This is a genomic window from Pseudomonas sp. NPDC099000, from assembly GCF_044759925.1.
Classification (GTDB): domain Bacteria; phylum Pseudomonadota; class Gammaproteobacteria; order Pseudomonadales; family Pseudomonadaceae; genus Aquipseudomonas.
In genome coordinates, this window is the sequence record NZ_JBIWAF010000018.1 from 40,164 (window position 1) to 97,834 (window position 57,671).

45 protein-coding genes, 4 tRNA genes and 3 pseudogenes (1 of these 52 only partly in view) are annotated in these 57,671 nt (G+C 58.7%); 17 read left to right on the top strand and 35 right to left on the bottom strand.

The genetic code is table 11. The features are described from left to right. Positions 1–224: 224 nt before the first annotated feature. The 8 genes and pseudogenes from lon to ACIQV9_RS19895 all read right to left on the bottom strand — a co-directional run bounded on the left by lon (position 225) and on the right by ACIQV9_RS19895 (position 7,103). Positions 225–2,621 (bottom strand): endopeptidase La, encoded by a 2,397-nt coding sequence (gene lon / locus ACIQV9_RS19860; protein ID WP_007946894.1) that lies wholly within the window; start codon positions 2,619–2,621, stop codon positions 225–227. A 162-nt stretch (positions 2,622–2,783) separates the two neighbouring features. Further along, positions 2,784–4,067 (bottom strand): annotated as a pseudogene (gene clpX / locus ACIQV9_RS19865) (ATP-dependent Clp protease ATP-binding subunit ClpX). Positions 4,068–4,179: 112 nt separating this feature from the next. Next, the gene (gene clpP / locus ACIQV9_RS19870) at positions 4,180–4,815 is read right to left on the bottom strand and encodes an ATP-dependent Clp endopeptidase proteolytic subunit ClpP (protein ID WP_219097672.1); all 636 of its coding nucleotides are present in this window, start codon (positions 4,813–4,815) and stop codon (positions 4,180–4,182) included. Positions 4,816–4,908: 93 nt separating this feature from the next. Beyond that, positions 4,909–6,219 (bottom strand): trigger factor, encoded by a 1,311-nt coding sequence (gene tig / locus ACIQV9_RS19875; protein ID WP_403104726.1) that lies wholly within the window; start codon positions 6,217–6,219, stop codon positions 4,909–4,911. A gap of 403 nt (positions 6,220–6,622) precedes the next feature. After that, positions 6,623–6,698: transfer RNA gene (locus tag ACIQV9_RS19880), tRNA-His, on the bottom strand. 78 nt (positions 6,699–6,776) lie between these two features. Continuing rightward, a tRNA-Leu gene (locus tag ACIQV9_RS19885) sits at positions 6,777–6,861 on the bottom strand. 57 nt (positions 6,862–6,918) lie between these two features. Beyond that, a tRNA-His gene (locus ACIQV9_RS19890) sits at positions 6,919–6,994 on the bottom strand. A gap of 32 nt (positions 6,995–7,026) precedes the next feature. Then, a tRNA-Arg gene (locus tag ACIQV9_RS19895) sits at positions 7,027–7,103 on the bottom strand. Between the two features lie 275 nt (positions 7,104–7,378). Between ACIQV9_RS19895 and folD the strand changes: the two genes are divergently transcribed. Further along, the gene (folD, locus tag ACIQV9_RS19900) at positions 7,379–8,233 is read left to right on the top strand and encodes a bifunctional methylenetetrahydrofolate dehydrogenase/methenyltetrahydrofolate cyclohydrolase FolD (protein WP_403104728.1); all 855 of its coding nucleotides are present in this window, start codon (positions 7,379–7,381) and stop codon (positions 8,231–8,233) included. 236 nt (positions 8,234–8,469) lie between these two features. Further along, the gene (pbpG, locus tag ACIQV9_RS19905; protein ID WP_403104731.1) at positions 8,470–9,408 is read left to right on the top strand and encodes a D-alanyl-D-alanine endopeptidase; all 939 of its coding nucleotides are present in this window, start codon (positions 8,470–8,472) and stop codon (positions 9,406–9,408) included. 54 nt (positions 9,409–9,462) lie between these two features. On the opposite strand, the gene ACIQV9_RS19910 is transcribed toward pbpG, so the two are convergent. The 3 genes and pseudogenes from ACIQV9_RS19910 to ACIQV9_RS19920 form a co-directional block, all read right to left on the bottom strand. Next, positions 9,463–9,678 (bottom strand): hypothetical protein, encoded by a 216-nt coding sequence (locus ACIQV9_RS19910; protein WP_403104733.1) that lies wholly within the window; start codon positions 9,676–9,678, stop codon positions 9,463–9,465. A gap of 17 nt (positions 9,679–9,695) precedes the next feature. Continuing rightward, on the bottom strand, positions 9,696–9,902 hold the full coding sequence (locus ACIQV9_RS19915) for a DUF6021 family protein (RefSeq protein WP_010458694.1): 207 nt from the start codon (positions 9,900–9,902) through the stop codon (positions 9,696–9,698). A 94-nt stretch (positions 9,903–9,996) separates the two neighbouring features. Continuing rightward, a pseudogene (locus tag ACIQV9_RS19920) lies at positions 9,997–10,725 on the bottom strand (peptidase C39 family protein). Between the two features lie 167 nt (positions 10,726–10,892). On the opposite strand from ACIQV9_RS19920, the gene ACIQV9_RS19925 reads away from it, so the two are divergent. After that, positions 10,893–11,063, top strand: a complete 171-nt coding sequence (locus ACIQV9_RS19925; RefSeq protein WP_403104737.1) for a hypothetical protein — start codon at positions 10,893–10,895, stop codon at positions 11,061–11,063. Positions 11,064–11,140: 77 nt separating this feature from the next. On the opposite strand, the gene ACIQV9_RS19930 is transcribed toward ACIQV9_RS19925, so the two are convergent. Continuing rightward, entirely contained in the window at positions 11,141–11,890 is a 750-nt protein-coding gene (locus ACIQV9_RS19930; RefSeq protein WP_131061957.1) for a TerC family protein, read from the bottom strand. 28 nt (positions 11,891–11,918) lie between these two features. Further along, entirely contained in the window at positions 11,919–12,161 is a 243-nt protein-coding gene (locus ACIQV9_RS19935; protein WP_403104740.1) for a hypothetical protein, read from the bottom strand. A 135-nt stretch (positions 12,162–12,296) separates the two neighbouring features. Between ACIQV9_RS19935 and nhaR the strand changes: the two genes are divergently transcribed. Further along, entirely contained in the window at positions 12,297–13,196 is a 900-nt protein-coding gene (nhaR, locus tag ACIQV9_RS19940; RefSeq protein ID WP_403104743.1) for a transcriptional activator NhaR, read from the top strand. Between the two features lie 3 nt (positions 13,197–13,199). Here nhaR and ACIQV9_RS19945 read toward each other — a convergent pair whose 3' ends face one another. Beyond that, positions 13,200–14,354, bottom strand: a complete 1,155-nt coding sequence (locus ACIQV9_RS19945; protein WP_403104746.1) for an MFS transporter — start codon at positions 14,352–14,354, stop codon at positions 13,200–13,202. Between the two features lie 279 nt (positions 14,355–14,633). Here ACIQV9_RS19945 and sstT point away from each other — a divergent pair, with 279 nt between their 5' ends. Next, complete coding sequence (gene sstT, locus ACIQV9_RS19950; RefSeq protein WP_403104749.1) at positions 14,634–15,866, top strand: serine/threonine transporter SstT; 1,233 nt, start codon at positions 14,634–14,636, stop codon at positions 15,864–15,866. A 181-nt stretch (positions 15,867–16,047) separates the two neighbouring features. On the opposite strand, the gene ACIQV9_RS19955 is transcribed toward sstT, so the two are convergent. From ACIQV9_RS19955 to ACIQV9_RS19980, 6 genes are read right to left on the bottom strand one after another with little or no spacing between them, the layout of a single operon-like run. Beyond that, positions 16,048–16,557: a DUF1993 family protein gene (locus ACIQV9_RS19955; RefSeq protein ID WP_403104752.1), complete on the bottom strand. Its 510-nt coding sequence runs from the start codon at positions 16,555–16,557 to the stop codon at positions 16,048–16,050. A gap of 39 nt (positions 16,558–16,596) precedes the next feature. After that, the gene (locus ACIQV9_RS19960) at positions 16,597–18,117 is read right to left on the bottom strand and encodes an ArnT family glycosyltransferase (protein WP_403104754.1); all 1,521 of its coding nucleotides are present in this window, start codon (positions 18,115–18,117) and stop codon (positions 16,597–16,599) included. A gap of 3 nt (positions 18,118–18,120) precedes the next feature. Beyond that, a complete protein-coding gene (locus ACIQV9_RS19965) occupies positions 18,121–18,399 on the bottom strand; it encodes a lipid-A-disaccharide synthase N-terminal domain-containing protein (RefSeq protein WP_403104757.1) in 279 nt (92 codons plus the stop codon). Beyond that, positions 18,396–19,136, bottom strand: a complete 741-nt coding sequence (locus tag ACIQV9_RS19970; protein ID WP_403104760.1) for a glycosyltransferase family 2 protein — start codon at positions 19,134–19,136, stop codon at positions 18,396–18,398. Before ACIQV9_RS19970 ends, ACIQV9_RS19965 begins: the two co-directional genes overlap by 4 nt. A gap of 45 nt (positions 19,137–19,181) precedes the next feature. Further along, positions 19,182–20,159 (bottom strand): NAD-dependent epimerase, encoded by a 978-nt coding sequence (locus ACIQV9_RS19975; protein ID WP_403104763.1) that lies wholly within the window; start codon positions 20,157–20,159, stop codon positions 19,182–19,184. Further along, the gene (locus tag ACIQV9_RS19980; RefSeq protein ID WP_403104766.1) at positions 20,156–20,311 is read right to left on the bottom strand and encodes a hypothetical protein; all 156 of its coding nucleotides are present in this window, start codon (positions 20,309–20,311) and stop codon (positions 20,156–20,158) included. The genes ACIQV9_RS19975 and ACIQV9_RS19980 overlap by 4 nt, the downstream gene beginning before the upstream one ends. A 158-nt stretch (positions 20,312–20,469) precedes the next feature. Here ACIQV9_RS19980 and ACIQV9_RS19985 point away from each other — a divergent pair, with 158 nt between their 5' ends. After that, on the top strand, positions 20,470–21,117 hold the full coding sequence (locus tag ACIQV9_RS19985; RefSeq protein ID WP_403104769.1) for a YceH family protein: 648 nt from the start codon (positions 20,470–20,472) through the stop codon (positions 21,115–21,117). Between the two features lie 115 nt (positions 21,118–21,232). Here ACIQV9_RS19985 and ACIQV9_RS19990 read toward each other — a convergent pair whose 3' ends face one another. Next, positions 21,233–21,751, bottom strand: coding sequence for a cupin domain-containing protein (locus tag ACIQV9_RS19990; protein ID WP_403104772.1), 519 nt, complete (start codon positions 21,749–21,751; stop codon positions 21,233–21,235). Positions 21,752–21,993: 242 nt separating this feature from the next. Further along, positions 21,994–22,812 carry a shikimate 5-dehydrogenase gene (locus tag ACIQV9_RS19995; protein ID WP_403104775.1) on the bottom strand — a complete coding sequence of 273 codons (819 nt, stop codon included), beginning with the start codon at positions 22,810–22,812 and terminating at the stop codon, positions 21,994–21,996. A gap of 245 nt (positions 22,813–23,057) precedes the next feature. Here ACIQV9_RS19995 and ACIQV9_RS20000 point away from each other — a divergent pair, with 245 nt between their 5' ends. The 3 genes from ACIQV9_RS20000 to ACIQV9_RS20010 all read left to right on the top strand — a co-directional run bounded on the left by ACIQV9_RS20000 (position 23,058) and on the right by ACIQV9_RS20010 (position 24,136). After that, positions 23,058–23,423 (top strand): hypothetical protein, encoded by a 366-nt coding sequence (locus ACIQV9_RS20000; RefSeq protein ID WP_403104777.1) that lies wholly within the window; start codon positions 23,058–23,060, stop codon positions 23,421–23,423. Between the two features lie 235 nt (positions 23,424–23,658). After that, entirely contained in the window at positions 23,659–23,853 is a 195-nt protein-coding gene (locus ACIQV9_RS20005; RefSeq protein WP_003179723.1) for a hypothetical protein, read from the top strand. 100 nt (positions 23,854–23,953) lie between these two features. After that, complete coding sequence (locus ACIQV9_RS20010; protein ID WP_403104781.1) at positions 23,954–24,136, top strand: hypothetical protein; 183 nt, start codon at positions 23,954–23,956, stop codon at positions 24,134–24,136. Here ACIQV9_RS20010 and ACIQV9_RS20015 read toward each other — a convergent pair. Continuing rightward, positions 24,133–25,194 (bottom strand): AI-2E family transporter, encoded by a 1,062-nt coding sequence (locus ACIQV9_RS20015; protein ID WP_403104783.1) that lies wholly within the window; start codon positions 25,192–25,194, stop codon positions 24,133–24,135. The genes ACIQV9_RS20010 and ACIQV9_RS20015 overlap by 4 nt on opposite strands. A 164-nt stretch (positions 25,195–25,358) precedes the next feature. On the opposite strand from ACIQV9_RS20015, the gene yegQ reads away from it, so the two are divergent. Then, positions 25,359–26,681, top strand: coding sequence for a tRNA 5-hydroxyuridine modification protein YegQ (gene yegQ / locus ACIQV9_RS20020; protein WP_403104786.1), 1,323 nt, complete (start codon positions 25,359–25,361; stop codon positions 26,679–26,681). Positions 26,682–26,714: 33 nt separating this feature from the next. On the opposite strand, the gene ACIQV9_RS20025 is transcribed toward yegQ, so the two are convergent. Then, the gene (locus ACIQV9_RS20025) at positions 26,715–27,578 is read right to left on the bottom strand and encodes a LysR substrate-binding domain-containing protein (protein ID WP_403104789.1); all 864 of its coding nucleotides are present in this window, start codon (positions 27,576–27,578) and stop codon (positions 26,715–26,717) included. Between the two features lie 95 nt (positions 27,579–27,673). Here ACIQV9_RS20025 and ACIQV9_RS20030 point away from each other — a divergent pair, with 95 nt between their 5' ends. Both ACIQV9_RS20030 and ACIQV9_RS20035 read left to right on the top strand, forming a co-directional pair. Further along, on the top strand, positions 27,674–28,579 hold the full coding sequence (locus tag ACIQV9_RS20030) for a DMT family transporter (protein ID WP_403104791.1): 906 nt from the start codon (positions 27,674–27,676) through the stop codon (positions 28,577–28,579). Positions 28,580–28,770: 191 nt separating this feature from the next. After that, positions 28,771–30,102, top strand: coding sequence for a hypothetical protein (locus tag ACIQV9_RS20035; protein ID WP_403104794.1), 1,332 nt, complete (start codon positions 28,771–28,773; stop codon positions 30,100–30,102). 31 nt (positions 30,103–30,133) lie between these two features. On the opposite strand, the gene ACIQV9_RS20040 is transcribed toward ACIQV9_RS20035, so the two are convergent. Together ACIQV9_RS20040 and ACIQV9_RS20045 are read right to left on the bottom strand one after the other, a co-directional pair. After that, positions 30,134–30,364: a hypothetical protein gene (locus tag ACIQV9_RS20040; RefSeq protein ID WP_403104797.1), complete on the bottom strand. Its 231-nt coding sequence runs from the start codon at positions 30,362–30,364 to the stop codon at positions 30,134–30,136. Between the two features lie 91 nt (positions 30,365–30,455). Beyond that, positions 30,456–31,169: a FadR/GntR family transcriptional regulator gene (locus ACIQV9_RS20045; RefSeq protein ID WP_403104799.1), complete on the bottom strand. Its 714-nt coding sequence runs from the start codon at positions 31,167–31,169 to the stop codon at positions 30,456–30,458. Positions 31,170–31,448: 279 nt separating this feature from the next. Here ACIQV9_RS20045 and ACIQV9_RS20050 point away from each other — a divergent pair, with 279 nt between their 5' ends. Next, the gene (locus ACIQV9_RS20050) at positions 31,449–32,795 is read left to right on the top strand and encodes an MFS transporter (RefSeq protein WP_403104802.1); all 1,347 of its coding nucleotides are present in this window, start codon (positions 31,449–31,451) and stop codon (positions 32,793–32,795) included. 24 nt (positions 32,796–32,819) lie between these two features. Then, positions 32,820–34,163, top strand: a complete 1,344-nt coding sequence (gene gudD, locus ACIQV9_RS20055; RefSeq protein ID WP_403104804.1) for a glucarate dehydratase — start codon at positions 32,820–32,822, stop codon at positions 34,161–34,163. Positions 34,164–34,333: 170 nt separating this feature from the next. Here the strand turns inward: gudD and ACIQV9_RS20060 are convergent, their stop codons facing one another. Further along, positions 34,334–35,206, bottom strand: a complete 873-nt coding sequence (locus tag ACIQV9_RS20060) for a LysR family transcriptional regulator (RefSeq protein ID WP_403104807.1) — start codon at positions 35,204–35,206, stop codon at positions 34,334–34,336. A 160-nt stretch (positions 35,207–35,366) separates the two neighbouring features. On the opposite strand from ACIQV9_RS20060, the gene ampC reads away from it, so the two are divergent. Further along, positions 35,367–36,533 carry a class C beta-lactamase gene (gene ampC, locus ACIQV9_RS20065; RefSeq protein WP_403104810.1) on the top strand — a complete coding sequence of 389 codons (1,167 nt, stop codon included), beginning with the start codon at positions 35,367–35,369 and terminating at the stop codon, positions 36,531–36,533. Positions 36,534–36,764: 231 nt separating this feature from the next. Here the strand turns inward: ampC and ACIQV9_RS20070 are convergent, their stop codons facing one another. Next, positions 36,765–37,142, bottom strand: a complete 378-nt coding sequence (locus ACIQV9_RS20070) for a DUF6124 family protein (RefSeq protein WP_403104813.1) — start codon at positions 37,140–37,142, stop codon at positions 36,765–36,767. A 524-nt stretch (positions 37,143–37,666) separates the two neighbouring features. Next, a complete protein-coding gene (locus tag ACIQV9_RS20075) occupies positions 37,667–38,230 on the bottom strand; it encodes a DUF4174 domain-containing protein (protein ID WP_403104816.1) in 564 nt (187 codons plus the stop codon). 180 nt (positions 38,231–38,410) lie between these two features. Here ACIQV9_RS20075 and ACIQV9_RS20080 point away from each other — a divergent pair, with 180 nt between their 5' ends. Beyond that, positions 38,411–38,779, top strand: a complete 369-nt coding sequence (locus ACIQV9_RS20080) for a VOC family protein (protein ID WP_403104819.1) — start codon at positions 38,411–38,413, stop codon at positions 38,777–38,779. A gap of 207 nt (positions 38,780–38,986) precedes the next feature. On the opposite strand, the gene ACIQV9_RS20085 is transcribed toward ACIQV9_RS20080, so the two are convergent. The 6 genes and pseudogenes from ACIQV9_RS20085 to ACIQV9_RS20110 all read right to left on the bottom strand — a co-directional run bounded on the left by ACIQV9_RS20085 (position 38,987) and on the right by ACIQV9_RS20110 (position 56,451). Then, positions 38,987–40,483, bottom strand: a complete 1,497-nt coding sequence (locus tag ACIQV9_RS20085) for a sensor histidine kinase (RefSeq protein WP_403104821.1) — start codon at positions 40,481–40,483, stop codon at positions 38,987–38,989. A gap of 93 nt (positions 40,484–40,576) precedes the next feature. Further along, entirely contained in the window at positions 40,577–41,587 is a 1,011-nt protein-coding gene (locus tag ACIQV9_RS20090) for an SCO family protein (protein ID WP_403104823.1), read from the bottom strand. 17 nt (positions 41,588–41,604) lie between these two features. Next, the gene (locus tag ACIQV9_RS20095) at positions 41,605–44,412 is read right to left on the bottom strand and encodes a multicopper oxidase domain-containing protein (protein WP_403104826.1); all 2,808 of its coding nucleotides are present in this window, start codon (positions 44,410–44,412) and stop codon (positions 41,605–41,607) included. A 182-nt stretch (positions 44,413–44,594) separates the two neighbouring features. Then, positions 44,595–44,753 (bottom strand): annotated as a pseudogene (locus ACIQV9_RS20100) (two-component sensor histidine kinase); the annotation flags it as partial. An 86-nt stretch (positions 44,754–44,839) separates the two neighbouring features. Next, entirely contained in the window at positions 44,840–45,244 is a 405-nt protein-coding gene (locus ACIQV9_RS20105) for a hypothetical protein (protein WP_403104829.1), read from the bottom strand. A gap of 224 nt (positions 45,245–45,468) precedes the next feature. Continuing rightward, complete coding sequence (locus tag ACIQV9_RS20110) at positions 45,469–56,451, bottom strand: peroxidase family protein (RefSeq protein WP_403104832.1); 10,983 nt, start codon at positions 56,449–56,451, stop codon at positions 45,469–45,471. 610 nt (positions 56,452–57,061) lie between these two features. On the opposite strand from ACIQV9_RS20110, the gene ACIQV9_RS20115 reads away from it, so the two are divergent. Then, a protein-coding gene (locus tag ACIQV9_RS20115; protein WP_403104835.1) for a type I secretion system permease/ATPase crosses the window boundary here: on the top strand, positions 57,062–57,671 show its beginning. It continues 1,127 nt past the right edge of the window; 610 of the gene's 1,737 nt are visible here — the first part of the coding sequence; its start codon is at positions 57,062–57,064; its stop codon lies beyond the right edge, outside the window.

Consider the following 57,671-nt stretch of genomic DNA (forward strand, 5'->3'; position numbering starts at 1 on the left):
AATAAAACTACAAACGATATTAAAAACCTTTAAAGGAAAAAATAAAAATTAAAATAAAAAAAAATAAAAAAAAAATTTTTTATTAATTTTAAATAAAATATAAAATAAAAAAAATAAATAAACTAAAATCAAAAACTATTTCTGAATGGCCTACAGACACTTAAGAGCCGCTTTATAACAAGGGCTCTAAAAAGCTGTCAACAAGCCACCCAGGCAAATGCGTACTAATGCGTGCTAATTCTTTCCTTAGAGTCAGACTCGCGTTTTTCATCCTTTGCAACTATCTCTGGAACCACATCAGGCAGCGGTTCCGGCGCGTATTGCAGCGCAATTTGCAGGACCTCGTCAATCCATTTAACCGGTTTAATCTGCAGATCTTGCTTGATATTGTCAGGAATTTCCTTCAGATCGCGTACGTTCTCTTCAGGAATGATCACGGTCTTGATCCCGCCACGGTGTGCAGCCAGCAGTTTTTCCTTCAGACCGCCGATCGCCAGCACTTGACCACGCAGGGTGATTTCGCCTGTCATGGCGACGTCCGCACGTACCGGGATCCCGGTCAATGCCGACACCAGGGCCGTGCACATGCCTACACCGGCGCTAGGGCCGTCTTTCGGGGTTGCCCCTTCCGGCATGTGGATGTGCGTGTCACGCTTCTCGTGGAAGTCCAGGGGGATCCCCAGGCTCTTCGCGCGGCTGCGGACAACGGTCAGCGCGGCGGTGATCGATTCGACCATCACATCGCCCAAAGAACCGGTCTTGATCAACTGACCTTTACCCGGCACGACAGCGGCTTCAATGGTCAGTAATTCGCCACCCACCTGAGTCCATGCCAATCCGGTCACCTGACCGATCTGATCCTGCGACTCTGCCAGACCGTAGCGGAATTTGCGCACACCGAGGAAGTGTTCCAGCATCTCGGCAGTGACCTTCACCGAGAAGCGTTTTTCCATTGCATGCTCTTTGACCGCCTTGCGGCAAACCTTGGCAATCTGGCGCTCCAGCCCACGTACACCGGCTTCGCGAGTGTAGTAGCGGATAATGTCGCGGATCGCTTCGGCGTCGAATTCCAGCTCGCCTTTCTTCAAGCCGTTGGCCGTAATCTGCTTGGGCGAAAGGTATTTGACGGCGATGTTGATCTTCTCGTCTTCGGTGTAGCCCGGCAGACGAATCACTTCCATCCGGTCGAGCAGCGCCGGCGGAATGTTCATGGAGTTCGAGGTGCAAAGGAACATCACATCGGACAGGTCGTAGTCGACTTCCAGATAGTGATCGTTGAAGTTGTGGTTCTGCTCGGGATCGAGCACTTCCAGCAACGCCGACGCCGGATCGCCACGCATGTCGCTGCCCATTTTGTCGATTTCGTCGAGCAGGAACAGCGGGTTGCGGACGCCCACTTTTGTCATTTTTTGAATCAATCTTCCTGGCATCGAACCGATATATGTCCGGCGATGACCACGAATTTCCGCTTCATCACGCACGCCACCGAGGGCCATACGGACGAATTTGCGGTTGGTGGCGTGAGCTATCGACTCTGCCAGAGAGGTTTTACCCACCCCTGGAGGACCAACCAGGCACAACACCGGACCGCGAATTTTCTTCACGCGCTTTTGCACGGCGAGGTATTCGAGGATCCGCTCTTTGACTTCTTCCAGACCGTAGTGGTCTGCATCGAGAATATCTTCTGCGCGGGCTAGGTCCAGACGCACTTTGCTCTGGGCCTTCCACGGCACCTGAACCAGCCAGTCGATGTACGAACGCACCACAGTCGCTTCCGCGGACATTGGCGACATTTGTTTCAGCTTGTTCAGCTCACCCTGGGCCTTGGCCAAGGCATCTTTCGGCAGGCCGGCGGCATCGATGCGCTTTTTCAGCTCTTCGATTTCGTTGTGGCCTTCGTCGCTGTCACCGAGCTCTTTCTGAATGGCCTTCATCTGCTCATTCAGGTAGTACTCGCGCTGGCTGCGCTCCATTTGTTTCTTGACGCGGCCGCGAATGCGTTTTTCGACTTGCAGCAGATCGATCTCGGCATCCAGCAACGCCAGAACGTGCTCGACCCGGGCCGACAAATCGATGATTTCGAGGATTTCCTGCTTCTGCTCGATCTTCAGGGCCATGTGAGCGGCCATGGTGTCGACCAGGCGACCTGGTTCGTCGATGCTGTTGAGCGACGAGAGGACTTCAGCCGGGACTTTCTTGCCCAGCTGCACATATTGTTCGAACTGAGCCAGCAGGCTGCGGACAAACACTTCCGACTCGCGCTCAGGCGCGTCGACTTCGTCGATCAGTGAGACTTCGGCACGGCAGTGGCCGTCCACTTCGCTGAAGCGCTCCACGGCGCCCCGCTGCTCGCCTTCGACCAAAACCTTGACCGTGCCATCAGGCAGCTTGAGCAGCTGCAGAACGGTCGCAATTGTACCTACGCGATAAAGTGCATCTTCACCGGGATCGTCGTCAGCAGGGTTTCTCTGAGCCAGCAGAAGGATCTGCTTGTCGCCCGTCATCGCAGCCTCGAGGGCTTCGATGGATTTCTCGCGCCCCACGAACAGCGGGATAACCATGTGCGGATAAACCACAACATCACGCAATGGCAGGAGAGGCAATTCGATGGTTGTCTTCATGATTTCGCCTCTACGGCGGCCATATGGCCGTAAACAGATGGAAGTAAGCTTGAAACCAAGATGGGGGCTGCTTTGAAAAAAAACAAGCGCAAAGAGGGTGTTAAAAACGCATTAAAAGAAAAGGGGCCCGAAGGCCCCTTCTTTATTCCAGCTGCCCGACGCTTAAGCGTCTGGCGCAGCCTTGGCAGCCGGCTCACTGTTTTCGTAGATATACAGTGGCTTGGACTTGCCTTCTATAACGCTTTCGTCGATCACTACTTTACTCACCTCGGACTGCGAGGGGATTTCATACATAGTGTCCAGTAATACGCCTTCGAGAATCGAACGCAGTCCACGGGCACCGGTCTTGCGTTCCAGGGCACGTTTGGCGACCGATTTCAGCGCGTCGGCCCGGAATTCCAGGTCCACACCTTCCATCTCGAACAGCTTGGCATACTGCTTGGTCAGAGCATTTTTCGGCTCGGTGAGAATCTGCATCAATGCAGCTTCATCAAGCTCGTCCAGCGTGGCAAGGACCGGCAGACGACCGACGAACTCCGGGATCAGACCGAACTTGACCAGATCGTCAGGCTCGACTTCACGCAGGGATTCACCGACTTTCTTGCCTTCTTCCTTGCTGCGCACCTCCGCGTTGAAACCAATGCCGCCCTTGGTGGAACGGTTTTGAATAACCTTTTCCAGACCGGAGAACGCACCACCGCAGATGAACAGGATGTTACGGGTGTCAACTTGAAGGAATTCCTGCTGCGGATGCTTGCGACCACCTTGCGGCGGAACGGAAGCGACCGTGCCTTCGATCAACTTGAGCAGGGCCTGCTGCACGCCTTCACCGGAAACGTCCCGGGTGATCGACGGGTTGTCAGACTTGCGCGAGATCTTGTCGATCTCATCGATATAGACAATGCCCATCTGGGCTTTTTCTACATCGTAATCGCACTTCTGCAGCAGCTTCTGAATGATGTTCTCGACATCTTCACCTACGTAACCCGCCTCGGTGAGGGTGGTTGCGTCGGCGATGGTGAACGGAACGTTCAGCAAGCGGGCCAGTGTTTCGGCAAGCAGGGTTTTACCCGAGCCTGTCGGGCCGATCAGCAAGATGTTGCTCTTGCCGAGTTCGACATCGTCATTCTTTTTGTCACGCTGGTTCAGGCGCTTGTAGTGGTTGTACACCGCTACGGCCAGAACCTTTTTCGCACGCTCCTGACCAATCACATACTGATCAAGGATGCCGCTGATTTCTTTAGGCGAAGGCAATTTATGCGCGCTGCTTTCGGCCTGGGCTTCCTGCACCTCCTCACGGATGATGTCATTGCACAGGTCGACGCACTCGTCGCAGATAAAGACCGAGGGGCCTTCAATCTTTTTGCGCACTTCATGCTGGCTTTTGCCACAGAAGGATCAATAGAGCAGCTTGCCGTTGTCCTCGCCGTTGCGGGTGTCAGTCATTCGTTCGATCCAAATCCGATAGGCTTGCAACACAAGATGAAGGCTATTGCGGGCTTTTTCAAGCCCGCTAGTGATCGGACGCGCCGACCAACCCTATTTTGAGCTGCTTATTTTAAGCGGGGCGCTGGTTGATCACTTCATCGATCAACCCGTATTCACGCGCTGCTTCTGCACTCATGAAATTATCGCGGTTGGTATCGCGTTCAATTTCTTCAAGAGTGTGCCCGCTATGCTTGGCCATCAGCGTGTTGAGACGCTCACGAATGAAGAGGATTTCCTTGGCATGGATTTCGATATCCGAAGCCTGGCCCTGGAAACCGCCCAGTGGCTGGTGAATCATCACACGCGAGTTCGGCAGGCAGTAACGCTTGCCGGGGGCACCGGCCGTCAGTAGAAACGCACCCATGCTGCACGCTTGACCGATACAGGTGGTCGACACGTTTGGCTTGATGAACTGCATGGTGTCATAGATCGACATGCCCGCTGTCACCGAACCGCCCGGGGAGTTGATATAGAGATGGATGTCCTTGTCCGGGTTTTCCGCTTCAAGGAACAGCAGTTGCGCACAAATCAGGTTGGCCATGTAGTCCTCTACCGGGCCAACCAGAAAAATCACTCGCTCCTTGAGAAGGCGCGAGTAGATGTCATAGGCGCGCTCGCCACGAGCAGACTGCTCGACAACCATCGGGACCAGGCCGCCAGCGGCCTGGATATCAGAGTTCTGCTGAATATACGAATTACGGAACATGCTCTGCAGTCACTCCCAAATAGTTATGTCTTGAATACGCATAAGCCAGCACGAAGGCTGGCTTATGGTGTGTGCTTCTTACCGCAAAAACGATCAGTCGGCTTGTGGAGCTTCTACCGGCTTGACTGCTTCTTCGTAAGAGACCGATTTGTCGGTCACGCTAGCTTTCTGCAGAACAGTATCCACAACTTGTTCTTCCAGCACAACCGAACGGACTTCGTTCAGTTGCTGGTCGTTCTTGTAGTACCAGGACACAACCTGCTCAGGCTCTTGGTAGGCCGAAGCCATTTCCTGAATCATTTCACGAACGCGGGCTTCGTCAGGCTTGAGGTCGAATTGCTTGACCACTTCAGCCACGATCAGACCCAGCACAACGCGGCGCTTGGCTTGTTCTTCGAACAGTTCGGCCGGCAGTTGGTCAGGCTTGATGTTGCCGCCGAACTGCTGAACAGCCTGCACGCGCAGACGGTCAACTTCGTTGGACAGCAGCGCCTTAGGCACTTCGATCGGGTTGGTGGCCAGCAGACCGTCCATTACCTGGTTCTTGACCTTGGATTTGATTGCCTGACGCAGCTCACGCTCCATGTTCTTGCGAACTTCGGTGCGGAAGCCTTCCAGGCCAGTTTCCTTGATGCCGAATTGAGCGAAGAATTCTTCGTTCAGCTCTGGCAGTTTTGGCTCGGAAACAGTGTTCACGGTCACGGTGAACTCAGCGGTTTTGCCCGCCAGGTCGAGGTTCTGATAGTCCTCTGGGAAGGTCAGGTTCAGAACGCGCTCTTCGCCGGCTTTAGCGCCAACCAGACCGTCTTCGAAACCAGGGATCATGCGGCCGGAACCCAGAACCAGCTGAGTACCTTTGGCAGAGCCGCCAGCGAACACTTCACCGTCGACCTTGCCAACGAAATCGATGTTCAGTTGGTCTTCGTTTTGAGCAGCGCGATCGGCCACTTCGAAACGGGTGTTCTGCTTGCGCAGCACGTCCAGCATCTTGTCCAGATCGGCGTCAGCCACGTCAGCGCTCAGGCGCTCTACGGTGATACCTTCGAAGCCAGCAACGGTGAACTCAGGGAACACTTCGAAGATGGCGACGTATTCGAGATCCTTGCCAGCTTCCATCGATTTAGGCTCGATCGAAGGAGCACCAGCCGGGTTCAGCTTCTGCTCGACAACAGCTTCGTAGAAGGAAGACTGGATCACATCGCCTACGGCTTCCTGACGCGCATCAGCGCCGAAACGGCGCTTGATTTCGCTCATTGGCACTTTGCCTGGACGGAAGCCAGCAATCTTGGCCTTTTGGGCAGTCTGCTGCAGACGCTTGTTGACCTGAGTCTCGATGCGCTCAGCCGGCACGGTGATGCTCATGCGGCGCTCAAGAGCAGAAGTATTTTCAACAGAAACTTGCATGGATATTCCTCGTTGCACAGACGTTAGCCGGCCGTTTCCGACCCCAGAATCAAGGGCATGCATTCTAGTGGGTCAAACTCAAGAAGTCACCCTACTGAAAACGGGTAAAAAAGCAGCAGGCAATTTATAGGAGAGGGACAAACGGTTGTGCCTCGCCCAGTTAGCAAATACAGCCAGTCACGCCAGGGCTCTGCACCAATCCTTCTATATATAGAAGAAGTTGCCAATCATCTCCCTGACAGCCGATCTTGCGAGCAAGGCCGGCGGGCGGCACGGCATCATCGAGAAACATAAATACGACGAAACACCCCACCCCTGCGACCCAGGACATGCAGCCGCTTGACACTCGAACCGCTAAAACAAAAAAGGCGCCAGACTGTTAAATCTGGCGCCTCTCGAAATATGGGGTGGACGAAGGGGATCGAACCCTCGACAACGGGAGTCACAATCCCGTGCTCTACCAACTGAGCTACGCCCACCATATTGCCTTGCAAAGAAGCCAAACAACTCCTTTGCTGCGCCCCAACCAAGCCAACTGGCTTGTGTGAAGCTTTATTTGGTGCGGATGAAGAGACTCGAACTCTTACACCTTGCGGCGCTGGAACCTAAATCCAGTGTGTCTACCAATTCCACCACATCCGCGGTTTGAAGCTGTTAAAGCAAAGGCGCCAGACTGTTAATCTGGCGCCTTTCGAAATATGGGGTGGACGAAGGGGATCGAACCCTCGACAACGGGAGTCACAATCCCGTGCTCTACCAACTGAGCTACGCCCACCATATTGCGCTACTTGTGCCAAAGCTGCCTAATGGCGCACCCGGCAGGACTCGAACCTGCGACCATCCGCTTAGAAGGCGGATGCTCTATCCAGCTGAGCTACGGGCGCCTTATTAATCTGTACTCTTGGAGGACTACAAACTAAGAGCTTTCCAGTCTCGCAGAACCTGAATTCCGCTTGACCTTCTCATCCAGTGCTAGGCTGTGCCCGACAAGTGCGACGAATAGTATAGAGCGCCCCGAAGGCCGTCAAATCCTTTTTATAAAAAATTCATTTAATTAAAGGGCTTAGACGAATTTGCAGACCAAGCGCCTTTGCCCTCACCTCATGACATGCGAGAATGCGTTCTCTTTTTTTCCCCTCTCGATGGTTAATCACGCGCAATGACTGCACAACTAATCGACGGCAAATCGATCGCCGCCAGCCTGCGCCAGCAGATCGCCAAACGAGTCACCGAGCGTCGCGAGCAAGGCCTGCGCACACCGGGCCTCGCGGTGATCCTGGTCGGCAGCGATCCTGCCTCTCAGGTTTATGTCTCGCACAAGCGTAAAGACTGTGAAGAGGTCGGCTTCATTTCCCAAGCCTACGACCTGCCTTCCGAAACCACTCAAGAAGCACTGACCGATCTGATCGATCGCCTGAACGACGACCCGGCAATTGACGGCGTCCTGCTTCAGCTTCCTTTACCTGAACACCTGGATGCCTCCAAGTTGCTGGAGCGCATTCGTCCAGATAAAGACGTCGACGGTTTCCACCCTTACAACGTCGGCCGCCTGGCCCAGCGCATCCCGTTGCTGCGCCCATGCACCCCCAAAGGCATCATGACCCTGCTGGAAAGCACCGGTGCTGACCTTTACGGGATGGACGCCGTGGTTGTCGGAGCCTCCAACATTGTTGGCCGTCCGATGGCGATGGAATTGCTGCTCGCCGGCTGCACCGTGACCGTCACCCACCGCTTCACCAAGGATCTGGCCGGCCACGTCGGCCGTGCCGATCTGGTCGTCGTCGCCGCCGGCAAGCCGGGCCTGGTCAAAGGTGAGTGGATCAAGGAAGGCGCGATCGTGATCGACGTTGGTATCAATCGCCAGGAAGACGGCAAACTGGTCGGCGACGTGATCTACGAAACCGCCCTGCCCCGCGCTGGCTGGATCACGCCGGTACCGGGTGGTGTCGGCCCGATGACGCGTGCCTGCCTGCTGGAAAACACGCTGTACGCGGCAGAAACACTGCACAGCTGATCGCTCGCTGCGAAGTAAGCGATGAACAAAAGAACCCCGCCAATGGCGGGGTTCTTTTTGCCTGAAGTGAAAGATCGACCATCCGCCGGAAAATGACTTTTTTTTCACGTTCCCAAGGACTTTCACGTCCTCCTTGAACAACCATCGACAGTTATTCAGCCATACTCCAGAATGTCGCGCTTTTACGAAATGGCCCGTTACATAACGGCCTATCAACACCTTATGAGTCTGCCAGCGTGAAAATCCGTCTTTCCATCCTGAGCCTATTTTTCGCAATTACAGGGACGTTCATCACGCCAATCACCAGCGCCGCGGAGACCACCGCGGCACCCCGAGACACGAAACAACTCAAGCTCGCTTCCGGCAGCTCTTTGTTGCTGGATATGCAGACCAACAAAGTCATCTATGCCAGCAATCCCGATGTGGTTGTCCCTATCGCCTCCGTCAGCAAATTGATGACTGGCCTGATCGTGGTTGAAGCCAGGCAGAACATGGACGAGTACATCAATATCAACATCAGCGACACGCCAGAAATGAAAGGCGTGTTTTCCCGAGTCAAACTCAAAAGCGAATTGCCGCGCAGGGAAATGCTGCTGATCGCCCTGATGTCCTCGGAAAACCGTGCAGCGGCGAGCCTGGCCCATCACTATCCGGGTGGCTACGTCGCATTCATTGCCGCGATGAACGCCAAGGCCAAGGCGCTGGGAATGACCAGCACGCACTTCGTCGAGCCGACGGGCCTCTCCCCTCGTAACGTCTCTACTGCCCGCGACCTGAGCAAATTGCTGATCGCCGCGCACAAGTACCCGTTATTGACCGAGTTGAGTACCACCAAGGAAAAAACCGTCACGTTCCGCAAGCCCAACTACAGCCTGGGTTTCCGTAACACCGACCATTTGGTCCGCAAGCCAAACTGGGACATCAAGCTGACCAAGACCGGGTTCACCAATGAAGCCGGTCACTGCCTGGTGTTGGTGACCAGCATGGGCAATCGCCAGGTGGCGCTGGTGATCCTCGATGCCTTCGGCAAGTACACGCATTTTGCCGATGCCGCCCGCATCCGCAGCTGGGTGGAAACCGGCAAAGGCGCAGACGTGCCTTCAGTGGCCTTGCAGTACAAGTCGGACAAGAACCTCAAGCACCGTCAGAGCGGTGTGGTTGAAGCTTCAAAGTAAGTCAGAAACAAAAAAACGAAGCCCCGATCATTCGGGGCTTTTTTCCGTCTGGCGTTAATCGTTGGGCAACGGCATCTGATCGTCATCCGGAATGCCATCCCCGGCGCTTGGATCTTTCATGCCATGGGGATGCTCCGTCGGCACCACCATCGGACGCGCCAAAGGATCCCTTAACGGGTCGTTCGGATCCATCACCGGATCAATGCCCTCTTCGGGCGTTGTGGGAACACTGTCCGGACGTTTGTCGTTGAAACTCGAATCAGTAGACATACGCACCTCACCAGGGGTTAGGGTTTCAGATCAGCAAGTGGGTCGTAAGGCTTCGCCGGAGCCTTGGGATTGTCGCCGGGCTTTACATCCCTGGGCGCCTTGGCAGGCCCGATGGGATCGACCTGAGGGTCGGCGAGGTCCGGTGAATCGGGGTCGAACCCCAACTCGTCGCCCGAAGAATGCTCGGATGAATGCGGGCCGTCGGGGGTATTGGAATGTGCCATGGGACGCCTCCTGGGATCTGGGCCGGAGAAACCGGGCCTTGTCCTTTAGAGACCAGGCGTGCCCGGCGGTGCCGCGCACATGACGAACGGAAATTTATTGTGCGGTCAGCGCCTTCTTCGCACGTGCAGCGGCCTGTTCCTGACCGGCCTGGCCAAGATCGCTCGCCGCCTTCAGCCAGCGTTGCTGATCGACGTTGGCAGGTATCTGATCGGGCTTCTGGACGAGTACCGCCCAGCCGCCAGCGTCCTTGAAAGAGGACTCAAAAGAACTGAAGCTCATCAAATACCGGCGGTTCATGCCGGCACGCAGCAACACCGTCTGCTTCTGGCGATTGTAACCGGCGAGAATGGCGTAACGCGGCTCCGCCCAGAGCGCCGAGCCTTCGGTGAAGCGCATCATCACCGGATAGCCGGCCGCAACCTGGGTCAACAGCGCCGGCAAATTGCTGTCGAGGGGATAAACCACCATCCCGTACTCACGAGCAAGGTTTTGCATGTTCTGCTGCAACCGGGCCTCGGCGCCCGGCAAGTGCAAGGGTTTTTCGAGCAGCCCGGGCGTAATCACGACGCCCTGCTGTGCCAGCATGCTGGCCAGTACCTGTGGTCCGCTCTGATAGTCCTGGCCACGGTAGAACGTGCCGCTGAGTTCGACACGTTCCGGCAGCCGCTTGATCTCCGGCGCCACACTCCCCGCGCATCCTGCCAAACCTGCAACGCAGCCGACAATCAGCGCCGCCGTTCGAATTCGAGAAAATACCCGCACGATCATCACTCTCTTGATTCAGACGCCAGGCAACACACTCCCGGCTTGGCCGTCGATCATAGGACGCCACGCGGCGCCGGTATAGCCTTACCCAGCAGTTGCGTGCATTCGATAGAGCGAACTGGTTGATGACAGCCGACCTTTGATCAATAGCCTGAAACACAGCAGCGACTAGACTGTCATTTGCAGAGAGTGTGTGCCCGAGGCAGGGCAAAGAGGAGGCACTGATGAGCCTGACAATGACAATCGTGATGCTGATTTCCGGCTGGCTGGCCGTGGCCGCCGCCATGTTGTGGGGCGTTTTGCGGATTACCCGTCGGCACCATCACCACCCCGTTCAATCGGCGCCTTTGGCCAAGACCGATAAACCACCGGTACGTCACGCGCCCGCGCACTGATCGTTTCGGATTCGCAAACAAAAAAAACGGCCGCCTGGGCTCTTTCGAGCGCAGGCGGCCGTTTCGTTTTTCGCGGGTTAAGCTTCAGCCGCGATTTTCTTCTGCTTGGCCCGACGCGACATCATGTTCAAGCCTTCGATGGTCGCCGAGAAGGCCATGGCCGCATAGACGTAGCCCTTAGGCACGTGAGCACCGAAACCTTCCGCGATCAGCGTCATGCCGATCATGATCAGGAAGCCCAGCGCCAGCATCACCACCGTCGGGTTGTCGTTGATGAATTTGGCCAGAGGATCAGCCGCCAACAACATCACCAGCACCGACACCACCACAGCGATGATCATGATCGGCAAATGCTCGGTCATGCCCACGGCGGTAATGATGCTGTCGATGGAAAACACCATGTCCAGCATCAGGATCTGACCGATCGCGGCAGCAAAGCCCAGGGTTACGGTCGAGGTCGCCGACTTCGGATCATCCGGTGCCGGGTCCATGCTGTGATGGATCTCGGTGGTCGCCTTCCACAACAGGAACAGGCCACCGGCGATCAGGATCATGTCTTTCCAGGAGAACGCGTGGCCGAGAATATCGATCACCGGCTCGGTCAGCTGGACGATGAACGCGATGGTGCTCAGCAGGCCCAGTCGCAGAATCAGCGCCATGCCGATACCGATACGGCGTGCTTTCTGCCGATGCTGCTCGGGCAGCTTATTGGTCAGGATCGAGATGAAGATCAGATTATCGATGCCGAGCACGATTTCCATCACGATCAAAGTGGCCAGGGCGACCCAGGCGGTGGGGCTTGCAGCAAGTTCTAAAAGGTATTCCATGGGTCAGTCCTGACTCGTTGTAGACGGTTTAGATTTCCTGGGACGAAGATTCGGTTTTCTGCTTGTCTTCGCCCGATGATTCTTTCTTGCTGATCAGGCCGCCGGTGGCATCACTGATCGCTTGTTCGGCGGCTTTATGGGTGTCGTCGATCGCCTGTTTGGCGCTTTCGGCAGCCTTGCCCATCAATTGCTGAGCGCTTTTCTCGGCCTGGTCGCAACCGGCCAATACCAGTAAAGACGCAATCAACAGTGCCGTGGTCTTAAGCTTCATGATGCTTTCCTCGATAGAACAAAACGGGCCGAAACGATGGCCCGTTGATAGCGAGGCATTCTAGGGAGGCAAACACTTCAGGAAAATTCGTATTTTTAGCGGTTATACTTCGGTTTTTACGAACTGTAGGCCGTCATGCTCAACTATCGGCAATTGCATTACTTCTGGGTGGTGGCCAAGACCGGCAGCATCGTGCGTGCTTGCGAGCAACTGAACCTGACGCCCCAGACCATCAGCGGGCAGATTTCCCTGCTCGAACAAACCTATGGCATCGAACTGTTTCGACGGGTCGGGCGGCAACTTGAGCTGACGGAGGCCGGCCGTCAGACCCTGCCCTTCGCCGAGCAGATGTTTCAGCTGGGCGGCGAACTGGAATTGATGCTGCGGGCGCAACCCAACGAACAGCAGATCCTGTTCCGGGTGGGCGTGGCGGATGTGGTGCCCAAATCCATCGTCTATCGCCTGATCGCGCCGACCATGGAACTGAGCGAACCGCTGCGCATCACCTGTCGCGAAGACAAACTCGAACGGTTGCTCGCCGACCTGGCGATCCAGCGGCTGGACCTGGTGATTTCCGACAGCCCGATGCCCTCGCACCTGGACATCAAGGGCTACAGCCAGAAACTCGGGGAATGCGGGATCAGCTTTTTCGCCACCGCTGAACTGGCAGCGCAGTACGGTCAGGATTTCCCCCGCAGCCTGCACGGCGCACCGCTGCTGATTCCCGGGCCGGAAACCGTGGTGCGCAGTCGCTTGCAGCGCTGGTTTGCCGAGCAGCAGATCCAGCCGCGCATCGTCGGCGAGTTCGACGACAGCGCCTTGATGCAGGCATTCGGTCAATCGGGCAGTGGGATTTTCATCGGCCCGAGCGTGATTGCCGACGAGGTGAAACGCCAATACGGCGTGGAGTTGATTGGCCAGACCGACGCCGTGACGGAGTCGTTCTACGCCATTTCAGTGGAACGCAAGGTCCAGCACCCCGGCATTGTGGCGATTACCGAAGGTGCCCGACGCGAGCTGTTCACCGAGCTGTGAAGGTCAGGCGCAGATTTCGCGCGGCTTCATGGTCATCAGCGCCATGGCCAGGAGAATCGAAACCAGGATAAACGCGGCCGCCGCAAAACCCAGCCCACCCAGGCCAACGCTGTCGATCACGCGTCCGCCGACCATCGCGCCCAGGCCAATCCCGAGATTGGCCCCGGCGATGTTCAGCGACGCAGCAAAGGCCGGCGCTTCGGGCGCGGCTTTCATCAATCGCACATGACTGACCAGGAACAACGCCGCCTGAGTCACGCCCCAAATCCCCATCGCCGCCGCCAGACCCAGTGGCGAATGAATGTTCGGCACCAACGCCACCATGCCGGCGATCATGAACGCGCAGAACATCATCGAAGCCATCAGCGGATGACGATCCACCGCACGGCCGCCCAACGAGTTGCCGATCAGACCGACCGCGCCGAAGCCCATCAGGCACCAGCCGACCACCGTGCCGTTGAAACCGGCGAGACGCTCAAGGATGTCCGCCAGGTAGGTGTAAGCGGTGAACATGCCGCTGAACACCAGGATCGACAGCAGCACATGGCCCAGCATCAACGGGCTGCGCAAGATCTTGAACTGCGAACGGAAGCTCACCTGATGCTGATGCAGGTTGGTTTTCGGCAGGTAGATAAACAGCAGCAACGCCTTGGCAAACGCGATCACCGCCAGAATGCCAAAGGCACTGCGCCAGCCGAACGCGTCGGAAATCAGCGTGCCGACCGGAATGCCGAACACCGTGGCGCAGACAATGCCGAACCCGATCTTGGCGATGGCGCGCCCGGCAAAATCCGGCCCGACGATGTCCACGGCGGTTTCACTGGCCAGCGCCCAGAACACCGGCAGCCCCAACGCAGGGATCAAGCGGGCGATGGCCATCACCCAGATGTTCGGCGCAAACGCCGCGAGTGTGTTGGCCAGGCCGAACATGATCAGCACCGAGATGAACAGCTTGCGCCGCTCGAACCTTGCGAAGTACGCGGTCAGGAACGGCCCGAACGCGGCGACGGTGAAGGCGAACAGGGTCACCAGCAATCCCGCTTGGGGGATGCTGACTTCAAGGTCTCGGGCAATCGCCGGCAACAGGCCGACGATGATGAACTCCGTGGTCAGCACGGTAAAACCGGCGGCCGACAACAGAAGGATGGGCAACAGCATGCAGAACTCCAGAAAACAACGACACCAGCGATAGCCCGAAGGCCCACTGGCATGACTTGAAAATGAGGATGCGCAATCTTAACAGAGTGTTTCCGATCAGGGTTGCACGAACCTGCCGATCTCGTTGATCACGCGGGCGGCAGATCGTCACAGGTCTGAAGGATGAAGACCACGCTGTGATAAAGTCCGCGCCCTGCGATACGTACACCCTGTTCATCGGCCAGTCATTGGCATTGATGTCGCGATACCCCCGCACCTAATAATCAGAGATGCCGTTTTATGACTGCTCCATCCCCCTCGCTATTGCAACGCTTGAAAAGCCTGAGCCTGGTCTCGCAAATCATCATCGGCCTGATCGCCGGGATTGCCCTGGCGCTGATCGCGCCTGAGGTGGCGAAATCCACGGCGTTCATCGGCAAGGTCTTCGTGGCGGCGCTGAAAGCCGTCGCACCGATTCTGGTGTTCGTGCTGGTCATGGCCTCGATCGCCAACCATAAGCACGGCCAGGAAACCCACATCCGGCCGATTCTGTTTTTGTACCTGCTGGGTACGTTTGCTGCCGCAGTGGTCGCCGTCGTTGCCAGCATGATGTTTCCGTCCAGTCTGGTGCTGTCCACCCATGACGTCACGGTAACCGCGCCGGGCGGCATCAGCGAAGTGCTGCAAAGTCTGCTGCTCAGCGTGGTCGACAACCCGGTCAGTGCGCTGATGAACGCCAACTTCATCGGCATCCTGGCCTGGGCGATTGGCATGGGCGTTGCGATTCGCCATGCCGGCGACACGACTCGTGAGGTGCTCGGCGACCTGTCCAATGGCGTGACCCTGATCGTGCGCCTGGTGATTCGTTTCGCGCCTCTGGGGATCTTCGGCCTCGTCGCGTCGACCCTCGCCACCTCCGGCTTCGGCGCGTTGATCGGTTACCTGCATCTGCTCGCCGTGCTGCTGGGCTGCATGCTGTTTGTGGCGCTGGTGATGAACCCGGTGATTGTGTTCTGGAAACTGCGTCGCAATCCGTATCCGCTGGTGCTGACCTGCCTGCGGGAAAGTGGCATCACCGCGTTCTTTACCCGCAGCTCGGCGGCGAATATTCCGGTCAATCTGGAATTGAGCAAGCGCCTGGGCCTGCACGAAGACACCTATTCGGTGTCGATCCCGCTCGGCGCCACCATCAACATGGCCGGCGCGGCGATCACCATCACCGTGCTGACCCTGGCGGCCGTGCATACCTTGGGCATCGCCGTGGATATCCCGACGGCCATTCTGCTCAGTGTGGTGGCGGCGATCTGCGCGTGTGGCGCTTCAGGCGTGGCCGGCGGTTCGTTGTTGCTGATTCCGCTGGCGTGCAGCCTGTTTGGTATTCCGAGTGAAATCGCCATGCAGGTGGTGGCGGTGGGTTTCATTATTGGTGTGTTGCAGGATTCTGCGGAGACTGCGCTGAACTCCTCCACTGACGTGCTATTCACTGCCGCGGCTTGCCTCGGTGAAGAAGCGAAAGCAGAACGTCTGGCGTAACACCGCCCCTTGTAGGAGCCAGGCTTGCCGGCGAAGGCGATCTCAATGACGCCTTCGCAGGCAAGCCTGGCTCCTACAGGTTTGGCGTGAGCCGCCGAGCACGATATCCCCTGATCCGTAGAGTCAAACAAAAAGCCCGCCAAGGCTTGCACCTTGGCGGGCTTTTTTGTGCGCGGGCGGTTTAGAACGCGCCCATGTAATCGCGCTTGCCCACTTCCACACCGTTGTGACGCAGCAGTGCGTAAGTGGTGGTGACGTGGAAGAAGAACTGCGGCAGGCCGTAGGTCAGCAAGTAAGCCTGGCCACTGAAGCGCTTCTCTTTAGGGGTGCCTGGACGCGTCACGATCTCGATGCCTTCCTTGCCGTCAATCTGCTCGGGCTTGATCTCGCCGATGTAAGCCAGAACCTTGGCGATCAGGGCTTGCAGTTCAGCGAAGGTGGTTTCGGTGTCGTCGTACTTCGGCACTTCGATCTCGGCTAGGCGCGAGGAAACGCCTTTGGCGAAATCAACGGCGATCTGCACCTGACGCACCAGCGGGAACATGTCCGGGTACAGACGGGCTTGCAGGAACGCGTTCGGATCGATGTTCTTGGCGGTGGCGTGGGCCTCGGCCTTGTTCAGAACGTCGCTCAAAGCGTTGAGCATTTGTTTGAAAACAGGAACGGAAGCGGCGTACAGGGAAATGGTCATGACAGTCTCGTGTGGTGACAGGAGGGAAACGTGGGGCGATTATAGCGATGCGCGGTCCCAGGTGAAGCGATAGATAGTGGCGGGCGGGCCAGGATGACAACGACCGTTATCGGCATCGGCACCGACGATCGACCATTGCGCACGCGAGGTCTCCCCCAGCTCATGGGCTGCCTGGGGATTGAAGCACTGGCTGAGCAGTTCATCCGGCACCAACGCGTATGACTGACGGTGTTCGCGCAACCATTGCGCCGCTTGTTCGACCGTGGAACGGGTCATTCCGAAATGAACGATCGGCTGTCGGGCAAACAACCAATGGCCCTCGCGCCAGTTGACCAACACCAGGTCCGCGCCTTGGGTCATCTGCGCTGCTTGCAGCATCAGTGCCTTGTGAGGATTGGGTCCGTCCTTGACCGGCTCGATAAAACCGCGGCCAAACCACAGCGTGAACCAGGCCACGGTCACCACCTGAAATACCCGCCAACCCCGTGGGCGCTGGCTGAACCAGCGCTTGAACAACCATGGAATCAGCGGCGCAGCGATCAGCACCAGCCCCGGCAGCGCCGGATAGATGTACAACTTGCGCTTGCCGCTGCTCAGACAGAAAAACAGCACAACCAGCACGACCCACCCCAGCAACACCAGCACTCGTCCGTCGCGCTTGCGCAGTTGCCGGCTCCAGGCGGGCACCAGCCATGGCAGCGCGAGCACCAGCGGCAGCCAATATTGCGGGATGACGTTGACGAAGAAATACCAGAACGGTTCTCGATGATCCCAGGCTGCCGCATAGCGCCCCGCCGTCTGGCGCAGAAGAATTTCCCGCGCATAGGCGATTTCGTCAGCGGCGCCATTGAATACGATGGACACCGCCAAGGGCAGCAACCAGATCGCGATCGCGCCAAGCACTACCAAAAAACCCAGGCACCACTTGCGCGCCGCGCCCGGCATGGCCACCACTCCGGGCCAGCCTTTGCGCACTGCGTAGGCATACGGAATCAACATCAATGCCGGGACGAAGCCGACCCCTTTGGTGATCACACCAATCCCCATGGCCGCGCACCCAACGTAAAACCAACGCCAGGCCGGCCCAAGCAGCAGATGACGCACCAGGCCGTACAGCCCCAGCGAGGTAAACAGAATCAGAAAACTGTCGATCTGACCGGTCCGCAAAATGCTGTACGTCTGATACGTCGCCAGGTACAGGAGCGCAGCCGTCCGCCCGGCACGCTGATTCCATAGCCTTCGGCCCAAGTCGTAGAGCATGGCCGTGACCGATGTGGCCGACAAAAGCCCCGGAATATAAAGGGCAAGGGCGGGCATCCCGGTGATCCAGGTGAAAAACGCCACCGTCCACATGAAAATCGGTGGTTTATCGCCGTAGATTTCGGCGGCTCGGTGCGGAATCAACCAAGAACCGTTGTGCAGCATCTCCAGCGCAACACCGAGGAATCGCTCCTCGTCGACATTCTGCGGCTGACGCAGGCCGAGTCCTGCGCCTACCAGTAAAAGAGCAAGCAACATCAGTCCCAGACATTCAACGCTGGGTGACAGGGTTCGGCGCACGGTTCAGTCCTTCAAGGTTTTGCTGCGGGCAATCAATTGCAGGTTGCGCAAATACACGATAAAGCCGAACGCCTGACCGGCGATGAACACCGGGTCCTGTCGATAAATGGCGTAAGCGAACAACAGCGCACTGCCGACGATGCTGAGGTACCAGAAGCTCACCGGAATCACGCTGCGTTTTTTGTATTCGCTGTACAGCCACTGCAGGACAAAGCGTCCGGTAAAGGCGATCTGGCCACTGAAACCGACCACCAGCCACAGGGTCTCGCGGGACAGGTTCATCCTTCCATCTCCTGCGCATGGCTGTTCAGTCGCGTGCGCTTGATCAGCCACCAGACGCCGACCAGATCGAGAATGCCCACCAGGGCGCGGTCGATGTTGCCGTATTTGGAGACCCCGGCCGTGCGCGGTCGATGATTGACCGGGTGGGTGATCATGCGGCCGTTGTGGCGCTGGATCAGCGCAGGAATGAAGCGGTGCATATGGTCGAAGTACGGCAAGCGCAGAAACGCGGCCCGCTGGATCAGTTTCAACCCGCAACCCGTGTCGGGCGTCTGGTCCTTGAGCATGCGGCTGCGCAGCCCGTTGGCAAACCGCGAGGCCCAGCGCTTGCTCGCGCTATCGCGGCGGTTGACCCGGTGCCCGGCGACCAATTGAAGGTCGACAATGGCCAGCTCACTGCGCACCAACGCCAGCATGCCGGGAATATCCGCCGGGTCGTTCTGACCGTCGCCATCGAGCGTGGCCAGCCATTGGCCCCGGGCGGCGAGCGCCGCATGGTAGAGCGAAGTGCTCTGCCCCAGCGAACGCTCGTGGCGCAGGATGCGCAACGTGCTCAAGCCACTGTATTTGCTCTGTCGCAGTTCCTGCAAAGTGGCGTCAGTACTGCCGTCGTCCACGACAATGATTTCATACGCCTCATCGACCAGTGCGATACGGATTTCTTCAAGCAGCGATTTGAGATTGTTCGCTTCGTTCTTTGCCGGAATCAGCACGGATACAAATATGTCTTGGCTCATAGAGGCCCCTATTACCCTGGATTTTTATGATCGAGGGCCAACATTTCATCTCTGATAAAAGTGGCGATACCACTTCACGAATTCCGCGACGCCGGTTTCAACCGTCACTTGCGGACGGAAATCGACCCACTGTGCCAATGCCGACACGTCCGCCCAGGTCTTGACCACGTCGCCCGCCTGGAGCGGCAGAAAGTTGCGTCGGGCCTGAATCCCTAACGTCGACTCAAGGCAGCCGACGAAATCCAGCAGCGCCACCGGCATGCCGCGGCCGATGTTGTAAATCCGGTTGGCACCCTCGCCGGGGCTGTCCGGCAACGGCGGTCGTGGGCGCAGGCGCGCAATGCTTTCGACGATGTCGTCGATGTAGGTGAAGTCGCGCGACATCTGGCCCTGGTTGTAAAGGTCGACTGGTTTGTCGTTGAGGATCGCGTGGGTGAATTTGAACAGCGCCATGTCAGGGCGCCCCCAAGGTCCGTAAACGGTAAAAAACCGCAGGCCGCTGGCCTTGAGTCCATAAAGGTGACAATAGCTGTGAGCCATCAGCTCATTCGCGCGTTTGCTGGCGGCATACAGCGAAATCGGGTGATCGACGGCATCTTCAACGCTAAAAGGCATTTTGCTGTTGGTGCCGTACACCGAGCTGCTCGACGCATAAATCAGATGCTTGGGGCGATAGTGTCGGCAGGCTTCCAGCACATTCAGAAAACCCACCAGGTTCGATTGCGCATAAACGTCCGGGCTGTCCAGCGAGTAGCGAACACCGGCTTGGGCAGCCAGATGGATGACCTCGGTGAAACCGTGATCCTTGAACAAGGTTATCAAGGCTGGCTTGTCGACAATGTCCAGCACCTTGAAATGAAAACCGGACAAGGCGCTCAGCTCCTTGAGCCGTGCGTGTTTGAGTTCCACGCTGTAGTAGTCGTTTAGATTATCGATGCCGACCACATCAATACCTTGCTCACACAGGCGCTTGACCGTGTGAAAGCCGATGAATCCTGCGGCGCCGGTGACTAGAACGGTCATAGCGGGGCCACGCCGATGAGCGCATTATTACGGGTCGATACCAACGTCAGCTCCATGCCTTGCTCCAGGGTGAAATGGTTAAGGCCAGTGACGTCGTCGATACGCCGTGGCGTCGCGCCGGTCATGTGCGGCAGTGGTCCGCAACCATGCACACGGTGCCCGCCAGATTGTAAAAATAGCGTTATGGCTTGATGTAGGTTTTATGACCGTTTCAAAGCTGGAGCGACGAATTCAGTTGCCATTGGCGCACGCCGATTTAAAGTGCATGCCGGCAGGAGAAGAATATGAAACCGGGAAAGGACGCAGAATAATGAGCACTGAGCAAGAGACGACCTTCGACGAGCCGCGCCTCAACAGCACGGAAATCCGCATTCTGGGCTCGTTGATCGAGAAGCAGGCCACCAGCCCGGAAACCTATCCGCTGACCCTCAATGCGCTAGTGATTGCCTGCAACCAGAAAACCAGTCGCGAACCAGTGATGAACCTGACCCAGGGCCAGGTCGGCCAGAGCCTGCGCGCCCTCGAAGGTCGCGGCTTTACCAAACTGGTGATGGGCAGCCGTGCCGATCGCTGGGAGCACAAGGTCGACAAGGCGCTGGAACTGGTGCCGGCCCAGGTGATTCTGGCGGGATTGCTGTTTCTGCGGGGGCCGCAGACGGTCAATGAACTGCTGACCCGCAGCGGCCGCATGCATGATTTTGAAGACGCCGAACAGGTAGTGCATCAACTGGAACGGTTGATTGCTCGGGGGCTGGCGTTGTTGATTCCGCGTCAGGCCGGGCAGCGCGAAGACCGCTATATACACGCGTTGGGTGATCCGGCGGATATCGAAGTCATCCTCGCGGCCCGGCATAACCCGGCCGAACGCGGTGCCGGTAGCGGTGTATCGGTTGAGCGAATCGAAGAGCTGGAAGCGCGGATTGCAGCGCTGGAGGAACGCCTGGCTCGCCTCGAATAACCACCACTGTGGCCTGTAGGAGCGAGGCTTGCCCGCGAAAGCGATTCAACATCCAACATTATCGTCGAATTGAAAATCGCCTTCGCGGGCAAGCCTCGCCCCTACAAAAGGAGTGCTACTCGCCGTCCCAGTAATCCACGCCGTCGCCTGGTCGGGCGATGGCGACGAAGCCTGAGGCATTGCCTTCGGCGTCGACCTTGAAGTCGTCCATCACCACGTATTTGCCGGAGTCGGGGTATTCGCAAATCTCCGGCGATTGCTGGGTGCTGACCGCCAGGTAGCGCAGTTCGCCCTTGCTGTTGTTGATGATCTGGTGCGCGGCTTCAGGACCGCCCGGCGGGCAGGCGATCACGTCCCCGGCGCGAATCGGAAAACGCTCGGCACCGAGGCGCACCTCCCCTTCCCCGGCCACGACGTAAAACATCTCCTCGTTGACCCGATGACTGTGGAACGGGCTGCCTCGCATGCCTGGCTCCAGCACGTACAGCCGATAACCAAGTTTTTGCGCACCCAGTTGCTGGCCGACCCGGGCCAATTTCTGCTGATAGCGGCCGGCGGTTTCACCGGTGGGCGCCAGGGCTTCGGGCAATGGTTCAAGTTCGACCTGATTCAGGTTGAGAATGGGGGGATGCATGGAAACCTCAGGCACGGTTTGTTTTTGGGGGCGGCAAGTCTTTGCTTGCTGGCGGGGAGTATAGGCGGGGAATGTTGTGGCAACTGAATGGGCTAGCCCGGAGACCGAGTTGCGCCCATCGCGAGCAGGCTCACTCCCACAGGTGTCACTGTCGGACACAAAATACGTGTACGACGCCAATCCACTGTAGGAGCGAGCCTGCTCGCGATGGCGCCAGTACAATCAACAGAGAACTGGAGGGTTCAGCCCCGAGCAAACTCCACCGCTTTCTTGAACTGCTCATCCGTCGGCCGCACGCCGGTGTACAGGACAAACTGCTCCAGCGCCTGGATCGCGATCACTTCCAGCCCGGTAATGACGCGCTTGCCCTCGGCACGACCGCGCACGATCAGCGGTGTTTCCGAGGGAATCGCCACCACATCGAAGACAGTCTCGGCAGCAGCGATGGTTTCAGCGTCGAACGCCAGTTGATCGGCCTCAGGTCCACCGCTCATGCCGATCGGCGTGACGTTGATCACCATCTGCGGGCGCTGAGTGCCCAGTTCAGCCTGCCACTGATAGCCCAGGGATTCAGCCAACGTCCGCCCGGCGCGCTCGTTACGAGCCACGATCAGGCCGTTTTTATAGCCACCATCGCGCAAGGCGCTGGCCACGGCTTTGGCCATGCCGCCGCTGCCGCGTAGGGCAAAGGTCGATTCCTTCGGCACCTGATGGGTTTCAAGCAACTGGGCGATGGCGATGTAATCGGTGTTGTAGGCCTTGAGGTGGCCGTTGGTGTTGACGATGGTGTTGATCGATTGAATGGCTGCCGCCGACGCGTCCAGTTCATCGACCAGCGCAATGCAGGCTTCCTTGAACGGCATCGACACGCCGCAGCCACGAATACCCAGTGCACGAATGCCGCCAACCGCACCCGGAAGATCCTGACTGCTGAACGCCTTGTAGTAAAAATTCAGGCCCAACTGTTCATACAGATGATTGTGAAACCGCAGGCCGAAATTGCCGGGGCGCCCGGAAAGCGACATGCACAGCTGGGTGTCTCGATTGGGGTTCATCTGCATGAAATATCTCCTTCAAAAGCACTTTCAGATGGACGGGATTAGCCATTCCATCGTGTTCTGATCGATCATTACGGCGTGCCTGAGCAGGTTCTCCAGGCCCGTAAAGAAGCCGGTACAGACCTTACACAAAATTTACCCAGCGGCTGTGCTGAATTTCAAAAAAAAGCTGTCTTAGCTGTATCCCCGCGACAATCCTTGGGTCTATTGCAGACACAAGCGCCGGGTCGAAGAACCGAGGAATTATCATGATCCGTAAAATCCCCACAGTTGCCTTGCTGCTCGGTGCTCTTGCTATCACAGGGCAGGCAGAGGCTGGCGGCGGTCACGGTTGGCAGGGTCCAGCGGTATTTGGCGCGATCGTTGGTTCGGCAATCGTCGGCTCGGCCATCATCAACAGCAACCGGCCGGTCTATGTACAGCAACCGGTGTACGTTCAGCCACAGCCGGTTTACGTGCAACAACCGCCTCCGGTTTATTACCAGCCTGCGCCGGTCTACGTGCAGCAACCGGTCTACTACGCGCCACCGCCGGTTTACTACGGCCCGCCCCGTGGTTATTACGGTCCACCGCGCGGTTACTACGGCCCTCCCCACGGTTATGGCCGCTGGTAAAAGCCTCATCAGGCCCCGCCTTATCAGCGGGGCTTTTTTGTGACCGTTCGTCGGCGAAGGTCTCGAAAAATCGCGTCAAGGTCGCTGTCGGGACAGTGTTGACGGTTCATGTTGGCAAGATTGACTCGACCGCCCTTCCCCCGTATCGGGAAAAACGGTCATATTTATGTCATGCAAGGTCCGCAAGCTTGGATCTGTGCGTAAACAACAGGTTGATAAAAACAAGGACGACCTCATGCCCACGCAAAACCCGCACCGCATTGTCGGCTTGTGCACTTCCAGCAAGGTGTACAACGCTTTGACCGAACTCAAGCACCTGGAAGGCCATCGCAGCGCCAAGTTTCTTTCGCTGCTGGCAGAAAACCTGGTGCGCAAAGGCCTGCTCAACGAACAGGAAGTGGTCCATATGCTTGATCTGGTGGTCGACTGAACCCAAGACTCACTGGCATCAATGACGACTATCGAAAGTGTTGATTGTCCGTTCGAGTGGCAGATCCGTAAGGTAGCTCCATCGATTGATGGAGGTATTTATGTCCCAGGTTCAAATCATGTCCGTAATCGGCAGCGCCGTTCCCGCACCGCTCAGAGAGCTAGGATTGCTCGCCTGTTGGTATCTGGTGCAGGACGGCGAACCGATCAGCGGGCCGCTCACTTCGCTGCCTGCCGCCAAGGCACTGTCGCAAAAAATCGGCCAGGGGCGGTTCAGCGCTTAAGGCAGCTGAACCCTTGGCTTGGTTTCGATGAAGATCGCCCAGCTCGACATGAACAGCGCCGCGATCAGCGGCCCGATGACAAAGCCGTTCAGGCCGAAAATCGCCAGGCCACCCAGGGTCGAGATGAGGATCAGATAGTCCGGCATCTTCGTGTCCTTGCCCACCAGGATCGGTCGCAGCACGTTATCCACCAGGCCGATCACAAAAATCCCGAACAACACCAGCACCACGCCCTGCCAGATCGCCCCGGCGAACAGGAAAAATGCCGCCACCGGCGCCCAGACAATTCCCGCCCCCACTGCTGGTAACAGCGACAGAAACGCCATCAACACCGCCCAGAGCAATGCGCTCGGAATATCCAGAAACCAGAAAATCAAACCACCCAACGCGCCTTGTGTGATCGCCACCAGCAGGTTGCCCTTTACGGTCGCCCGAACCACGCGATTGAACTTGAGCTGCAAGCGGCGTTTCTGGCTCTCCTGCAGCGGGATGGCGGAGCGAACTTTACGCGCCAGTTCCGCGCCGTCTCGCAGGAAGAAGAACAGCAGGTAGAGCATGATGAAAAAACCCACCACAAAATCGAACGTGCCCTGACCGAAACTGAACACTTGCGTGGCGACAAACTCATTGCCCGTCACCGCACTCTTGATAATTTTCTCCCGCAGCCCGTCCAGCTCGCCGATCCCGGCCCGATCCAGCAAATGCTGGAAGTACGGCGGCAAGCTGTGCTTGAAATGCGTCACATAGCCCGCGATGTCCAGTTCGCCGCTTTCGATGCTCTTGTAAAGCGACGCCCCTTCCTGGACCAGCAAGATGCTGAGGATGATCACCGGCAGAATCGCGATCAACAGGCAGATGCTCAGGGTGAGCAACGACGTCAGGTTGCGCTGCCTGCCGAACTTCAGTTGTATCCGGCGTTGCAGCGGCGCGAACAGAATCCCGAGGATCACCGCCCAGAACACCGCACCGTAGAACGGCAGCAAAATCCAGATAAAAGCAGCGGTGACCACCCCGAGCAAGATCACCAGTGATTTGTTGTGTACCGTCTCTTCGTTCATGTCCGATCCATGTCAGTGCGCTCTTGTATTGAAGAGCCGTGCTGATGCTTAGTCCGCCACGGTTCGCGCGAGTGCCATCCGTTTGTTCATCAAGCATAGATCCAGATCAATGAACCCCGCGGGCAAGCCGATTACCCTCGCGGGCTTTTGCGATCGACACTGCCATGACGCTCCTTGCTCCAGAACTGCTCGCCCCTGCCGGCACCTTGAAAAACATGCGCTACGCCTTCGCCTACGGTGCCGATGCGGTCTACGCCGGCCAGCCGCGTTACAGCCTGCGGGTGCGCAACAACGAATTTGATCACGCCAACCTTGCGCTCGGTATTCGCGAGGCGCAGGCACAAGGCAAACGCTTCTATGTGGTGGTGAACATTGCGCCGCACAACGCCAAGCTCAAGACCTTCCTCAACGACCTGGCACCCGTGATTGCCATGGCGCCGGACGCGCTGATCATGTCCGACCCCGGTTTGATCATGCTGGTACGCCGGCACTTCCCGCACATGCCGATCCACCTGTCGGTACAGGCCAATACGGTGAACTGGGCCAGTGTCGAGTTCTGGCAGCAACAGGGTTTGAGCCGGATCATCCTTTCTCGGGAGCTGTCGCTGGAAGAAATCGCCGAGATCCGCCAGCAAGTCCCGGCGATGGAACTGGAGGTCTTTGTCCATGGCGCGTTGTGCATGGCCTATTCCGGCCGCTGCCTGTTGTCGGGCTACCTGAACAAGCGCGATGCCAATCAGGGCAGTTGCACCAACGCCTGTCGCTGGAAGTATTCGGCTACACAAGCCACGGAAAATCAGCTCGGTGAAATCGTTCAGCACTTCCAGCCTGAACCGACCCTGGGCATCGGCGCGCCGACCGATCAGGTGTTCCTGTTGCAGGAAGCCAATCGCCCGGACGAATTGATGCCGGCCTTCGAGGACGAGCACGGCACTTACATCATGAACGCCAAGGACCTGCGCGCCGTGCAGCATGTCGGGCGGCTGACGCAGATGGGCGTGCACTCGCTGAAGATCGAAGGCCGGACCAAATCGCACTTCTATTGCGCACGCACCACGCAGGTCTATCGCCGCGCGATTGATGATGCCGTGGCCGGTCGCGAGTTTGATCGCAGCCTGATGACAGACCTGGAGTCCCTGGCCCAGCGCGGCTACACCGAAGGTTTCCTGCGTCGGCATGTGCATGACGAATACCAGAACTACCAGCACGGCAGCTCGGTTTCAGAGCGCCAGCAGTTTGTTGGCGAGTTGACCGGTGAGCGTCGTGATCGTTTGGCGCAAGTGAAGGTAAAAAACCGGTTTAACCTGGGGGATCACATGGAACTGATGACGCCCCAGGGTAATTTCCAGTTTGATCTGCATCAATTGCAGAACATCAAAGGCGAGCCGATCGACGTCGCGCCAGGGGATGGGCATACGGTGTATGTGCCGATTCCGGATGCGGTGGATTTGCGGTTCGGGTTGTTGATGCGGGATGTCAGCCTGTAGATCCGTACCAAAGAACGCAGTCTGCGCCCGCGCCTACGCGAACTCCTCACGCAACATCGTCACAAACGCTTCCCGCGCCGGGTGAACCCCGGCGTTTTCATGCCAGTAAAACAGGTTGTCGATGGCCGTCAGCTCAGGGAACTCAAACCCCGCGCACCCCGCTCCTTTGGCGTACTGATCAAACACCCCTTTGGGTACGAGTGCGACACCGGCCCCGGCGCTGACACACCCGACAATCGCGCCATAACTGGCCAGGCTGACAATCGGCAGCGCCTGCCCTTGGCGCAGCAACCAGTGTTCCAGTGCCGCGCGGTAAGGACAGCCTGGGGGCCACATGAACACGGTCTTGTCCTGCAAGTCTGCGATAGCACGCACCGGCCCCAGCGATGTCGAGGCAATCAGCAGCAGCTCTTCGCGGTACATCGGCGTGCGCTTGAGCTGTGCGCGCTCCACATCCACCGCGACGATCGCGCCGTCGAGCCGATGATTGAGCGTGTCATCGAGCAGTTGGCTCCAGGTGCCGGTGGTCAGCTCCAGCGCGACGCCGGGATAGCGCTTGTGAAACTTGGCCAGCAGACGCGGCAGACGACCGGTAGCCGAAGACTCGATGGCGCCGATACGCAGCGGGCCGGACGGTTCGGCCGATGGGTCCACCGCGCGTTTGGCTTCAACGGTCAGCGCCAGGATCTTCGAGGCGTAAGTCAGAAACGTCTGCCCCGCCGGACTGATGCGCAAGCCTCGGCCCTCGCGCAGAAACAGCGCCACGCCCAGTTCCGCTTCCAGCGACTTGATGCGTGCCGTGATGTTCGACGGCACGCAGTGCAACAGCTCCGCCGCCCGGGCGATGCTGCCGACCTCGGCAACAGTCTTGAACATGCGAATCTGCGCCAATTCCATACATCACCAAAAGTGAACAGTTGCCGCAGTATAAGTCAGTTGTGGCGAATGGTCAGGCTTCCGATACTCGGTGCATCAACCCTCGGTAATCGACCATGAAGCCCTCAACGCACACCCACAAAATTCTCCTGGCCATGGCGTTTGTCGTCGTCTGCTGGGGTTTCTCACCGACCGGCATCCACATCGGCTTGCAGGCCTACGACCCCGGCCATCTGGCGCTGCTGCGCTTTCTGATCGCGTCGGTGTTCATGGCCGTCGTGGCCGCGTTCAAAGGTATCCGTCTGCCGAAGCTTGGCGATCTGCCGTTGCTGTTCGTCCTCGGTTTCTTTGCCGTGAGCCTGCACCACGTCGCCCTGAATATCGGCCAGCAAGGTGTCAGCGCCGGCGCTTCCAGTGTGCTGGCGCAATCGACGCCGTTGTTCAGCACCTTGCTGGCGCGGTTCGTGTTCAAGGACCGGGTCAGCATCTGGCGCTGGGGGTGTGTTTTATTGGGATTGATTGGCGTGGTGATTGTGGTGGCCGGTGATCGCGGGCTGGGCAGCATTGATGCGCACGGGTTGCTGATCTTGCTGGCGGCGGTGTCGTGGAGTTTTTACTTCGCGTTGCAGAAGCATCATTCCGGGCGCTACGACGGTTTGACGCTAGTCTGTTACACGGTCTGGTCGGGCACCGCGCTGTTGCTGATTTATTTGCCGGGGTTGGCCGGCAAAGTCGTCAGCGCGCCGATGCAGGTGCAAATGGCCGTGGTTGCCTTGGGCGTGTTTCCCAGCGCCCTCGCCTACCTGGCCTGGGCGTTTGTGCTGGCCCACATCGATTTGAGTCGGGCAACCATGACGCTGTATCTGATTCCGCCCACCGCCATGGCCATAGCAGCGTTTGCCTTGGGCGAGCAGCCGACGTTGATGATCGGGGTTGGTGCGGTGGTGGTGCTGATCAGCGTGTTGGCGTTGAATCTGGAGCGGCGCCCTGCGGCCATCGCGACGCAGCCCGCCCGGCCATGACGGCGAGCCATGCCGATTAAAGAATTGCCTTGCGATGCCGACGTCCTCTGTTCACATGAACGTGACGCCATCGCCTGGAAATGCTTATGAACCGTTTCGCTGCTGCCTGTGTGCTAGGGATATTGTCCGGTTGCGCCAGCCCGCCACCCGCGACTCCCGCCCCACCGCCCTACCGGCAGCCGGTTCTGACTGTGCAAGAAGTATTCAAGAAAACGCCACTGGAAAACTCAGTGATGCGTAACGGCGATACGCTCAGCTATCAGGTCCACACCCCGGCTTACACTCGCGATGGTTTACCGAGCGTTGTACAGCTGCAAGCGGACTGCAAGGTCCCCGATGTCAAACTGCTGTTCCTCGACAACTTCCCGATCGCAACGACGGATGGCAGCCACCAGCACACACCGTTGACGGTTCTGATTCCCAAGGAACTGGCAGCCGAGCTGGCCAGCAAGCCGCACTTCAGCGAAGCCTGTAGGCGCACCGCAGCGTCGGACTGGCGCGTTGTCCATCGCACTGAAGCCGCACGCTGGGTGATGATCGACGTCAACAGCCTGAAAACCGAGGGCAACGTCAGCCGGTTCTGGGGCGGATACGACGAACCCGCGCTGCTCACCGACAAACCCAACCTGCAACTGTTCGGACAGACACGCGAGCGCTATGAAGTCGATTGCGCACGCAAGGCCTATCGAGTACTGAGTTCATTCCAGCTTGGCCCGAATGATAGGGTGTCCATGGGCGGGGTACTGAACAACCCGTCGCAACAGGCCTTCGCTCAAGGCAGAGCGGACACCCAGACCTTGCTGAACGTTGCGTGCGCCGCCCCCTTGCAGCGCTCGACACTGCCTGCGTATGCCGCCCGCGCCAAACTTGCGCTGAGCTACCAGATAGAACCTGTGTCCGCTTCGGTATTGAAAGCCATCACCGATTTAAAGCTTGCACCGCCCTCCCGGACACTCAAGCGCACGGTGTCGAACATCAATAACACGCTCTTATATTTTTCAAACTCAAGCACGGAAAATGCGCTGGTGTTCGACACCGACGCTCAGAGCGGACAATTGCGCGAGCGCCGGGAAAAGGCTCCAGTTGGCCGGTACATCGTCAGTTTCAGGGGGTTGTTGCCACTGGCAGAGCAATATTCGCTGACCGACAGCAAGCGAAACAGACCGCCGTTATCCACCGTCACCGATACCCAGCAATTGAGTTTCACCGGCGACTGGCAACGCATGCCGGTGGGTGCGTCATTGGAAATGCGCGCCAGCAAACGGGAACGAAGCACCCTCGATGGCGAAACAATGAAACGGGAAAGTGTGCAGTGCATCGTGCAGCGTGTGCTCGACGCAGCCCAGGTCAACAGCGAACTGAAAGGCCCCGCCAAAGAACTGCGCTGTCAGTTTGACCTTGGCCAAAAGCTCAAACGTGACAGCAGGATTTTCTACCTTGAAGACTACGCTTACTTCTTTCTGTCCTCGTCCACGCTAGGGGGCACCGAGAGTCGGGTAACGCTGGTCAAGGTCGAAGAGTAAAGAAAAACCCGGCACTTGGGCCGGGTTCTTTTTATCGCCTGTCATCGGATAAAGGGGTTGGCTCATCCGCTGGCGGTACGTCCTCGTCAGCGGCCGGATCCTTCCAGTCTTCAGGCCGATCGGCGTCTGCGGCAGCCGGGTCCAGCGAAGGGTCCCTGCCGGGCGGAGCATCGTGATCCAGCGTCGGCTCGTCGGTGCCGGGCATCGGTCTGGTCGGGTCGGTATCGGGTGTTCCACCCTGGAACATTGAGTTGTTAGCCATGACGCACCTCACTGATGAGGTCCAGCAAATCTGGGCCGTACTCGTTGGAAGGGGCGTGGGAATGGCGTGCTATCGACTGGACAAACGGTCGTCAGACGCCGGCTGAAAACCGGTCGCGGCTGTTGGTCAGGTGCAGCCACATGGCGGCGCGCGCAGCGTCCGGGTCTTGCCGTTTGATCGCGTTGAGAATCGCCTCGTGCTCGAGGTTGGCCAGCTGCCCCAACTTACTCAGATCCGCCGCGCCACGCTCGGCGGCATTGACCCGGGTCCGCGGAATCATGGCGCTGCCCAGGTGCTGCATGATTTCGGTGAAGCACACGTTGCCGGTGGCTTCGGCGATCAGCAGGTGGAAGCGCTTGTCGGCTTCAACGCAGCTGTCGTTGTTGGCGAGCAGGCTTTGATAGTCGTCGAGCGCTTCGCGCATCTGCATCAACTGCTGCTCGGTGCGACGGCTCGCCGCCAGCGCGGCGGCCTGGGTTTCCAGGCCCATGCGCAACTCCAGGATGCTGCGCACCCCCAGCGCGGTATCGACATTCAATCGCAACCCCTGCTCCGGTGCACGTTCCAGCACAAAGGTGCCGATACCGTGACGGGTTTCTACCAGGCCTGAAGCCTGCAACTTCGAGATCGCCTCACGCACCACGGTGCGGCTGACCCCGTGCTCCTGAACAATCGTGTTCTCCGACGGCAGCTTGTCTCCCGGCAACATCTGCCCGAGCAAGATGCTCTGGCTCAATTTGGCCACCAGGTCATGGGCCAGGTTGTGGGTGCGCTTGCGGGCAGGCGCGTCGAAGTCTTCTTGCATGGCGATCATCCGGTAGCAGGGCTAACGGAATCGTAGCACTGCGCTCGGCTGGAATCTCAAGAAACCAACAAACAACTTGTATGACAACATTCAACAAATGGTCATAAACCGCCATCAACCAAACAAAGCCGAAGCGCAAAAAGAATAACAATCCGCAGAAATAGCGCCATTTAGCTGGACAAGAGTCCTTGCAGCGAAAAAACCTAGTTGTATGATGTCTATCAACATCGCGATACCCAGCCGCACCCCGCATAAAAATAATCAGTGGGAGATAACGCAGTGAATACATCCATATCCGGGATAAACGATGGCGCCGATTCGGTCCTGAAATCCGCCATCTCGAAAGTGAAACGCCATGTACTGCCGCTGTTCGTGATCATGTTCATCGTCAACTACATCGACCGGGTGAACATCGGCTTTGTCCGTGCCCACATGGAGCACGACCTGGGCATTGGTGCCGCCGCCTACGGCCTTGGCGCCGGGCTGTTCTTCATCGGTTACGCGCTGTTCGAAGTCCCTTCCAACATCCTCCTGCAAAAAGTCGGCGCGCGAATCTGGCTGACCCGCATCATGCTGACCTGGGGCCTGGTCGCCGCTTGCATGGCCTTCATTCAGAACGAAACCCACTTCTACATCCTGCGATTCCTGCTGGGCGTGGCTGAAGCGGGATTCTTTCCCGGGGTGATTTATTACTTCACGCGCTGGCTGCCTGGCGTCGAGCGTGGCAAGGCAATTGCCATTTTCCTCAGCGGTTCGGCCATTGCTTCACTGATCTCCGGCCCGCTGTCCGGGTTGCTGTTGCAGATCAGCGGATTCGGGATGCATGGCTGGCAGTGGATGTATTTCATCGAGGGGATGTTTTCAGTCGGGCTCTGCGTGTTCGTGTGGTTCTGGCTGGACTCCAAACCCCACGACGCCAAATGGCTGACCCGCGCCGAGCAAGATGCGCTGGTCAAAGCCATCGATGACGAACAACTGGCCCGGGAAGCGGCGACGCCGATCAAGCCGTCGTTGGGCACGCTGCTCAAGGATCGCCAGATCATCCTGTTCTGCCTGATCTACTTCTTCATCCAGCTGACCATCTATGCCGCGACCTTCTGGCTGCCGAGCATCATCAAGAAGATGGGTGACCTCAGCGACATTCAGGTCGGGCTGTTCAACTCGATCCCATGGTTGCTCTCGATCGTCGGCATGTACGCCTTCGCAACTTTGTCCGCCAAATGGAAACACCAGCAAGCCTGGGTCGCCGCTGCCCTGCTGATCGCGGCGGCCGGGATGTTCATGTCCACCACCGGCGGGCCGATCTTCGCCTTCGTGGCGATCTGCTTCGCGGCGCTGGGTTTCAAGTCGGCATCGTCGCTGTTTTGGCCGATCCCTCAGGCTTATCTGGATGCGCGAATCGCGGCGGGCGTGATCGCGTTGATCAACTCGGTGGGCAACCTTGGCGGCTTCGTTGCGCCGACCACGTTCGGCCTGCTCGAAGAACACACCGGTTCCATTCAGGGCGGGCTGTACGGCTTGGCCGCAACGTCGATCATCGCCGCGATCATCGTCTTCGCCGCGCGTAATACACCGAAAACCGCACCTGCCGTTGCCCTGGGCAAACCAGCGCCCAATCACGCCTGAATCTCTGTTTTGAAGGACAAGACAATGAACCCACAAGACACCGCCAAAGCCCCGATCATCACCAGCATGCAAGTGATGCCGGTGGCCGGTCATGACGGCATGCTGCTCAATCTGAGCGGCGCCCACGGCCCGTTTTTCACCCGCAACATCGTGATCCTCAAGGACAACGCCGGTCACACCGGGGTCGGCGAAGTGCCGGGTGGCGAGCGCATTCGCCAGACGCTCGAAGATGCACGTTCACTGGTGGTCGGCAGCCCCATCGGCACGTATCAGAAGATCCTCAATCAGGTGCGCCAGACCTTCGCCGATCGCGATGCCGGCGGTCGCGGTTTGCAGACGTTCGACCTGCGCATCACCATTCACGCGGTCACGGGCCTGGAAGCCGCCCTCCTCGACTTGCTCGGTCAGCATCTGGACGTGCCGGTTGCGGCGCTGCTCGGTGAAGGCCAGCAGCGGGACGAAGTGAAGATGCTCGGTTATCTGTTTTATGTCGGTGACCGCAACGAAACCGACTTGGCCTATCGCAGCGAACCGGAGGCCGACAATGACTGGTTTCGCGTGCGCCACGACAAAGCCATGACCGCCGACGCCGTGGTGCGCCTGGCCGAGGCCGCGCACGCTCGCTACGGCTTCAAGGACTTCAAGCTCAAGGGCGGCGTGCTCAGCGGCGACGAGGAAATCGAAGCCGTCACCGCGCTGGCCGAACGGTTCCCTGACGCGCGCATTACCCTCGACCCGAATGGTGCGTGGTCACTCAAAGAAGCCATTCGACTGTGCCGCGATCAGCATCACGTGCTCGCTTACGCCGAAGATCCGTGCGGGGCGGAAAACGGGTATTCGGGTCGTGAAGTCATGGCCGAGTTTCGCCGTGCCACAGGCCTGAAAACCGCGACCAACATGATCGCCACCGACTGGCGGGAAATGGGTCACGCGATCCAGCTGCAATCGGTGGACATTCCCCTGGCCGACCCGCATTTCTGGACGATGCAGGGTTCGGTTCGCGTGGCGCAGATGTGCCACGAATGGGGGCTGACCTGGGGCTCTCATTCCAACAACCACTTTGATATTTCCCTGGCCATGTTCACCCATGTCGCGGCGGCCGCACCGGGGGAAATTACTGCAATCGACACGCACTGGATCTGGCAGGACGGGCAGCGCCTGACCAAGGCTCCGTTGCAAATCGTTGGTGGTTGCGTGCAGGTGCCGAAGAAACCGGGATTGGGGGTTGAGCTGGATCTGGATCAGTTGGCCAAGGCTCATGAGTTGTACAAAGGCATGGGGCTGGGTGCGCGGGATGACAGCGTGGCGATGCAGTTTCTGATTCCGGGGTGGAAGTTCGATAACAAGCGGCCGAGTCTGGTGCGCTAATTCTTCGAAACCACCTCATTCCCTGTGGGAGCGGGGTTGTTGCCGGACTTTGTGAAAATCGCCAACCCCTTGTAGGAGCGAGCCTGCTCGCGATGGCGGTGTAACAGTCAATGATGAAGTTGAATGTTATGGCCTCATCGCGAGCAGGCTCACTCCCACAGGGTTTTGTATCAGCCCGAAGCTTGCAGCAGCCACTCCTTGAACATCGCCATCGCCGACGTTTCAGCCCGCGACTGCAAGCGCGTCAGCCAATAGCTGCCAGTGGTGATGCCGATGTCGAACGGCTGCTCGATCGCCCCTGCCGCCAGTTGCCGGGCGAACATCAGCGGTGGCGCCAAGGCAATGCCGGCGCCTTGTAGCGCCGCCTCCATCATGGCCAGCGAGGAGTCGAAGACGATGCTCTTGGGCGCCGGCGTATTGGCCGGCAACCCGGCGGCCAGAAACCACTCGGACCACTCGTCCGTGCGATAGGAACGCAACAGCGTCTGCTTGAGCAGATCGGCGGGCTCTCGCAACTGCCCGGCTATTTCCGGGACGCAGAGCACCGACAACGGCGCCTCGATCAGCTTTAACGCCTCGATCCCGTGCCAGGCTCCAGCGCCAAACCGGATGGCGTAATCCAGGCCTTCGGCAGCCACGTCCACCCGGTTGTTGTTGGTCGACAGGCGCAAATCTATGAACGGATGTTTCGACTGAAAGTCCGCCAGCCGTGGCAACAGCCAACCCACCGCAAACGTCCCCACGGCGCCCACGGTCAACACTTCACGAAAATGCCCGCCCTCGAAACGCTCAAGGGTTTCGGCAATCCGGTCGAAGGACTCGCGCAACACTGGCAACAAGGTTTCGCCTTCACTGGTCAGCATCAAGCCGCGGGGCAAGCGTTTGAACAGCGTCACGTTAAGCTGGGCTTCAAGGCTTTTGACTTGATGACTGACCGCTGCTGGCGTAACGAACAACTCCACCGCCGCCCGAGTGAAGCTCAAATGGCGCGCGGATGCCTCGAAGGCGCGCAATGCATTCAGCGGCAGATGAGGACGAATCATGCCCACTCCCAAATTTTTCTAATGGCTAACCCGAAATATAGTCGTTTGTCGATTCTCGCCCGACTGCCTAGATTTGGCGCGCCCGTCAGCCGTCCGGTGTTGGATCCGTTCGGAGTGTAGCGGTTAAAGTAATGGCAACTCATGGAGAGTGGTTCCAATCATGTACAAATTTCATCTGCCAAGACTGGCGTCCCTCAGCGCTTTCGCCGTGTTGCTCGGCGCAAGTCACTGTATGGCCGCAACAAAATCCGACGATCAACTCGACGCTCTGGTGAAAGCAGCCATCGGGCCGGTCATGCAACAACAGAATATCCCTGGCGTCTCGGTTGCGATCACCTTGAAGGGTCAGCAGCATTACTTTAACTACGGTGTGGCGTCGAAAGAGGACGGTAAACCCGTCAGCAAAGACACCCTGTTCGAAATCGGTTCAGTCAGTAAAACCTTTGCCACCACGTTGGCTGCCTACGCCCAGGCCACCGGCAAACTGTCTTTGTCTGACCGGGCCAGCCAGGTGTGGCCTGAGTTGCGCGGCAGTGCGTTCGACACCATCAGCGTGTTGCAACTCGCCACTTACACCGCTGGCGGGTTGCCACTGCAGTTCCCTGACGAGGCCGATCACCCGGACAAAATGCTCGCCTATTTCAAACAGTGGAAACCGGTTTATGCCGCGGGCACCCACCGTCAGTATTCGAACCCAAGCCTGGGGCTGTCCGGTTATCTGGCAGCCAAAAGCATGGGCCAGCCCTTCGATGATTTGATGGAAAAAAACCTGCTGCCCAACCTCGGCCTCAAGCACACCTACCTCAAGGTGCCGCAGGATCAGATGGGGCTATACGCCCAGGGTTACAACAAGGAGGGCAAACCGGTGCGGGTGAGCCCGGGCGCGCTGGATTCGGAGGCGTATGGCGTGAAAACCAGCGCGGCAGATTTGCTTCGTTATGTTGAAGCGAACCTGAAACCGGCAACGCTGGAGAAGCCATTGCAGCAAGCGATTGCCCTCACTCACAGCGGTTACTACACCGTGGGCGAGATGACGCAGGGGTTGGGTTGGGAGCATTACCGTTATCCGGTCAGCCTCGATACGTTGCTGAGTGGCAACTCGACGGAGATGGCGATGCAGGCGCATAAAGTCCAGTGGCTGAACCCGCCGCAACCTGCGCAAGACGCGGCATGGTTCAACAAGACCGGGTCGACAGGTGGTTTCGGCGCTTATGTCGCGTTCGTGCCTTCGAAAGATATCGGCATCGTGATTCTGGCGAACAAGAATTACCCGAACGCCGAGCGAATCAGGATTGCTCACAATATATTGAGTGCCCTGACGGAATAACCCAGAGCAACACGGGCGCCTGTAGCAGCTGCCGAGCCTGCGAGGCTGCGTTCGGCTGCGAAGCAGTCGTAAAACGGCCACCTAATACTTTCAGACAAACCGCATACACCGGATCACGACTGCTACGCAGCCGAACGCAGCCTCGCAGGCTCGGCAGCTGCTACAAATACCGTTTGGGCAATAAAATGGGCGACCTCCTTTGAGGTCGCCCGTTGTCGTTTTTGCGTTCACTCAATGCCGGGTCGGCGTAGGAGCGTCAGGCGCATCGTTCCTCGGATCAAGATTGTCCCGGGCCTGATTCACCAACAACTCCGCAATCCCCGCCAACTGCTGAATCGCCCCCAGCATCACCCGGTTCTTGCCATCCAGCTTGACGGCAAAATTCACAAGCACCGCATTCAGGGACGCAAGGGTTTCGCTGGCCTGATGCAAGAGAGTGAGGGTGTCGACGCCCGGAGCAATCGTGAGGATCTGGTTGATCGGGACGGAACGCCTGGGCTTGCGCACTCGAATGCGGGTGTCGCGCTCGGCCGTTTCGCCCAGCCGGACAAGCTTCAGGTGAGTGGCGTCGGTTGGGCGTTGCGGATCATTTTTGCCGAACTTCTTCATAGACGAGGCTCCTTTCTGGCCATTGGTTATTTCGTCCCTGGATCCCTCAATGTTGCGGACTCCCACGTCCGACCGCGATGGTTGCGGTGGCTGACGAAGGCTAACGGTGCGCTCTGACAGAAACCAGTTCATGAAGTCCGACAGGACTTGCAGGAAATTTCCGAGACCAATGAAACCAATACGCCGCCCCGCGTAACACCTGATTTTTTGTAGCAGCTGCCGAGCCTGCGAGGCTGCGTTCGGTTGCGAAGCAGTCTTAAATCCTGCACACGCGGTTTACCTGATAGACCGCAGTGCCTGATTTCACGACTGCTTCGCAGTCGAACGCAGCCTCGCAGGCTCGGCAGCTGCTACAGAGACCTGCACAGCCAAAAAAAATGGATGACCCCTTGAGGTCGCCCATTGTCGTTACTGCGGCCGCAATCGTCGTCCGATCACATCCATCAAATCAACACGCGCGGCGCAGTGGCCCCGCTCCCACCGCTATCGCGAGCAGGCTCGCTTGCACAGGGGTTAGTAGGCGTTCAATCATCCGGCATTTCCGGGGGCTTGGTCGGTTTGGCGGGTTTGCCCGGTTTTGCGCCGTTGGCGCCTTTGGCGGCCGGTTCGGTAACCACGGGCGTTGTGACCGACGGCGGTGCGGCTTCTTTTTCAGTCGCCGGCAAGGCATCGATGGTGTCGAAAATCTTCTTCAAGTCGACCGACTTTGATTCATCCCCCGAGCTCTCGAACTTCTTCTCGCCGTCCTTGCCCACCAGGATGACTTTGGGCAAAGCCCCCGCGCCGAGTTTCAGCGAGCGGATCAGTGCCATGGTGTCCTGCTGGCCGAGATCCTTGCCGTCCAGTTGACCGAACATGTTCAGCACGGTGTACACCCTGATATTGCGCTGGGCGACACCGTCCTTGTTGGCCGGATCGTTCAGCGACTTTTTCAGGTTCACCCAGACCGGGTCAACCGTGCTGGGAGCAATCACAATCAGTGGCCGGGCCCTGCCCTTGTCAATGTCCAGCGGTGAGCCGTCTTCGGCGGCGAACAAGGGACCGACGAAAGCCAGCAAGGTAGTCAGGGTCAAAGACCTGATGAGCATGCGCATCTCCTTTTGATATCCACGCTCTAATGATTGCGCATCGCGGCGATCGTTCCGGGTGACGCACCGCAATTGTGTTCCGCCTTGACCCAAGCTTAGGTCAGGGCGGTCATTGCGCAACAGGCTGAGCTAATCTCATCACTCATAACGACCCACCTGATCCGCCGTGAGGACCCCGCCATGAGCGCTCAGTTGAACCACACCATCGTCTGGTGCCGAGACAAGCAGATCTCGGCCCATTACCTCGCCGAGATCCTCGGCCTGCCCGCTCCCGAGACGTTCGGGCCGATGCTGGTCGTCAAGTTCGACAATGGCGTGTCGCTGGATTTCTACGACAACGACCCGCCGATCGCCTCCCAGCACTATGCGTTTTTGATCAGCGACGAGGATTTCGATGCGGCCTTTGCACGCCTGCAGGCGCGCCAGCAGCCCTGGTGGGCCGATCCCGGCAAGCAACGGCCCAACGAGATCAACGATTATGGCGGTGGCCGGCGGGTGTATTTCGATGACCCGGACGGGCATCTGCTGGAAATGCTCACGCGCCCCTGATTCTGGAGGCAGTGCGGGTTCAAAACGATGAATGCGACCCTGGTGTCAGGATAGTTGTCGCCCCTGCAGTTTTTCCTGACAAAGCATATCGGGGGCGCAAAGAGACTGGTCGTGCCGTACTATTCACCTGAACGCGGAGCCCCATTACTTAACGGAGTTCTCTGAATCAAGGCCAGACAGGTCTGAATGTTCTCGGCGGGGCGTTCGTCATCCTTGACCAGCAGAATGCTGTGCTCCATATCCTCCTCCCGTTACCGCTTTAAAGTTGAGACGAACGCGGGTTCCTACCTGCTCCTGGCTGGTCAGTTCCACCGAGCCATCGAAACGCTCCATTATCCTTTTGACCAGGGCCAGGCCCACGCCCAACCCGCCTTGTTTGGTGGTGAAAAACGGCCTGAAGACCATTTGTTGCTGCTGTTTGGTCATGCCCTTGCCGGTATCGCTCAGGATCATGCACACATGGCCGGTCTGCGGCGATTCAATCTCGATATTCAGCACGCCGCCCTTGGGCATGGCTTCCAGGGCGTTGGCAATCAGGCTATTGAGAATTTGCGTCAGCAACACCTGCTGACTCAACACCGGCGGGCAGACCTTGGGCGTGAAATTGACTTCGACGCTGGAGCGTCTGATCAGCGCGTCGAAGGCACTCAGGGTGTCATCGATGGCCAACACCAGATCCACCGCCTCATAGTCGTCATTCATCGGCCGCAACGACATCAGCAATTCACGGACCCAACGCGACATGCGATCGACCTGATTGATGATGTCGCCGATGTTTTTCTGCGCGTTCTGGCTGGCGATTTCCTGGGCCAGTTCGGCACTGGAGCGAATGTTCGCCAACGGATTGCGCAAGCTGTGGGCCACGGCCGAGGACATTTCACCCAGCGCCACGAAGGTTTCGTTGGCGATCAGCTGTTTCTGCTGGCTCTCGAGCAGCTTGGCCGCACGCCGGACAATCCAGAATAGCCCGAGGTAGATGACGGCACCACCGAGCACGGTCGCCAGCCAGATCAACTTGAAACCACGCTGGATGCGCGCCACCAGGTCCGCAGGTTCTTTGTAGATCTCGACCATGGCGATCACTTTGCTTTTGTCGGCATTGAACATCGGGATGTAGTTCTCGATGAACAGGTACTTGGGTTCGCGCAGCAGCATCTGTTCGGGACGTTCTTCATCGATCTCGTGGTAGCTGGTGGATACGGTTTCCTTCATCTCGAAGGATTCGTCCAGCTCCTTATCGTCCTCAATGCGCACGCCGATCAACTCCGGGTTGGTCGACCAGACCACGGTGCGATCCAGGGCGTACACCGCCGCCAGCAGCGTGTCCGGCAAGTGTTCGACGTGATCGAGAAACTCTATGCGGGCAGCAGCGCGCGATGCCGGATCTACGTCGGAATAGGCATTGTCATCGCGCGGATCGAGCATTTCGCCCATGGTTCTGTTCGGGTTGATCGAGGCGTGGCGGATTTCCGCATCACCAATGGCCTGAATGAATTGCGCGGTCAGCAGGGAATCGCGCTCGATGCTTTCCTCGACGACGAAACGCGTAGATATATAACCCAGCCCCAGCGCCACGGCGGCGATGATGAAAAAACTGCCCAGGGAAAACCAGCGCAGCAGATTGAACTGGCCACTCAAGCCCGTGCCTTCTCCTGCCGCCGTGTGCGACGGCGCAGGTACTTTGTGTTGTTCGAGTATCTGCATGGGTGGCTCCTGAGTACTGGCAAGAAACCCTTTCATCGGATCAGTGCAGGTGGCATTGATCGAGCCCGACGGCTCAATGATTGTATTCAGCCGCTATTGCAGCTGCGCCGCCTGCAACGATTGTTGACGATCGGTTTCTTCCTGCAAAAAATCCATGATGGACTGCGCCGCGTTTTCATCCAGGCGCAGGTTGGGCATCGGGATTTTGTCGAAACGTTCAAACAGCTCCAGCGCAATCGGGTCCTTCTCGGCAAGCATGCGATCCGGTTCGCGGATCCAGCGATTGAGCCAGACGGGGTCTCGCTGACGGGTCACGCCGATCAGGTCCGGACCTATGCTGCGCATGCCGATGCCCTGCCCGTCTTGCGGCCCGAGGCTGTGACACGACGCGCAACGAGTGCGAAACAATTCTTCTCCGTTGCTCGGCGGGCGGATCTCGGGCGCATTGGCGTAGCTCCCCTCGGCACTGGCCTGCTTCCAGTTCTGCAAGGTATTGGCCAACTGATCGGCGAGGATCCACGGGTTCTCGAACGGCGAGGCTTTCATCCAGCGACCGGTGCTCTGGTTGCCAACGATCAGGCTCAGGTTGTGATCCTTGTTGCGTCCGTTGTCGACGCCTTCGATAAACAGCCCGAGTTTTTTTCGCAGGTCGGTAACGGCCTCGAATTCGCCGGTGAGAAACTGCCAGCCCGGTCCGACCTTGAAACGCTGGGCGTAGGCTTTGAGCACCTCGGGGGTATCGCTCAGTGGGTCGATGCTGATCGAGTAGAAAAAGATGTCCTTCCCGACCCGGTCCCCGAGCAACTGTTGTATTTGGCGCAGGCGCGCGGTTTCCAGCGGACAGGAGTCGCTGCACGTGGTGAAGATGAAGTTGATCACCACCACTTTGCCCTTGATCAGGTCCTCGAAAAAACGCACCTGCCGACCGTCCTGATCGGTCAACAAGGTGTTGGGGAAGTAATCGCCGCCCCAGGGTGTCGCCGATTCCGTCGGTGACGGTGCACTTTCATGAGCGAGCAGCACCCAAGCGGCCAGCACACAGGTGACCAGCAGCAAAATCAGGTGCATGCCCAGGGCGCGGGAGCGCGGCGTACGTGATGTCATGTCGGCTCCCCTGCGGATCATGGTGTGACCTCTGCTTTGGTGCCGTAGCCGTCGCCGGTGCGGAAGGTTGGCAGCGCAGCAGAGTTCACGTAGCGCACACCATCCCAGCTCGGCAACGGAGTCGGCATCAACTGCACTTGCCCGGGTTTTTCAACGTCCCAACGCAACAGCATTGAGTTGTCCTCATGTTGCGTATTGTGGCAGTGCTCCATGTAGGTGCCGGCGAATTCGCGAAATTGGATCGCAATCTCGACATTGTCCGTACCATCCTTTTCCGAACCGACGCGATACACGTCCTTGCGTGCCCATTTTTCCCATTCCGGTGGTGGCTTGCCGCCACGGCTGAGGATGATCCCTTCCTCGAAGTGCACGTGCACCGGGTGGCCCCAGCCCGTGTCATTGCCCTTGATGTGCCACACTTCCAGCGTGCCGAAACCCGTGACGCCGGCGTCGGTCGGACCGCTGGCCAGTTTGATCGAGGTGTTCAGCCGGCGCGGGTCCATGCGAAACCCGTAGCCTCCGTCGGTCTTGACCGTCCAGGGCGCTTCATCGGTGCCGTCGGAACGGCCGAAGGTGTAGGTGCGGTGACGAACTTTGGCCAGCAGCGCCTTGTCGGCAGCATTGTCGTAGTGAATCTTCAGCGGGATCATAAACAGGCCTTCAGCCTTGCCCGGTTTGGCCGGCTCATAAGCGGCCGGGTCCATGGCCAGGTCCTGGCCGGTGTAAGCCTTGACGTTGAGTTGCAACACCTTGCCTACCGCCGGATCACCGTCCTCCCACTTTGGCCCCTTGCTGGTTTGCTTGATGATCGCCCGGTATTTCTCGGACAGCACGTCAGCCAGGGCGACGGGTTCTTCCGGACCCTTGCCGTCTTGGTGCACCAGCAGGTTGACGAAGAACAGCTTGTCGCCTGGTTTGATCCCGTTTTTCGAGAAGTTAACGATGATGTCGAAACGCTCGGCGATGCCCAGGGTTGGCAGGATCGCGTTGTGGTTCTGTTTGTCACCGTCAGCATCCAGGTCCATGCTGCCGTCGAACGGTACGCTGTGTTCCATGATATTGCCGTCGTTGGCAATCATGTGGAACGGCACCCGGGCATACGACACGCCCGACCCGGCAGGCCCTTGGAACTCACCGGTGCTGCCCTTGATCTCGCGCACCAGCGCCATTTTGAAGTAGCGCGACACAGAACCATTGAGCATGCGCAAGCGATAGCTGCGGGCGCGCACATCCAGGACCGGTTTCCACTTCCAGTTGACCAGCACCTGGTCACCGAGGAAGCCGGCAGTGTTGAAGGGGTTGAACCACAGTTGACCGTTCTTATCCCACGCCTTGTCGGAAAACATCAGGTTGACGTCGTAGTCGCGGTTACCCCAGGGCAAGGCGCTGCCGCTGGGGAGGCGCAGGTTGACGCCGTCATTCACCGATTCATTGGCGCGGTCCAGGGCGCTGTAGTAGTTCATCATCGCCGCGTTGCCCTTGTAGACGTTCTGCGCGGTGAAATCGAGCATGTGGTCGTGGAACCAGTGGGTGCTCATTGTTTCGCGCCAGTCGCCGCGGATCTTGATCATGCCGTTGTCGCAGGTTTTGCGGCCGGGGCTGAGGTCGTTAGTCCACAGGGTTTCGCCCGGCGAGCACGGAAACGCTGCACGCGGGTCTTCAGCCTTGGTGTTGATGCTGTCGTAACCGGCCAACTGGATCGGCCAGCGATAGTCGTAAAATTGCCCAGGGAAGAAAAACGCATTGGTATAACCGTCGCTTTCCGCCGGTACGTGGCCGTTGTGTTCGTGGGTGGTGATGGTGTGCAGACCAAAACCCATGTTCGCCGACGGGTCGATCGGCAAGCCGTTGTAATGGCGCATCAACACCGGTTGCCCATAACGCACCATGAGCAATTTGGGCGGCAGGGTGCCGTCGAAGGTCCAGACCGAGTTGTGTTTCTGCACCGGCATTTTCGGGTGAAAACGCGGTTCAACGCCTTTGGAGGTGCCTGCGGTCGCCGGCACGCCAGCCACATTGTAATAGAGGCCACTGGGGCCAAACTCGCCCACGGCATAGCGGTGCATCTGACGACTGTCACGCAAACCGGTATTCACCCGTGCGCCGGTTTGCACGGTCTTGTAGGCCACCTGCGGGTAAAACTCGTTCCAGCGCTGGTGCGACCAGCCTTTTCCTGGCGGACGGCCTTCCGCCGACGAACCGATACGGCGGTTGAGGAAAAATTCAATCTGCTTCTGCCAAGGGTTGCGGTCGACCACGTTGGAATAATGGCTGGGGAACGGAGTCAGGCCCGGTTGACGCAAGAACGCGTCGAGCGCCGCACTCGGCGGAGCGCTGCGGGCGACGCTGGTGGGATCTTGTTGCGGCAGCGGGCCGATGGTGGCAGGTGGAAACGGCAACTGCGCCGCCGGGGTGGTGGGGTCGAGTTTTTCCAGACCGAATTCTTCGAACAGCGCCAGTGGCTGAGTGAACGGCAGAGCACCGTACAGCGGACTGGGTTTTCCGTTGGTGGGGTAATTGAAACTGGTCTGCAGCGCTGGCGGCAGGATGTTTTCCTGGAGCGGGGTTTTTCGGGTGCCTTTGACGCCCCCCGGCAAATCGAAGGAATCCACGTTAGCCGGGGGCATGGTCAAAATGGCGTTCATGGCGCCTGCTTTGTCAGCCGGTTCGTCGTAGTACGCTGAAGGGTCGGACGGTTCGGGCTGTCGCTCGTCGTCGATCGGGCTGGCGCGCAGGCTCGTAGTGCCGAGCGTCATTGTCAGAAGGACGCTCAGGGGCGCCAGGAGACCAAACCACTTGCAGGGGTGCCGCGCTTTTCTGTCCATCACCAGCCGCCTCGAAGTCGTGAAGGGGTAATGGGGGGGGTTGCAAGGAGTTCGCCAGATTCGTAATGTTTTATACAAAGCATCGTTATCCAGCAAAACAACGGCTTATCAACATCAATTTGCCATGCCCAAAAAGCGACTGGGGCATGGCACCCGCTACTGGGTAAAGTTCATCCCCATATTCATGGAATCCGCTTGAACAGCAGGCAGAAACACCTGCCCTCGCCCTCGCGACTTTCCAGACGGAACGCACCGCCGCACCGCTCCATCATCCGCTTGACCAGCACCAGGCCACCTTGCCTGGTGTTGAAAAAAGGACGGAACGCCATGCTGCGTTGTTCCAGGATTTTTGCGACTGGGGCAGTCTGGTGTCTTATCAGCTTGTTCAGCCGTTAAGGGTCAGCGGGAAGCATTCATCACGTTTGGATTACAGGTGGCGGGCGCGTCGAAAACCGATCAACAGAAACAGGGTGAGCAGGCCGAGGACAAGTCCACGACTGATAGCCGGGTTTACCACTGGCGCAGGGTGATCTTCTTCGCAGGCAGTGCTATTGAATTGCGCGACAGTAATTCGCTGATGATCCATCGAAGACCGCGTTTGGCCAATCTGGATCGCAGCCTGTTGCTCTAGATCCAACGCCTGATACTTCCAGAGCGTGGACGATCCTTCTCGGCAGTAAGTAAATTCAGCGGGATGTGAAGCGGCGATAATACAAGCGTCGTTGATGCCCATTTTTTGCAGCGTTTCTGTTGCGGATCGGGTGAAGTCCAGCTCGAAGACCGGAATAATCCCGGTAGCAGAAGCGGCGAGCGAAACCAACAGGCTGCTCATGGCGCAGGTCGTTGAAATGTTCAAGGTCGGGCTCCCCTTTCTCCATTCCCTGGTCAAATGTTGATCGAGCGTTTCCCACGAACCGACATACCGACATACCAACTTGCCAGGGTGGTTCACGCATTTTCGGCCGAACAAACGGCCAGACTTTTTAAAAAACCGGAGGGCATCCATTGCCCTCCCGTTCGCTGTCCACGCTCCCTGCGACTTTACTGATCAGAACCTCAAGTGGCCAGAATGAAGTCTGCGGCAGTGACGGTTGTTGCATCGGCCACACCGACCAGGCGGATGGATTCAGGTCCTGCGGAGCTGATCAAGGTATCCGCACCGACATCGGTGATGATGACGATGCCGGCAAAGGTCGCAGCAGTGACGCCGAACGCGGAAATATCGAGCCGGTCCTGGCCTCCCACCGCGTCGGCATCGAAGCCGATGATCTGATCAGCCCCAAAGCCCGCTGCGAACATGAAGATATCGTTGCCACTGCTGGCAACCATCATGTCGTTGCCGGCACCGCCAGTAACCGTATCGTTGCCAATTCCGCCATCGATAAAGTCATTGCCGGCTCCACCCAACAATGTGTCGTTAGCGTCACCACCGAGCAGCGTGTCGTTGCCTGTTCCACCATTCAAGACATCCGCCCCATCACCGCCGTCGAGGCTGTCATCGCCAGTGCCGCCGTTCAGGGTATCCGTGCCAATGCCACCGAACAGTTGGTCGTTGCCGTCGCCACCATTGAGGGTGTCATTACCCGCTCCGGCGGTGATGACGTTGTTCAACCCGTTGCCGTTGCCGACGAAGTTGCCGACTCCGGTGTAGGTCAGATTCTCGACATTAGCGCCCAGCGTGTAGCTGGCCAGCGAAGTCTGCACGGTGTCCGTACCGCCACCCGCCGCCTCGACCACCACGTCCAAGGCTGCGTCGACGACATAGGTATCGTTGCCGGCGCCCCCCACCAACCGGTCAGCACCTGCACCGCCATTGAGGAAGTCATTTCCGATCCCGCCGGTGATGGTGTTGGCTTGCGCGTTACCGGTACCGGTGAAGTTACCGGCTCCCGTATAGGTCAGGTTCTCGACGTTGGCACCGAGCAGGTAGCTCGTCAGACTGGTTCGCACCAGATCGGTACCACCACCCAGCGCCTCGGTAACAAGGTCACCGACGTTGTCGACCACAAACGTGTCGTTGCCGGCACCGCCGTTCATGGCATCCGCGCCGAGCCCACCGTTGAGGGTGTCGTCGCCGTCCTCGCCGTTGAGGACGTCGTTGTCGTCTCCCCCGTTGAGGGTGTCGTTGCCAGTGCCGCCCAACAACTGGTCGATACCGGCCAGGCCATTCAGCGTATCGCTCCCGCCCAGACCAAGCAGCACATCGTTACCTGCGGTGCCGGTGAGGGTGTTCGCAAAAGCATTGCCCTGCAGTACCACGCCCGGTACCACAACCGCAGCCGTCGCCGCAGAGGTCACCGACTCCAGCGTGCCGAAGCCATCGGTGTAGCGCACGATCACTCGCAGTTGCTGATTGCCCTGCGCCGCACCTGGGGTGAAGGTCGCAGCAGTCGCGCCGTTGATGTCGGTGAAGGAAGCGCCGACACCTTGCTGCCATTGGAAGCTGAATGTGCCCAGCCCATCCGCATCGACAATCCCGCCCGTCAGCGCGGTCAGCACCTGCCCTTGAGCCGGTGTCGTATCGCTGATCAGCAACGCACCTGTCGGTGCATCGTTGACGTTGGCCACCGGCCCCAGGATGTTGGACGAAGCGCTTTCGGCCGCACCGAAGTCATCCACGTAACCGATCACCACGCGCACTGCCTGGCCGACCTGAGCCTGGCCAAGCGCGAACGTGCTACCGGTAGCGCCGTTGATGTTGACGAAACCAAGCCCGTTGCTCGCCTGCCATTGGTAGGTGAACTGCGGATTGCTCAGGCCATCAATGTCGATGATGCTTGCCGGGTTAGCAGTCAACACCTGGTTCTGCACTGCAAGCCCGGTGACGGTCGGCCCAGCAGTCGGTGCATCGTTGACGTTGTCCACCGGCCCCAGGATGTTCGACGAAGCGCTTTCGGCCGCACCGAAGTCATCCACGTACCCGATCACCACGCGCACTTCCTGGCCGACCTGAGCCTGGCCAAGCGCGAACGTGCTACCGGTAGCGCCGTTGATGTTGACGAAGCCAAGCCCGTCGTTCGCCTGCCACTGATAGGTGAACTGAGGATTGCTCAGGCCATCGAGGTCGATGATGCTCGCCGGGTCAGCGGTCAACAGCTGGTTCTGCACGGTAAGCCCGGTTATGGTCGGCCCTTCGGTCGGTGCACTGTTCTCGGACGAGTCGACGATTTCCAGCGTGCCCTTGGCATCCTGGTACACCGCCCGGACGCGGATGTTCAGACCCGCCACATCGTCAGTCACCCGGTAGGTAGTGCCGATCGCCCGCGTTGCCTCGCCAGCGGCGACGGTGGTGATGTCGTCATAGACGCCCGAACCGGCAATGGTTTCGACCTGCCAGTAGTAAGCCACTCCACCGGTCACGGCGCCGGTCGGATTGGTCACGCTCTGGTTGTCCGCGTCGCGCACCCCGAGATCACTGACGCGCAACAACTGCCCGGCGACAGGCGTATTGTCACGCACACCGGTGGCAGCATCGAGGATTGCCAGATGACCCGACGGGTCGTTGTTTTGAGCGGTGCCCACTCCGGACGATTGCGCCACGTCAGCGAACTGCAGACGCTCGATACCCGTCAAGCGATCGACACCATCGCGCCCCGCCACCGAGTCGGTCACGATGACAGTGTCGCCATCGATCTCGATGCCGTATTCCCCCAAATTACCGGAGAACAGCGCGGTGTCGAAGCTGTCATTGCCGGTCAGAATCTCCCGCACGATGACCAACTGGCCCGGGTTGTAAGTACCGTTCAACATAAACGGCACCAGCGGCTCCATGCTGTTGAACGTGGCGATTTCCGCGCCCGTGCCATCAGCGTTCGCCCGTACGCTGATGCGTACGTTCAGCCACTTGTCACCATCGATGATGTCGTCCCCCCCGCGACCTTCGATCAGGTCGCTGCCGCTACCGCCGAGGATGATGTTGCCGCCATCGAAGAACGTCGCTCCGTCTGGCAGCAAATCAGCCAGGCCGTCGATCAGATCAATGTTGGTCAACACACTGCCAGTTGCACCGGAGGTGGGCAGTGTTGTGGCATCTTCGTTATCACCGCGCAGGAAGTCACCGTGGGACGAACCCGACAGCCCTTCCATGATGTCGAACCGCACCAGCGCCGAAGCACCCGAACCCGGCAGCGGCGGTACATCGAAAAAGCGGTCGGTGAAGTCGATGGTCACGCCCTGGGCGAGCCCCTTGAAGGTTGCCCAGTCATAGCCGGAGCCACCGATATAGCGGTCACCCAGGCCGAGACTGCCGACCATGATGTCGTCGCCGCCCTCGCCGTTGAACTTGTCGTTTTCGCTAGCGCCGATGAACACATCGTGGCCGATTATCGGGTCGTTGCCGAGCGGGTCGAAGTTGTCGCCAGGTGCACCGTCCGAAGTGCCCTTCTCGATCCAGTCGTCGCCTTCGTTACCCATGTCCTGTTCGTTGGCTTTGCTGCCCAGAATGAAGTCGTTGCCGTGGCCACCAATAGCCTCGGAGGCGTCCTCGCCGGTCACGATGAAGTCATTGCCGAACCCGCCGATGATCAGGTTGACGCCGTTGCCACCGTGCAGCACGTCGTTGCCGTCGCCACCCTGGATGTTATCGTCGCCGCCGCGGTCGGTGATGATGTCGTCGCCGGCGCCACCGCGCAGTTGGTCGTTGCCGTCACCGCCTTCGATGACATCGTTGCCGCCATCACCCCAGACCGTGTCATCGCCTTCACTGGAGATGAGGATGTCTGCATTGTTGGTACCGCCCAGCACGATGTGCTCTTCACCCGTGTACTTGATGTAGTTGGTGTCCGGCCCTGCGGTCAGCGGGTTGTCGCGGAACACCACCTGCTCGCCGTCCCCGCCAAGCGGATCGGCGTTGCCCAGGCCATCGTTGTACTGCTTGCTCCGGTCCCTTTCCAGATAGAGCCCAGCGTCCGAGAACACCAGGCCCGGCAAGTGCGTAGCCGAGGTATTGGCCATGATCAGCTTGGCGAACGAGTTGCTTTCCAGTTCGGCATTCATCGACAGGCCAGCGGTACGCTCCAGATAGTAGAAACGGTCGCCGTCCTGCAGTTTTTCCAACTGGTTCTCGAACACGAAGTTGAAGGTCGAGCCGAGCATGCCGCCGAACGGGGTTTTTTCTTCGGCCAGACCGCCGATCCAGAGGTCGATGGCATCAACGCCCGTGATCGTCACTCCCTTCAGGTCGTCGGCAGTCCCCAGCACCCCATCTTTGCCGGCCCGCGTTACGTTGGCCCAGGTACCGGTGCCGTTGAGGAAGTCCATGCGGTCAGCCGGCGCATCATCACCACCAAATACCAGCGCCATGGCTGCAGCGCGTTTGCCTTCCAGCGTGGTCGCCTCCGTGATCGTGCTATGCGTGCCATAGGCCGCGATGAAGTTGATCAACGACTCCGGATGTTTGAGGTGCTGCACCAGGTCGACCCAGCTGGTGTACGGCTTGAGTTGGGTATCACCGGTTTGGCTGTAGATGTCGCGGCGGACCGCATTGAGCGAAGGAATCCCCACGTCGCGGCCACGGGCGATGTTTATCGCTGGCAGGTCGAGCGGCAGGCCGAGCAGGTTGTTGCGCAGCGCCTCGGTGACGAACTCGTCGATTTCGTTACCGGCTTGCCGAGTCATCCCACGCACGATCGCACTGGTCGCATCTTCGGGCGTCACGCCACTGGCGGCATACGCCAACGGGTTGAGGAACGCCGCGATCAGGCCGAGTTGCTGATCAGGATCAGCGCTGTTCGGATCGCCGATTACGTTGAAGTCGACGTCGAAGCGATCGACGGTCTCGGTCAGCATCGAGTGGCCAAACCGGTACACGGTATGGGCGAACTCGGCGACGATCGAGGCATCGAGGTCAACGTCATAGACCTGGGTCGGTGCAAAGAACAGGTCAACGTTGGGCTGGATGGCCCGCGCAAACTCCTCGAACACCAGGTGCTGATACTGCATCTCGGTGCCGAACTTGGCAGCCTGGAACAAGCGCTCGCCATTCCACACCAGCGCATCGATCTCAGCCTGGTTGGCTGGTAATGCGCTCACCGGAGTGAGCAGCCACTCGTTGAGGAAGGCCACGTCACCCGAATCGAGCACGGTGTCCTTGGTCTGCGCGACCAGCCGATTGTGCTCGGAGTGGAAGATCGCATGCACCGCGGTCAGGCCGATGTTCTCGTTGACCCGGCCGTCGCCAGCGATGTAGTGCGCATCGAGCAACTCGTTGTCGTAGGCCAGGTTGGCCCCGGTCTGCGGATTGAACGGCACTGCATTGCCAATATCGGAATCCGCGTCAGGCACGAGCACGCCACTGCTGAACACCGGCGCTGCATTGTGGGCAATGTCGGCGAGGAACTGGTGACCGGTGCGCACAGCATTGGTCAGGCTAATGGGGGCAAGCGGATTGCCTTCGACGAGCACGTCATCAGCCGTGCCACCAAGACCGTCAACGCCCTTCATCACGACCATCGGGAAGCCGTTCGGCCCCTTGATGAAATTGCCATAGGCGTCGGTCGCCAACAGCGGGGAGTTTTCGACGTCGGCGTCGGTAAGGCGGATACCCAGAATGTCGTTGGCCTGCGCCTTGACCACTTTCCAGGTCGCCATACCACCGATTTCGATGTCGTCTGCGGTACCAAACTTGCCATCCGCCCCCAGGTCTCGGTTAGTGATCAACCTGCCGGTCGCGATGGGGCCGTTGTCGGTCATTTCATAACCGCGCAGGAACACCTGGTGAGACGGGTGCGAGCTGTAGGTCTGGTTTTGGTCCACGAACGGCGAGGTGGTGTTGGTGTGCTCATGGATGTCGTCGGCAGTACCGAGAACGCCATCCGCCCCTGGCTGGTTGGTCGCGCGGGTCAGCACCATGAAGTTGGTGTGGCCACCTGGCACATACAGCGGATCATCCGGTTGCAGCGGAATGAAGATGGTGCCCGAACCGCCTTTGGTAAGCAGGTCCAGCCCATGATCGAAGAACTGCCCGAAGAAGGTCATCCAGGCGTTGAACGGCGCGGACAACCCCGCATCCGACGCGGTGTTCTCGAACAGGTACACATCATGGTCGTCGGCAGTACCGAACTGACCATCCATGCCGGGGCTGGCGACTATCCGTGTGCCCTCCTTGAGCACGTCGTCGTTATCCTCCGCGCCGAAGTTCAGCACACCGTCCGCACCCGGGTCGTAAGCCGTGGCATAGGCCGCCGGGTTGTTCGACGTCTGGTCGACGATCAGATTACTGATCGTGCGCGGCTGCGAGTCAAACACAAAACCGCTGCTCTGCTGATACGACGAACCCGGGATCGCCGGCGAGCCGGGGCCGAAGAAGCCGGCAGGAGCACCTTCCGCCGGATTGAAGACCGGATCGGTCAAGCGCGGGAAGGTGTTATCCGCGGCACCAAACTCGGTGTTGTTGATGCCGTTGAGGTTCATCAGGTTGTTGTTCGAGCCATCGACTGCACGCAGGCCCAAGGGCGCGCGGATATTCGGGATCAGCGAAAGGATGTCCTGACCGGCCGCATCAGCCTCGGCAATCTTGATCTGATCAAGGATGAAGTTGAGGTCGGAGCGGACCATGTGAAGGCCCTCGCCACCCTCGGTGGCATTGACGACCGGTGTCTGCGCCGTCGGCACAACCGGCGTGCCGGGTTCCACCACGCCAGTCGGTTGCGAGAACACCACTTCAGTCGTGCCATGACCATCCTGGTAGATCGCCTTGACCCGCAGTGCCAGCCCGGCAAGGTCCGGCGAGACCTTGAACGTGGTGCCGTCGGCACTTTGGAACGCCAAGTTACCCGCTGGCAGCAGGATGATGTCTTCGAACACGCCAGTGCCGGGGTCGGCTTCGAACTGCCAATAGTAGGACACTGAGGCGTTATTGACGAAACCCTGCAGGTTACCCGCCGCGATGTTGTTGGCATCGCGCACATTGGCCATGCTGACGGTCAGTGTGTCGCCCACTGTGATCGCGCCGCCGTTTCCATCCGCGACGGTTGGCCTGCCCACCGGTTGTGCGTTCAGCCCCGTCACCAGCACTCGCTGGGTATCGGCGAACTGCAGGCGTTCGATATGCAGCAAGGTATCGGTGCCGTCGCGACCCACTTCGGTATCGGTCACCGTCCAGACATCGTCCGCCACATCGGCCGTGCCGCGGGTATCACGCGTCACCACATACTCGGACTGAAGACCGGAGAAAACGGCGGTGTCGAAAGCCGCCCCGCCTGTCGAAGTGCCGGGCAGGATTTCTCGCACGGCCTTGAGCTGACCCGGGTTGTAGGTGCCGTCGAGCATGAACGGGATCATATCGACCATGCTGTCGAACGTGGCGATCTCGGGGCCGGTATGGTTGACGTCGTTGGGGCCATAAACCGCAATCCTGACGTTGAGCCATTTGTCGCCATCGATCAGATCATCACCACCGCGGCCCTCGATCAGGTCACTGCCATTGCCACCGAGGATGATGTTGCCCGTGGCAAAGCCGGTGGTCGGCAAACCGGCGTCGGCCAGAAACTGCTCCAGTCCGCGGATCAACGCCACATTGGTCAGCGCACTGCCCGTGGCGCCACCGTGGTCGACGATAGTGACCGCATCAATATTATCGCCCTTGAGCACATCGCCGAATTGCGAACCGGACAAGCCTTCGACCTCGGCAAAACGGTCGAGGATCGAGGCCGGCGAGGCGCCGACCGGATTGAACGGCCCGTTATTCTGGTTTGGTGCGTTGCCGTGTGGCTGCGCCAGCGTAGCCATGGTCAGGTCAACGGTCACGCCGACCCGGTCATTTTTGTGGGTTACCCAGTCGAAACCGGACATGCCGTCCATATTGTCCTGGGCATCGCTGCCGACAAAGATGTCATCGCCACCCTCGCCGATCATTTCGTCGAAGCCAGCACCGCCAACAAAGATGTCATTGCCGATCGTATCGTCATTGAGCAACGGCGCAGCGTTATCGCCAGGCGCACCGTCCTGGGTGCCCTTCTCGATCCAGTCATCGCCTTCGTTGCCGGTGGCTGGCAGGTTGGTCTTGGCACCGAGGATAAAATCGTCACCCTGACCGCCGAAAGTGGTGCTGACGTCTTCGGTGGTGATGATGAAGTCCTGGCCATCGCCCCCCAGGATCAGGTTGCCGCCAGCCAGCATGCTACCGGCGATGATCACATCGTTACCGGCATTACCTTCCAGACGGTTGTCACCGAAGGAGTCGGTGATGATGTCATCGCCCGCGCCGCCCAGTACCGCATCGTTGCCGGCGCCGCCTTCGAGGCGGTCGTTGCCGCCATCGCCGTAAAGGGTGTCATCGCCCTCACCGGAGACGATGATGTCATTGCCGGCGGTGCCGCCGAGGACGACATGGTCTTCACCGGTGTATTGCAGATAATTACTGTCCGCGCCAACAGTGTTGGGGTTGTCGCGGATCACCAGCGGCACGATTTCCACGCCGTGGATCATGAGGCCGCCAGTCGGATCGGCGTTGCCCGCGCCAAGGCCCGTGAACTGATTAGCCTGATTCACTTCCAGGGTGTACGTCGGCGTCAGGAACACCGTGTTCGACAGGTGAGTGACGTCGGTGTTGAGCATGATCAGCTTGGCCAAGGAGTTGTTTTCCAACTCGGTGCCGAAGTTCAGGCCCGCTGTACGTGACAGGTAGTAGAAGCGGTCGCCGTCCTGCAACGCCTCCATCTGGGTCTCAAACACGAAGTTGAACGACGAGCCGAGCATACCGCCGAACGGCATCTTCTGCTCGGCGAGGCCACCGACCCAGAAGTCGATGTCGTCGACGCCCGTGATCGTTACACCCGTCAGGTCGTCTGCGGTACCCAGTACCCCGTCCCTGCCGGCCTTCGTTACGTTGGCCCAGGCACCGCTACCGTTGAGGAAGTCCAGGCGGTCAGCCGGCGAACCGGCACCACCGAACACCAGCGCCAGGGCAGCATCGCGTTTGCCTGCCAGCGTAGTCGCGGCCGTAATGGTGTCATGCGTGCCATAGGCCGCGATGAAGTTGACCAACGACTCGGGGTGCTTGAGGTTGTCCGCCCAGTCAGCCCAACTGATGTACGGCTTGAGTTGACTGTCGCCGGTTGATTCGTAGAACTCACGCCGCGCCTCATTTAACGTGGGGATGCCAGTGTCGCGACCACGCGCCAGATTCAGGGCCGGCAAATCGAGGGGCAGACCGAGCAGATTGTTGCGCAACGCTTCGGTGACAAACTCATCGATCTCGTTGCCGAGCTGGCGGGTCACACCGCGAATGATCGCCCCTGCCGCTTCGTCTGCAGTAGCGCCACTGCCGGCGAATGCCAGCGGATTGAGGAAGGCCGCGATCAGACCGAGTTGCGAGTCCGGGTTGTTCGGGTCAGTAAGGAGCGGATTGAACTCGGGGTCGAAGCGATCGACAGTCTCGGTCAACATCGAGTGACCGAAGCGGTACACCACGTGGGCGAACTCGGCGAGGATGGCCGGGTTGATCGAGGTGTCATACCCGTTGGGGGCAAGGAATGCGTCAACCTGCGGCTGAACGGTCCGCGCGAACTCTTCGAAGACGAGGTGCTGGTACTGCATCTCGGTGCCGAACTTGGCGGCCTGGAACAGCCGTTCGCCGTCCCACACCAATGCTGCGATTTCGGCGAGTGTAGTCGGTATCGCGGCCACATCGTCCACCAGCCACTCATTGAGAAACGCCAGATCACCCGCGGCCAGGATGGTTTCCTTGGATTGCTGGACCAGGCGGTTGTGCTCGGAGTGGAACACATGGTGCACGGCGGTCAGACCGATGTTCTCGTTCGCCCGGCCATCGCCGGCAATGTAGTGAGCGTCGAGCAGTTCGTTGTCGTAGGTCAGGTTTTTACCGCCCGCGCCAACGGGCTGCGCATTGCCGATATCGGCGTCAGCATCCGCCTGCAGAACCCCGCCGACGACTACCGGCGCGGCATTGTGGGCGATGTCGTCGAGGAAGCCATGCCCGGTGCTCACGGCGCTGGCCAGACTGATCGGAGCATCCCGGTTGCCTTCGACCAGTTGCGTGACGTCATCAGCCGTCCCGGCAATACCGTCAGTACCGTTACTGACGCGCATCACCACCTGCGGCATACCGCTCGAGCCCCGGATGAAGTTGCCATACGCATCCGTTGCCAGCAGCGGCACGTTGTGCACATCGGCGTCGGTCAGGTTGATGCCGAGAATGTCACGGGCCTGGGCCTTGACCACAGCCCAGGTCGCCATGCCGCCATTTTCGCCGTCGCTATCATCGGCCGTGCCGAACTTGCCATCGGCACCCAGATTGCGGTTGGTAATCAAGCGCCCCGTTGCAACAGGGTCACCGTCCGCGTTGAGGACGTACTCGCGCAGGAACACTTGATGCGACGGGTGCGAGCTGTAAGTTTGGCTCTGGTCTACGAACGGCGAGGTGGTGTTGGGCTGGCCATCATCGGTAGTGCCGACAATTCCGTCCGCACCGGCTGTACGCACTGCCCGTGACAGCACCATGAAATTGGTCGGGCTGCCCGGCACGAACAACGGATCGTCCGGCTGCAACGGAATAAACACGATGTCGGTACTGCTCTTGCTGAGCAGGTCGAGGCCGTGGTCGAAGAACTGGCCAAAGAAGGTCATCCACGAGTTGAAGCCGGCGGTCAGACCAGCGTCCGGCGACTCGTTAGGGATGAAGAACACTTCCTTGTCGTCATCCGTGCCAAACACACCATCGAAACCTGGGCTGATCACCGGGTCGGCACCGCCGTTCGCCGCAACCGCGGCCGGGTTGTTGGCGGTCTGATCATTGATCAGGTTACTGATGATCCTTGGCTGCGGGTCGATCACCGACCCGGTCCCGGCATAGGCCGCTCTATAAGAAGCATCAAGCAGGCGCAGGAAAGAATTGTCCGCGGCGCCAAATTCGGTTTGCCCGGCGACCAGGTTGTTGGAGCTGCCATCGACGGTACGCAGACCGAATGGCACCTGACTGTTAGGTAGCAAATCACTGAGGCTGGCGCCGTCAGCATGCGCTTCGGCGATGAAGATTTGTTTGAGGATGAATTCCAGGTCCGACTTGTTGAAATTGGCCATTTTGATTGCCCTCGATATCTTTGGGGAAGGACACGGGACGATAAGAATCTCCCCACGCCCAGTCAGGTGCTGGCTTGCGTAGTGTGTTGGTTCATTTTTTTGGCGAGCGCTGGCGCGGGAAGGCAAAGCCGTTATACGGCTCCCCGGGGCCTGGAATTCGCGAAAGAAGTGCTCGCCTTGCGATTAGGCAGAGCGAATCCGAGCCCTGGGTGGGCCATGGAAACTTGAAGTAAAAGCGAACGTGCTGAACAGCCCCTTCACTCTGCAGAAGAACGAAATGATCGACATGGTGCCCTCCCTCAGGAAAATCACCGCGCCTTACGTTGCCAAAAAGTTGACAGACTCCAGGCGGGCGGTTCCCTCAATGAATAAGACTTAAGTCGCATCACAAAAAATTGTCAATTTTACGACACGCAAAACTGACGATTGGTTATAGACCTTTCAACTAGCTGTTTTTAAAAGACTTATAGATAGTTCGATGCAGCATTAGAGCGAAATGTTATTTCAAGTTGTTTTGTTGGCACCTACGCTGCTGGCTATGGGAGCAAAGCAGAAATTTGCAAGAGATTCGCCCTAGAGCGAACGGCTTTTCGAAGAGGGGACCAGTCAAATGCACAAACAGTCGAGCACCCGATCCGAACTGGCCGACGCGCTCTTTCGACTTCGCGGCAGTTTTTTCTCGTTGGCAGGATTCAGCGGCGTCATCAACGTCATGATGTTGACGCCAGCTATTTATATGCTGCAGGTCTATGATCGGGCCTTGGTCAGTCGAAACGTCACAACGTTGACGATGTTGACCTTACTGGTGATAGGCCTGTTCTTGCTGATGGCCACGCTGGAAATGTTCCGCACCCGCGTGCTGATCCGGGTCGGCAACCGCCTCGACATGGACCTCAATCGACGCATTTTCACCGCATCGTTCGAGCGCAACCTGAGCCGCGCCGGAGGTAATCCGGCCCAGGCCCTGCAGGATCTCGCGCAGGTGCGTCAATTTCTCACCGGCAATGGTCTGTTCGCATTCTTTGATGCGCCATGGACGCCCATCTACCTGCTGGTCGCTTATCTGATCCACCCGCTGCTCGGACTGATCACGCTGATCGGCTCGCTGATTCTGGTGGGCCTGGCTTATCTCACCGAGAAGGCAACGCAAAAGCCACTGACCGAAGCCAATCAGGCCGCCCTCTCCTCCGCCAGCTACGCCAACAACAACCTGCGCAACG

Bases quoted from the DNA above. Each gene is read 5' to 3' on its own strand.
- yegQ (WP_403104786.1), top strand. From the start codon at position 25,359: ATGACGCTCCTTGCTCCAGAACTGCTCGCCCCTGCCGGCACCTTGAAA.
- ACIQV9_RS20080 (WP_403104819.1), top strand. From the start codon at position 38,411: ATGAGCGCTCAGTTGAACCACACCATCGTCTGGTGCCGAGACAAGCAG.
- ACIQV9_RS20075 (WP_403104816.1), bottom strand. From the start codon at position 38,230: ATGCTCATCAGGTCTTTGACCCTGACTACCTTGCTGGCTTTCGTCGGT.
- ACIQV9_RS19955 (WP_403104752.1), bottom strand. From the start codon at position 16,557: ATGACCATTTCCCTGTACGCCGCTTCCGTTCCTGTTTTCAAACAAATG.
- ACIQV9_RS19910 (WP_403104733.1), bottom strand. From the start codon at position 9,678: ATGTCTACTGATTCGAGTTTCAACGACAAACGTCCGGACAGTGTTCCC.
- ACIQV9_RS19930 (WP_131061957.1), bottom strand. From the start codon at position 11,890: ATGGAATACCTTTTAGAACTTGCTGCAAGCCCCACCGCCTGGGTCGCC.
- ACIQV9_RS20045 (WP_403104799.1), bottom strand. From the start codon at position 31,169: ATGCAAGAAGACTTCGACGCGCCTGCCCGCAAGCGCACCCACAACCTG.
- ACIQV9_RS20005 (WP_003179723.1), top strand. From the start codon at position 23,659: ATGCCCACGCAAAACCCGCACCGCATTGTCGGCTTGTGCACTTCCAGC.
- ACIQV9_RS20010 (WP_403104781.1), top strand. From the start codon at position 23,954: ATGTCCCAGGTTCAAATCATGTCCGTAATCGGCAGCGCCGTTCCCGCA.
- ampC (WP_403104810.1), top strand. From the start codon at position 35,367: ATGTACAAATTTCATCTGCCAAGACTGGCGTCCCTCAGCGCTTTCGCC.
- ACIQV9_RS19935 (WP_403104740.1), bottom strand. From the start codon at position 12,161: ATGAAGCTTAAGACCACGGCACTGTTGATTGCGTCTTTACTGGTATTG.
- ACIQV9_RS20090 (WP_403104823.1), bottom strand. From the start codon at position 41,587: ATGACATCACGTACGCCGCGCTCCCGCGCCCTGGGCATGCACCTGATT.
- ACIQV9_RS20025 (WP_403104789.1), bottom strand. From the start codon at position 27,578: ATGGAATTGGCGCAGATTCGCATGTTCAAGACTGTTGCCGAGGTCGGC.
- ACIQV9_RS20015 (WP_403104783.1), bottom strand. From the start codon at position 25,194: ATGAACGAAGAGACGGTACACAACAAATCACTGGTGATCTTGCTCGGG.
- ACIQV9_RS19995 (WP_403104775.1), bottom strand. From the start codon at position 22,812: ATGCAGATGAACCCCAATCGAGACACCCAGCTGTGCATGTCGCTTTCC.
- sstT (WP_403104749.1), top strand. From the start codon at position 14,634: ATGACTGCTCCATCCCCCTCGCTATTGCAACGCTTGAAAAGCCTGAGC.
- ACIQV9_RS20040 (WP_403104797.1), bottom strand. From the start codon at position 30,364: ATGGCTAACAACTCAATGTTCCAGGGTGGAACACCCGATACCGACCCG.
- ACIQV9_RS20070 (WP_403104813.1), bottom strand. From the start codon at position 37,142: ATGAAGAAGTTCGGCAAAAATGATCCGCAACGCCCAACCGACGCCACT.
- ACIQV9_RS19975 (WP_403104763.1), bottom strand. From the start codon at position 20,159: ATGACCGTTCTAGTCACCGGCGCCGCAGGATTCATCGGCTTTCACACG.
- ACIQV9_RS20105 (WP_403104829.1), bottom strand. From the start codon at position 45,244: ATGAGCAGCCTGTTGGTTTCGCTCGCCGCTTCTGCTACCGGGATTATT.
- ACIQV9_RS20095 (WP_403104826.1), bottom strand. From the start codon at position 44,412: ATGGACAGAAAAGCGCGGCACCCCTGCAAGTGGTTTGGTCTCCTGGCG.
- ACIQV9_RS20085 (WP_403104821.1), bottom strand. From the start codon at position 40,483: ATGCAGATACTCGAACAACACAAAGTACCTGCGCCGTCGCACACGGCG.
- ACIQV9_RS19990 (WP_403104772.1), bottom strand. From the start codon at position 21,751: ATGCATCCCCCCATTCTCAACCTGAATCAGGTCGAACTTGAACCATTG.
- lon (WP_007946894.1), bottom strand. From the start codon at position 2,621: ATGAAGACAACCATCGAATTGCCTCTCCTGCCATTGCGTGATGTTGTG.
- tig (WP_403104726.1), bottom strand. From the start codon at position 6,219: ATGCAAGTTTCTGTTGAAAATACTTCTGCTCTTGAGCGCCGCATGAGC.
- ACIQV9_RS19985 (WP_403104769.1), top strand. From the start codon at position 20,470: ATGAGCACTGAGCAAGAGACGACCTTCGACGAGCCGCGCCTCAACAGC.
- clpP (WP_219097672.1), bottom strand. From the start codon at position 4,815: ATGTTCCGTAATTCGTATATTCAGCAGAACTCTGATATCCAGGCCGCT.
- ACIQV9_RS20110 (WP_403104832.1), bottom strand. From the start codon at position 56,451: ATGGCCAATTTCAACAAGTCGGACCTGGAATTCATCCTCAAACAAATC.
- ACIQV9_RS19965 (WP_403104757.1), bottom strand. From the start codon at position 18,399: ATGAACCTGTCCCGCGAGACCCTGTGGCTGGTGGTCGGTTTCAGTGGC.
- ACIQV9_RS19970 (WP_403104760.1), bottom strand. From the start codon at position 19,136: ATGAGCCAAGACATATTTGTATCCGTGCTGATTCCGGCAAAGAACGAA.
- ACIQV9_RS20030 (WP_403104791.1), top strand. From the start codon at position 27,674: ATGAAGCCCTCAACGCACACCCACAAAATTCTCCTGGCCATGGCGTTT.
- ACIQV9_RS20000 (WP_403104777.1), top strand. From the start codon at position 23,058: ATGATCCGTAAAATCCCCACAGTTGCCTTGCTGCTCGGTGCTCTTGCT.
- ACIQV9_RS19925 (WP_403104737.1), top strand. From the start codon at position 10,893: ATGAGCCTGACAATGACAATCGTGATGCTGATTTCCGGCTGGCTGGCC.
- ACIQV9_RS19945 (WP_403104746.1), bottom strand. From the start codon at position 14,354: ATGCTGTTGCCCATCCTTCTGTTGTCGGCCGCCGGTTTTACCGTGCTG.
- folD (WP_403104728.1), top strand. From the start codon at position 7,379: ATGACTGCACAACTAATCGACGGCAAATCGATCGCCGCCAGCCTGCGC.
- gudD (WP_403104804.1), top strand. From the start codon at position 32,820: ATGAACCCACAAGACACCGCCAAAGCCCCGATCATCACCAGCATGCAA.
- ACIQV9_RS20060 (WP_403104807.1), bottom strand. From the start codon at position 35,206: ATGATTCGTCCTCATCTGCCGCTGAATGCATTGCGCGCCTTCGAGGCA.
- ACIQV9_RS19915 (WP_010458694.1), bottom strand. From the start codon at position 9,902: ATGGCACATTCCAATACCCCCGACGGCCCGCATTCATCCGAGCATTCT.
- nhaR (WP_403104743.1), top strand. From the start codon at position 12,297: ATGCTCAACTATCGGCAATTGCATTACTTCTGGGTGGTGGCCAAGACC.